Here is a 57,117-nt window from a genome sequence, read left to right as displayed (position 1 = left end):
AGAGGAGAACAAAAGGGGAAATTTTAGGATTAGTAGTAGCAATACCGTGGGGAATCCTGGCAAAAACGTAACAATTACAATGTCGGAAAATTAGGTAGCAATGAAATGTATAAGGGATTAAAAGGATGTAAAAGTTCCTTTTAATCCTTTATTAGGACAAGCGGCTATGGTCCGGGTGGAGGTTTTATAGCCATCTTTTTGAAAAAGCTCAGAAAACAAAAAGGGCTGAAACGTAAAGGAATAAACCTGTCTGTAACCGGAAAATAACATTGTCATAAACATGGCAAATCGAAATGTAGTGTTTTTGGAAAACACGAAAGTACTACTTTCTAAAAATATGGATGTATGGTTTTAGGAACTAAATTTTGCCCCATGGGGCAAAATTTAGTTCCTAAAAAGTCAAATTTACTGTTCCTTCGATTGGAATTTTAAACCTCTAATCGATATGACAAAAAACGACTTAAACAACTGGATCATCATGTATCACGAAATTCACAAACACGTAAAGCTTGGCTTTAGCAAGTCCTAAAATTGCCCGTCTGGTAATATGGATGCCAGAACGGTCAAGAAACACCTTCAAATGACTGAAGAAGGTTATGGAGAAACACTTTCTTGAAGTCCAGAAAAGAGATGAAATATTATCACCTTTTGAAATATTTGTCGAAGAAAAAAAACTCACCAAATACCAAGACACTTCTTCGGCACAAATCCACGATTGGCTAAAAGAACATCATCCTGAGATTCCAGAAAGGCCTCCCCATGGGGTTTACAACTTTGTGATGTTTGTCAAATGAAACTGTAAAATCTTTATCTTTTCGGTAAAAAAATTCAATAAAACTATGATAAAAGGAGCACTTCTTCAAGTTAGATTTTTTAAAAAAATAAAGAATTGATAAATCTATTTAATAGCAATGAATACAGGGGATGTGCTGATTGGAAGAAAAGTAGATTCTGGAAATTAAGTCATAGTTATAATATCACAATTTTTTTAGAAGTAAGGGTTTTATTTGTTCTAACTGAAATAAAATAAATTCCCGGGTTTAAGACTGAAATATCCACAGTAATAATATCATTTTTTACTTTTATTTTACTCCCTGAAAAAATTAATTGACCGGGAATATTGTAAACAGATATTTCTGCTTCTGATTGAGTATCCAGATTAAAAATCAATTTTATTTCATTATTTTTCTGGATAAAAGTTAATTCTTCTTCATTTGAAGCTATATTGGCTATATCAGTTGGATTATCTAAAACTACAATTTGTGAACCTTTACTTTCTACACATAAATTATTATATGCTGAGAGTTTTACCTGATATTCACCTTCTATAGTATATTGGTGAGAAGGATTTTCATTGGAAGAAGTATTTCCGTCACCAAAATCCCATAAGTAAGTTTGTGCATTAAAAGAGGTGTTGTAAAAATCTATCCAACCTCCGGAACTTAATAAAACAGTATCCTTATTGGAAGTATATGCTGCAGTAACCAGAGTTTCATTATTTATACTAATATTTTCAGTATATGAGCATCCTTTGGAGTCATAAACAGTATATTCATAATTTCCTGATAAAAGACCCCAAATGCTGCTTTGTGTTGAGCCATTATTCCATATATAAGAATAAGGTGGAGTACCACCTGAAATTAGTACAGATGCTGAACCATCTGCTTCAGAAGGACAACTTGCATCAGTATATGAAATAGCAGAGGAGATAGAATCAGGAGTTACCAATATGATTGAATCTGTAATGGAGCCACATTCTGTCCCGGAAACAGTAATAAAATAAATTCCGGGAGAAAGATCATTGATACTGTCATTATTTGCACCTGTCGTTGTTTTGATGGTGTTTCCAGAGGCATCAGTCCAGGTAAAATTTAAAATATCTCCTGGTTTGCCTGATACCTTAATAGCTCCATCAAAATAATTTGCACAGGAAACAGGTTTAATTTGATTTTGCAGGGCGGGCTTTAAGTGTAGTAAAAATCTTGGGGCAGAAGTAGTATCATTTAAATTAAATGAATAGGATGCAGTGCTGTTTAAATTTATAAATGTTCCTGTTACTAAGTCTTCAAGTACTATACAGGTGAATTTCCCTGAGAATTCGGATTTGTCAATATTAATAGCATGATTTCCAGATACACCGGTCAATACTTTAATTGGAATTGAAATATTTTCAAAGAGATCAGGCAGGTAATTTATTGATAAATCCATGGAATCAGCAACCGTGGTAATTGATGGAACAATTGAATTAAAACTGAATAATTTTTTAGCATCTAAATTAGGTTCAAATGCAAGGGATGAAGAAGCATCGAAATTAATAATGGTTTCATCTTTAAAGCTATTTCCTTCAATAGAAAACTTAAGAATATTAAGATTTGTGGAACCGGTTTTTAAAAACTTGTCATTGCTCGCTTTCACGTTTTCAGTTAGGGATAAAGCAGGAGAAGATCCATAAGTTTGTACCCAGAAAGCCTGTGATGAACCAATAAATTTTGAACCTCCATTTATACCCAGCCCTCCCTGATAAACGGCATATTGTTGATTGCTACTGTTCCAAATATATATAGCATTAGCTACATTGGTTTTAATCCAGCCGGGGGCATCCCAGTTTATCGTGGAAGGATAAGGATTTCCAACCATGCACCAACCGTCCTGACTTGCTCCTGCTGAACTTGGGGTGTAAGTAACAGGCAATGAAATTAAGCCTTTGTGTATGGGGCCTTTAACGTCTATAGTAAGTGGAGTAGGCCCTATATATGCCCAAAAACCTTTTCCTGTTGTAATTGGATTTGTAATGTTAGTTGCTCCAACATACCCTATTTCATATAACCCGGGAGCACTTTCATTATAAGTGTACATTGAAACAAAACCGTATGTTGGATATTGGGATCCGGGAAACCCACTCATAATAAAATCGTCTTTCCAGTCATTAAAAGTTCTTCCACTAACAGCGGAAGATAAAAAACGCCAATCGTTAGGGCCGGGAGCAAGATACCTTTCCATAATAATATCACCAATGACATCTCCTGTTATTAAAGCAGCAATACTGGCAGTTCCGTATGCATTGGATACTAAGGTAAAATTAAACCCTGTAGTATTGAACGCACCCTGATCAACATTAAGAGTGCCTGTAATTCTGGAATGAACCGAGAGCGATACGCCTGAAGGATTACTGGCATTTATATTTCCAAAGGTTGTTAAAGCTGAGCCGCCAATTAGCTGAGAGATAATTCCATTAAAAACAACAGTACCTGTTCTTGCTACAAAAGTTCCATTGTTATTCCAGTTTCTTAAAACATTAATTTGATGTGCGGAGGTTGAAACATCTAAAGTGGAGTTTATTACCAAATCATTAATAACAGTAATTGCCGCATCAATTGTTTTTACATCTGTACCGGATAAGGTTAAATTAAAAAAAGTTTCTCCTAATGGATTAACTATATTTTGATTTGCACCGGTAAAAAATACTCTTGCATTTCTGGGGATGAAAATTCCGGTATTGTTCCAGTTGCCCGCAAGATTAATATCGAAATCTAGCAAAGAAACATCAAGTGCGCTGCTGATATTTAAATTTCCATTTATAATTAAAGCGGAAGCAGGAAATTTTGTGCCGGAACCGGCTATATTCAGATGATAATAACCTGCAGTTGGGATTTTAATTTGTTGGTCAACAACTGCATTATATAGTACTGTGTTTTCTGTAGCTTCCGCATTTAAAGTAGTTACAGTAAAATTTGCAGGAACTACTTCTAATGCTAAGACAGAGTTTGTACCTTGAGAAAATGAGCCGGGTCCGGTAAATGAATTTTTTATACCCACACTGCCGTTATTGGTATAACTACCGTTAACATTAAGATTATTGAATTGAACATTGTTGACACCACTTATACTCATTAAAGTGCCATCAAGAGAAAAAATACCTGTGTTGGAAATAAAGCTGCCATTGTTAATTATATTCCCGTTAACAATTACCGGTATGCTTGCAGTACATTCAAAAATGCCGGATGAACCGATTGTAATGTTATTAAAAATTTTGGCTCCTGTTGCACTTGTTAATTTTAACCTGCCGTTAATATTAGTTAAACCGTAAACTGATAAAGCAAAGGGATCTACTTCTGCAATGCCGGAAGTAATGGTGAAATTATTGTATATTATTGCATTGCCAGCAAACCGTGCAACAGCACTGGATATTTTATTGATTCCCAAATTATAATAACTAGTGTTTTTTATAAATTGAAAAGCCCCCCCAGTATAAATAACAGTATTATTGATGGCTGTGGCAGTTAATAATCCCGTTGTCATTACTTCTCCACCAACTATTAATAAAGAATTTTGTTCATTTATCCAGGTAGAACTAGCTCCTCCTCCGATTAAATTTCCGTTTACTATCCTAAAAATACCATTGTTGATTAATGCCTTGTTGTTGCTGATTTCAACATTGCCGAAGTTTTTAGTTAAATCACAGGTAACTTTAATCGAAACATTTTGATTTACCCCCAAAGTGCCTGAATTATTTATTGTGCCTGTTCCATCAATTAATGCATTATTGCCCGTAACCAAAAGATTGCCTGATCCTGTATGAATACCATTAATGATTAAAGAATTTTTTACTCTTAACTCTACAGTCTGATATAATTCTCCGGAAGCATTAATGGTTAAAGTTGCTACAACAGGCTTTCCTGAAGTTACAGTAACAGTATGTCCGGAACTAATTACAACATCATCAACTATTTTGGGGATACAATTAAAGCAACCCCAAGTATCACTGTTGTTCCAATTACCTGATTTGACAGAAATTCTTGTGAGGGCATCAGAGTTATTGATAAAAATAAGCAGAAACAATAAAACTATTGATTTTCGGTGCAATAGCTTTAAAAAAGAATATTTCTTTAACAATTTTGTCATATGAAATGTTTTACTCTTATTATTAAAAATAATCAATTTTTATCCCTAAAAAAAGTCTTTGCAAAAATAAATATCTGCGCAATGTAAAACATAATTTAATACAAATCCATCTTATTTAAACATTTGTTTATTATTTTTACATGTGATAAATACAAGGCTCATTCAGATAGCTTCGCTTAAATGAATGAGTGTACTTTGTATAATAATTTTAAAAGCAAAAATATCGGAATATGAAATAGCCATGCACGAACCGTTCACAAATGCTAATGAATATAACGTGGCGTATTCCATATGACAACTAAAAAAACAAATTATCTACATTTGAAAAACAATTAGTATAAAATACTGCTTTTTTTATTGGCATTAAGCAACTTTGTTCCATTAATATTATTACCGATATAAATTCAAACAAAACTGTTAAAGGAGTGGTAAATTCCATTTAATGGATCAAATTTTAGGAGTCTGGAAAATGTTCTTTTAATAAGAGTCTCAGGAAATGGATATGCTGATGAAACAATAATAAGGTTTTTACCCTAAGCTACTGAAAATTTCGATCCTGGTTTTTCTAGCGGTTTTAGTTTTTTGTATCTTTGTTTTGGGTTTTTCGGGTATTGAAGACAGAGGTTTAGGTTTAAAATCAATCCCCATCAATCGTTTGATTGGTTTTTCCTTAGTATTGTTCAGGCTCTTTGCTTGTAACCGGAAAAAAGCACCTGCTCCGCTTTCCTGGAAACCTTCCAAAATGGAAAGTATTTCTTTTCTTGTTTGCATAAATATTTTTCTTGCAAACTTATTCCTGATTTAGAAATCTGTCAAGATTTACTTAGTGTGATGGATACAAAGCATGCTCGATTCGCTTGTGTTTTTGAAATTCATTTTTAAATTATTCCTGACTTTTGGTGCTATTTGGTGTTTGTGCTTTGGTGGCAGGAAAATCAGCACCAGGTCACTTTTAGATATGCAAGAAAAATAGCCACCAAAGCACCAATTTTCACCAAAATTTTTTTTTATCTGAGTTTGCATGCTTTTGTGCTTTGGTATCAGTAAAATCTGTTTTCCAAGTTTCATTCAACTTATTGTTCAATTCATTCACCTTTTTCTTCCTTTTACTCACCGAATAACAGCCATATTCATTTGGCTTGCGATATAGCTTTGTCAAATAAATATAAAGTATTAATAAAACTAAGCATTATGAAATAGCCATGCACGAACCGTTCACAAACGCTAATGAATACAACATGGCTATACCAAATAACAGTTAAAAAACAAATTATATAGATATGAAAACAAGCAAAACCAAAAATCTAATTATTATTAAATGCCTTACCTTATTTTTTATTTTTCTGGCTCTTCCCCAATTTTCTAATGCAATTGATCACTTGGGATTAAAAATTGTTAAAGGTGCTTATTCCGATGAGTCAATTATTGCTTTTAGAACTGGAGCTACGGAATCTTTTGATCCTCCGTTTGATGCTCACAAATTATTCAGTAACAATGCATCAGTTCCATCAATTTATAGTAAATCACTGGAAAATTATTCACTGTCGATAAATAGTTTACCTCCTCTAGATTTATCAGTACAAATACCTGTTTACTTGAAATTTAATAATTCCGGCACCTTTACAATTAATATCGAGAATAATGTGAGTTTGCCAAACCTGCTAGTTCAGCTTGTAGACCTGAGAGATAATTCTGTTTATGAAATTAATGGAGCACAAATGATGTTCTCATTTAATGCAAGTGGAGCTGAAACTGGTGCATCTGCCTGGTTTGAAATCAGAATAACTCCAACAAACATTCAACCAGTTGTAACTGCAAGTGGTCCATTGACATTCTGTTCCAATGATTCAGTAGTTTTAACATCAAGTCAAGGTGATAGTTATCTTTGGAGCACAGGACAAACTACATGTTCTGTTACTGTAAAAACTTCGGGAGAAGTTTCAGTAACTGTTTTTGATTCAAATGGAAATTCTGCAATATCTGATTCTTTATCAATAACTGTTATACCCGCACCCGTTGCTGTAATTAATACAATAGGGAATTCCTCTTTTTGCCCTGGAGATTCTGTGATACTTTATGCAGGATATGCAGGAATCTATGTGTGGAATACAGGTGAAACTTCAAATTCCATTACTGTTAAATCCGCTGGAAGTTATTCATTCACCCTTTGGAATCAAAATAATTGTTCAGCAGTTTCACAAACAGTCATAGTTGATATTCTTGCAAGTCCTATTCCGGAAATTACCTCTAATACCTCACTGGCTTTTTGTGATGGTGATTCTGTTATTCTTAACTCATCTTGTGCAGAATTGTTTTTTTGGAGCAATGGGCAGAACACAAAATCCATTACTGTTAAAACTCATGGAGATTACTTTGTAAAGGTTATAGATATAAATGGTTGTATGGGATACGATACTGTTGAAGTTAGGGTTAATTTTTTACCCTTAGTTGATTTAGGTCCTGATTCTGATCTGCCTGCGGGTTCTGAAGTAATTTTAGATGCTCAAAACTCCGGTTCTACTTATATTTGGAGTACAGGTGTAACCACACAGGATATAACAGTTAATACCCCAGGGGAATATTTTGTAAAAGTAACAGATGCGCTGGGATGCAGCAATAGCGATACCATTGATTTTAATTTAATAATTGGCATTGAAAAGTTTTCTCAAGAAATTATTGAACTTCAGGTTTTCCCAAATCCAAATAATGGGAGATTTAACTTAAGTTTTAAACCATTTGATTCTGATCAAGTGATGGTAGGGATCTATAACAACACAGGAAAACAAATAATGTGGGAAAAGATAAATGGTACAGAATCTTATAACAACAACTTTGACCTTAGTACAATGGCTCCCGGAGTTTATTTTTTTAAGCTGATGTATTCAGAAAACACTATCACAAAGAAAATAATGATTCAATAGCAAGTACCCGTCCCAGCAAGAACACCTGCCACTGCAAGGGCCATAATTATGAATTGGATTTTACAAACTGATGCACTGAGGAAGAAGGTCCTTTCCCTCAGCGCCTTTGCGTGTTTTTTTTCTTTGCGCTCTTTGCGTGAAATTTATTTCACTTCTTTGGTGGAAATTTATTATCTTAATTTAGGATTCAGAAAGGGATTTCAATAATTCCTTCAATTCTTCTTTTTTGGAAGGATATCCTAATTTATCATAGGAATTAATCAGGTTGTTTAAAAGCCTGTTAATAATATCCAAATTTGAACAAGGCTCATAAAAACTTTTGTTTTGCTCAACGTTAAGCTGCTTCAGAAAGTCATCTATTTCTTTTTTATTGAATACTGCTCCCTTACTAAAAGGATTAACATAAAACAAAACATCACCTTGCTCACTAAAAGCCCCATCATCTGCATTTTTATCAACGTATGCAAGGATAAAATGCTGTGGCAAGTTTACTCCATATAAAGGAATTCCTAGCTTCTGACCAATAATAGCATATAAAATGGATAAGGAAAGAGGATTGCCTTTTTTGCTTTCTAATACGTTGTTTATATATGAATTCTGGGGAGCATGATAATTTGTTGTGTTCCCACTAAAGCCATGAACATCAAATATAATGTGGTTTAAAATTCTAACTTTTTCAAGTGCGGTAAGGTTTGCGTTTAGCTCCAGCCATACATCACGCGTAATCTGATCTAGTTTGGATTTTATTTTTTCTTCATTAAGATCAGGATATTGGTATTTGGAAACTAGTATTGCCCCGGTAAGTAAATCAGTTGCGCCTTCTTTTGCCCATTTGCTTAATGCATGAGCAATGTTGTCAAACTGTATTTTATGGATAATGGTTTCTATCCTGGTTTGAATGAGATTGTTAAAGGGGTCGCCCATTTCCCACACATGCTCCAGAACAGGAATTATTTGTTCACCAAAGGAAAGAAGCTTTACCCTAACATGGGAATAAACCTCTTCATCAGGATCATCAAGAAGATCAATAAGTGCTTTAATTTCTTTATTCTCCATGGACTACTTTGTTTAAAGACAAAATTAACAGGAGCATTTCAGTTAATTACATACCTTGCATTTAATTATTAACAACTAACTGGTTAATTTCTCTAATACATGGTCAATTAGCTTATCAACAGCTAATTTGTAATCCCTGCTATACTCTTTTATTATCCTGTTTGCTATTATTGCACATACGGTACAAGTATTATGCCCTAATAATGTCCCAAGGCCATAGAGTGCAGATGTTTCCATTTCAAAATTAGTGATTTGGAGTTGCTTGTGATTAAAGGTGGTTAAAAGCTCGTTCATTTGTGGCATCGAAAGTCCAGCCCTTAATTTTCTTCCCTGGGGGGCATAAAATCCGCATGCTGTTGCAGTAATTCCTTTTCTTATTCCTTTTCCAAGTTTATTTATTAGAACTTCAGAGCCCTTAATAACATAGGGGCTTGCACATTCCGCTTTCCACTTACTATGATCAATAAAAGCTTGTGTAATCTCTTTTTCATTTATATTTTCCCATCCAGCATAAAAATGAAGTAAACCATCAAAACCTAAACCGTAGGATGAAACAACAAATGAATCAACGGGAATGTCCGCTTGAAGTGCCCCTGATGTGCCTATTCGGATAATATTCAGTGATCTTTTTTGCTCTTTTATCTGCCTTGTTTGTAAATCAATATTTACTGCCGCATCCAATTCGTTCAATACAATATCAATGTTATCTGTTCCTATCCCTGTTGCGATTACAGTTATTCTTTTATTGTTAAAGCTACCAGTATGAGTGATAAATTCACGGTTGTAAATTTTAAAATCAACCCGATCAAATTTGCTGCTAATTAATTCAACCCTGGCCGGATCTCCCACCACTATTACATCATCAGCCACGTGTTCAGGCAAAAGACGAATATGGTATACACTACCATCAGAATTTAATATTAGTTCTGACTCACTTATTTTGTCACGTAAGTTAATTCCTATATATTTGCCCATGCTCAAATTTATAAAAAGATTGAATGCTGGCAGCATTTAAACAGAAAATATGAAAAAACAATCTGAAGTAATTCTTGTTCCTACTGATTTTTCTGAACAATCCCTCATCGCCCTTGAGCAGGCAATAAATCTTTCTGTTTATTTTAATTCTCAGGTAAAATTACTTCATGTTAAAGATACCGGTCTTGGTAAATTCTTTTCAAGTAGTGAGGAAACCTTGAATGTTGAAGAAAAATTAAAACAAATTGCCCTTAAATACGCAACTCCTGAAGTGCCCATTGATATTATTATTGATCAAGGATTGGTTCATGAAAGGATTACTAAAATTGCCTCCGCCTTAGAGGCGAATTTTATTGTAATGGGAGTTAATTCAGGTTCCAGGTTTAAAAAAAGATTAATTGGAGATACCGCTTTAAAAGTAGTTCGTGAATCCTCTGTCCCTGTTATTACCATTAAAGGAAAGCACCATTATGAGGGTTGCCGGAATATCGTTTTTCCACTTGATTTAACCGAGACAACTACTCAAAAAATTTCCAATGCCATTGATTTCGCTAAAAAGGGTAATTGTTCCATTAGAGTACTTTCTGTTTTATTTACAACCGATGATTTCTTAGTCAGTAAACTGGTAAGACAATTAGAGGAGGTAAGAAAAATAATAACAGCAGGTGATGTACAGTGTACTGCGGAAATAGTAAAGGCAATTAAGGGGGAGGAAACAACAGCACAGGTAATAATCGATTACGCTCATAAAGTTGAGGGAGACATGATAATGATTATGACACAGCATGAGGCAGACTTGAAAGAAAAACTACTTGGATCAACTGCAGAAGAAATTATTATGGATTCAGATATTCCTGTTATGAGTGTTATTCCTAAAAAAATACAATAATTTATTTATGAAAATCAAAAACTAACTATTATGAAACCAGTAGAATTCAAAAAAATTCTTATTCCACTTGATTTTTCACCAACCTCCATGGTTGCTTTTGAACATGCAGTGAAAATGGCTAAAACATTCAAGGCTGAGTTGTTTATGCTTCATGTAATGGAAGATACTCTCTTAATTAATGATATATTCCTTCCTGAAACTAAAATGGTAAATCTTGGAAAAATTTCAAAAATTGCCGAAAATAAAATGATGGAACTTGCATCAGATGTTTCTTCACAAATTAAAACTCATGCAATTGTACGTCAAGGAAAGGCTGCAGGCGAAATAATCATAACAGCTAAGGAAATAGGTATTGATCTTATAGTTATGGGAACTCATGGTTCAAGCGGTTTTGAAGAGTTCTTTATTGGAAGTAATGCCGAAAGGGTAGTGGTTGGAGCAAGTTGTCCTGTTTTAACTATTCAATCATACGCCAAAACTCCAGGTTTTAAAAACATTGTTTTTCCTGTAGATAATTCAATTTCATCAAGGCAAAAATTGGCTCATGCAACGGTTTTAGCCAAACATTTTGATTCTAAAATATTTGTTCTGGGATTGCTTTCTGAAGATCAGGACAAGGACCATGTTAAAACCTTTGAATTGAAAATTCAACAGGTTAACGAATTCCTGGAAAAGAACCAGGTAATGCACGAGAGCACAATTGTGCACAGAGAAGACCATGCAAATATTATCATGAAATTTGCATCTGAAAAAGATGCCGATCTTATTTTGATAATGACTGAACAGGAATTTGATTCCTCAAATTATTTCCTCGGTTCATCAGCACAAACTATTGTAAATCATTCCAAAGTTCCAGTTTTGGTGGTGCGTCCGGAAGGATTTGAAGTATCCTGGACTAAGAATAACCCTATGTAATATAAGAATTTAAGTAGCCTAAAAAAAAGGAAGTTAATAGCTTCCTTTTTTTATAAATATATTTTCCCTGTTTATAAAAAAAGCTAGTTCAAAAGCATTAATTTTGCTGAGTTTTATATTATAATGATGCTTCTTTTTCAATTTTCTCTGCCTTTTAAAGAACCAGTTCTGATTTTTACATTAGTGCTGCTTGTAATATTCTTTGTCCCACTTTTATTCAGAAAATTAAACATTCCTGGAATTATTGGATTAATACTCGCTGGTGTTATTATAGGTCCAAATGGAATTAACCTGTTACTAAGAGATTCCTCCATTATCCTTTTTGGAACTGTGGGGCTCTTGTATATTATGTTTCTAGCGGGTTTAGAAATAGATTTACATGATTTTAAAAAGAGTAGAAACAGAAGCCTTGTTTTTGGTTTATTGACATTTACAATACCAATGATTCTGGGAACTTTATCCGGTTATTATTTACTTGAATTTTCGCTTGATTCTTCCTTGCTTTTAGCAAGTATGTTTGCTTCCCATACCCTGCTTTCTTATCCAATTATAAGCAAACTTGGAATTGCAAGAATTCAACCTGTTGTAATCACTGTTGGGGGCACAATAATAACCGATACAGCAGCCCTTTTAGTACTTGCAATTATTGCCCGAAGTGCCACGGGTGAATTGAATACCGAGTTTTGGATAAGATTAATAATTTCGGTATTGATTTTTTCTGCAATTGTATTATTCGTTTTTCCAAGGATATCACGCTGGTTTTTTAAAAACGTTGAAGGTGAAGGTACATCCCAATATATCTTTGTTTTGGCAATACTTTTTGCCTCTGCTTTCCTTGCAGAATTAGCAGGAATTGAAGCCATAATTGGTGCATTTTTGGCTGGATTAGCTATGAATAGACTTATCCCGCACACTTCACCCCTAATGAACAGGATTGAGTTTGTTGGCAATGCCTTATTTATTCCTTTTTTTCTAATAAGTGTAGGAATGCTGGTTGATATAAGAGTATTGTTTAGGGGCCCTGAAGCCTTGTTTGTTGCTGCAACCATGATTGTTGTTGCTACAACAGGTAAATGGCTTGCAGCCTTCTTTTCCCAAAAAATTTTCGGCTATACAAGAACTGAACGAAATATCATTTTTGGTTTAAGTAATGCACAAGCCGCTGCTACCCTAGCTGCAGTTATTATTGGTTATAAATTAGGATTGTTGAATGAAAACGTATTAAATGGAACAATTTTAATGATACTAGTCACATGCCTTATCAGCTCTTTGGTTACTGAAAAATCTGGTCGAAAACTTGCCATTATTCAAAGTGGTGCAGCATTAGATACAATTGATTTGCCAAATAGAATCCTTGTTCCTATTTCTAACCCGGCTACTATTGAAATTTTAATGGATTTTTCAATTCTGGTTAAAGATGAAAATTCTCAGGAACCTATTCATGCATTAGCTGTTTTTAAAGATGATTTGGATGCCAGGGAAAAACTCATTTTAAGTGAGAGCATGCTTGAAAAAGCAATGAAACATGCTTCTTCTACTGAAAATGAAGTTAAAATTGTTACCCGAACTGATTTAAACATTGCAAGTGGTATTATCAGTGCAATTAAAGATCTTAATATAAATCAAGTTATTATTGGTTGGAATATAAGTACAAGCGCAAAAGACAGACTTTTTGGAAGTATTTTAGATTCACTATTAATGAACACAAATCAAATGATTTCTGTATGTAATATTATTAACCCCATTATCACAATTAAAAAAATAGTTGCCATTGTTCCTCCTAATGCTGAATATGAACCGGGTTTTTTAAGATGGATGAAAAATATTAAACAACTAGCAAGGCAAACAAGTTCTGGTGTAGAATTTCATTCATTGCTTTCAACACAGGAGAAAATTAAAGATGTTGTAAAATTAACAAGTCCTATAATATCAGCCAAATATAATCTTTTTGATGCCTGGGATGATTTTTCACCTATTACAAACAAGATTTCTTCCGATGATTTTTTATTTGTTATTAGTGCCAGAAAATCAACTATTTCTTATAATAATTTTTTAGATAATGTGGCAAAAAAAATGGCCAAACAATTCCCTGATAATAGCTTTGTTATTGTTTTTCCTGAACAAAACCAGGAAATTGAAATCCTTAAAAGCCTGCAATAGTTTTTTTCTAAATAACTAAAAACCAGTAAAAAAAATCAAGCCAATTCCAGCATTGGTCAGTTAATAATTATTTTTTCCTGCTTGCCCATAAATTTAGGCTTTTGTTTTAGCACATATAAATCCAAAACAGCTTTAAATCTGGCAAAAATTTCTCTTGCAAAAATTGGGTAATAACTAGTGTTTGGAGGATCTTGTGCACAAAATCCTATTGCATCTATTCCATAATAATCTGCAATGAACAAAGCCCTCTGAACATGGAATTTTTGTGAAATAATCGTAATTTTATTTTGCCCGAAAATTTTTCTACTTCGAATAACCGAGTCTAGTGTTCTAAAACCTGCAAAATCAAGGGTAATGGCTGATTCAGGTATTCCTTTTTTTTCAAGAGCCCTTCTCATATCACGTGGTTCATTGTAATTCAACTCCCTGTTATCACCACTTACAATTATATGTTTTATTTTCCCAGCGTGATACAATGCTGCGGCAGCATCAATTCTATTGTAAAAAAAAATATTGTTTTGCCCACTGCTGTTATACTTACTGGTTCCAAGCAATAGGCCCACTTCATTAACTGGTGTTTTAGATAAGGAAAAATAATTTTTGCCAGATGCAGTTTGAATTATCCATAAATTTGTAAAGAAAAGCAGGAGTATTAATGAAAGCACTATGGCAAGCAGCCATTTAAGTGTTTTTTTAGCTAGTAGAAAGGTAGGAAACAGAATGTTTTTCAATTGCTTTTTAGTTGATTCTGTTTAATTAAAATTGAAAACGCTTTAATCCCTTCTAATATTATCCATATTTGACACACGGCTATAATAAATGAAATTGAAATAAGAAGGTAATTGCTATTTGCAATATAATTAAAAAAAGTATAAGCTGTTGCTATAAAAGTTATAATAGTTATTAGGATCATTGGTATTAAAGTAATCCAAAAATTTCTTTTTATTTTAAAAAGCCATAAAGATAATACAAGTAAAGTTAAAGAGCCCAGTAATTGATTTGTAGAACCAAACAGTGGCCATAATTTTAATCCCCCCTTGCCACTCCCATCGGTTAAAACCAATAAAAATGAAAGGCCTACTGCAAGGGAAGTTTGTATAAACCTGTTATTCTCAAGGAACTTTATTTTTATGCTTTCACCGATTTCTCCAATAATGTATCGTTGTATTCTTACTGCCGTATCTAGTGAAGTGGCTGCAAAACTAATTATAAGTACTGAAATAAATACAGCCGCTAATGACTGTTTATTCCCACCATTATCAATCATAGTTTGGTTAAGGCCTATTTCTGCCAAAAAACCAGAAGTGCCATTCACAAATGCTTTTAATTGGCCCTGCATTCCACTTGCTAATTCCAAATCTCCATAATGATTATGCCAATCAAGGGAACTATCAAACCCTGCTGCCACCGCTATTGTTGCTGCAAGGGCCAGTGTGGCCTCTCCAATCATTCCTCCATAACCAACAAAACGAGCATCCTTTATGTTTTTTAATTGTTTTGAAGTTGTACCTGATGAAACAAGAGAGTGAAAACCAGATACTGCACCACAGGCTATGGTTATAAACAAAAAAGGAAACCAGGAAACATTGTTTTCATTTAAATTAATTGCGGGAGCATCCATTATGGGTTGAGCAATAAATATTCCTGCATAAATTAAAATCAGGCCCACAATTAACTGATGAGAATTTATATAATCTCTTGGTTGAAGCAGGGTCCAAACCGGAAGTACTGCTGCAATAAAGCCATAAATCATTAAGAAGATTATCCATGTTAAAACGGCAGAGTCATTTACCCATAACCATTCCGGCAGGCTTACCGGATATAAAAACCCTACCCAAGTCATAAAATAGAGTAGCACCAGAGCAATTATAGAAGGAACAAGTAAATTGCCCTTGTTTTTATAAACTTTAAAACCAATATAAACAGCAACAAATATTTCAAAGTTAATTGGTATAACAGTTCCGGGGTATAAAACGAAAAGATTGGCAATCAAATAGGCGAATACCGCTATTACAATAAATACCAAAAGAAATATTACTGTTAAGAAAAGTAATTTAGAGCGTTCCCCTATAAATAGTTGAGTAATAAGGCCTATTGATTTTCCTTTGTTTCTGGCAGAAATAACCAGTGTTCCAAAATCATGGACTGCACCTATGAATATACTTCCCAACACTACCCAAATTATGGCTGGTAACCAACCCCAAACTACTGCAATTGCAGGACCTAAAATTGGAGCAGCACCGGCAATGGATGAAAAATGATGGCCAAATAATACATGCTTTTTAGTGGGAACAAAATCAATTTCATCCCTGAATTCCTCAGAAGGCATTAGTTCATCCTCAGATTCGGTTCTGAAAATTTTTTGAGCTATAAATTTTGAATAAAAACGATAACCTAAAAATAAGGTTACTAAAGATACAAAGGTTATTATAGCAGCATTCACCGTTAATAGGGGCTTTAATTAGAAATAAAGCTCAAGAAAAACAAAAATAGAAAAAGCCACTGCAGCAATTCCATTTGTTGTAAAAAAAGCAAGGTTTATTTTGCTCAAATCATTCGGCTTAACAAGGGAGTGCTGGTAAATTAGAAGTGATGAAAACAATCCCGAGCCAATCCAATACCAAGTGCCGAAATCACCTAAAATGCCTGCTGTGGTAATAAATCCAAAGGTAATGAAATGAAAAAGGGAGGACAGTAACAAAGCATTTTTTTTTCCCAATAACACCGGAATTGATTTTAAATTATTGATTTTATCAAATTCTTCATCCTGAAGTGCATAAATAATATCAAATCCGGAAACCCAGAATAAAACTGAAAATGAAAACAATAGCGGCAATAAAGCAAAAGTGCCGCTAACTGCAATGTATGAACCAATGGGAGCCAGGGATAAGCCAATACCCAAAATTATATGACATAAAAATGTAAATCGTTTTGTAAGGCTATATCCCAATACAACAACTAATGCTATGGGGGATAGGAAAAAACAAATTTCATTAATAAACCATGTTGTTGAAATAAAAAAAATACAATTCAAAATCACAAATGCCAGGGCAGAAGGCGCTTTTATTGCTCCTGATGGTATTTCCCTATTAAAAGTACGTGGGTTTAATTTATCAATGTCTCTGTCAATGTACCTGTTAAAAGCCATTGCCGCATTACGTGCAAAAACCATGCATAGCAGGACAAAAAACAATAGTTGAATATCAAATTGATTGTCTGTTAAACTTACGGCCAATAGAAATCCTATGATTGCAAAAGGTATTGCAAATACCGTATGGCTGAATTTTATGAGGGATAAATAATTTTTTATTTCCATTAAATCTGGTAATTGGGCCAAAGTTAAATAAAATCAAGCTTTATTTCGTTACTAAATTAACAGGTTTTCGCTTTTTTGCCGATATTTGTTCCTTGAAATCAATCTAAAAGAATAATTTGGTTTAACTTTAAACTTTGTATAATCTATTTAAACAAATAAATAAACATGAAAAATATTTTTCTTTCTATTGTTGTTCTTTTAACTATTCATAACAAAACATTTTCTCAAATCTCTACAGCTTCTTCCAGCGAGGTTTCTGCTTTTAAAAAAGCAGTTTTATATGTCGTACTTCAAGGTAACACTACAACTACAAATGTAAAATACACAAAAGTGGTGAATGAAACTGAAGTAGAAACGGAAAACAAAGAAATGGTTGAAAATGTAGAATCGGAATATAACAAAGCGATGCGTTTTGCAATGAAAAATTTATGGAAGATCAATAAATTCGAATACATTACAGAGGCTGAATTTGAAGAAAAAAAATTTGATGTAGGTTCGTATTTTCTTTTTGCTGCAAAGCATAAAACCGAAGATAAGGAACCCATTACATTAAATTATTTGATTATAGCTCAAGGTGATAAAAAAGCAAAAAAAGTTGGTAAAATGAAATGGCTTGCTGCTCTTCCTCTTTCCTTCGATAATGTTTCTGACCAGTATTATAATTACAAAATACCTGGTCTTGTTCAGTTCCTTCAAAACCACATTGAATTTGTTTTTACAAATGGAATAGCTGAACAAAAGAAAGTGTTAAGTCATTACAATAGCAAAACAAAGGAAATTAAAGATGGTGTGCTTTATGTATTAGCAGAAGATTTAACCGCAAAGGTATACAGTGAGGAGGCAATTGCTAAAATATTTAAAGGTGAAGTGAAAATTGTTGATCAAAAACAAATCAATACCGCCATTAAAAAGCAAGATCCTAATGTTCTCTATTTTCATAAAATAGGGCCTGAAAAAATTTCAAATACTGGAACTTGTCTTAAATATATTTTATCTGCAAAAGGTGGAGAATTGCTTTATATAAGTGAACATAAAATTTCTAAAGGAACTCCTGAGGGATTGTTGGAAAGTGATTTTAAGCAATTCAATAAATAGTTAATAGCTTGAAAGGACTATGAATTCAAATAATTTTTTAATATTCAAATAATGTCAGACGATAAAAAAATAATATTTTCCATGGTAAAGGTCGGTAAGACTTTATCTACAAATAAGCAAATCTTAAAAGATATATACCTGTCATTTTATTATGGAGCAAAAATTGGGATCATTGGTTTAAATGGTTCAGGAAAATCCACTCTAATGCGAATTATTGCAGGTGAAGAAAAATCTTTCAATGGAGAAGTGGTTTTTTCCCCTGGCTATTCGGTAGGTTACCTGGAACAGGAGCCCAAACTGGATGAAACCAAAACAGTAAAAGAAATCGTTCAGGAAGGTGTACAAGAAACAATTGATTTGCTTAAGGAATTTGAAACCATCAATGAAAGGTTTTGTGATCCTGAAATTCTTGAAGATCCCGAAAAAATGGATAAGTTAATGGCCAGGCAAGCTGTTGTACAGGAAAAAATTGAACAGACTGATGCTTGGGAACTAGACAATAAACTTGAACGGGCAATGGATGCATTGCGTTGTGCTGAAGCAGATACGCTAATTAAAGTACTCTCTGGTGGAGAGAGAAGAAGGGTAGCACTTTGCCGGCTTTTGCTCAAACAACCGGATATTTTGCTTTTGGATGAACCAACAAACCATTTAGATGCAGAATCAATTGATTGGCTTGAACAATACCTGCAACAATATAAAGGAACAGTTATTGCCATTACTCACGATCGTTATTTTCTTGATAATGTGGCCGGATGGATTCTTGAATTGGACAGGGGAGAAGGTATTCCATGGAAAGGGAATTACAGTTTATGGTTAGATCAAAAAACAAAACGTCTTGCTCAGGAAGAGAAAACGGAAAGTAAAAGAAGGAAAACTCTTGAACGTGAGCTGGAATGGGTGAAATTAAATCCAAAAGGAAGACAAGCAAAATCAAAAGCCAGGTTAGGTGCTTATGATAAATTAATGAGTGAGGATACTAAATCCAAAGAAGATAAATTGGAGATTTTTATTCCTCCAGGACCAAGGCTGGGTACAAATGTTATAGATGCTGTTTCAGTTTCAAAAGCATATGGCGAAAAATTGCTTTATGAAAACCTTAATTTCTCTCTTCCTCCTGCTGGTATTGTTGGAATAATAGGGCCAAATGGTGCGGGAAAAACCACTATTTTCAGAATGATTATGGGCCAGGAAAACCCTGATAATGGATCATTTAAAGTAGGCGAAACAGTAAAAATAAGTTATGTTGACCAAAGTCATTCTTCCATTGATTCTGAAAAAACGGTTTGGGAGGTTATTTCAGGTGGACATGAAAATATTGAATTAGGTGGAAAATTAATGAATTCCAGAGCATATGTTTCTAAATTCAATTTCAATGGGGCTGATCAGGGTAAAAAATGTGGTGTGCTTTCCGGTGGTGAAAGAAACAGGTTGCACCTTGCCATGAGTTTAAAACAAGAAGCAAATGTTTTGCTTTTGGATGAGCCAACAAATGATATTGACGTTAACACTTTAAGAGCTTTAGAGGAAGCGCTCGAAAATTTTGCAGGTTGTGCTGTTATTATTTCTCACGATCGTTGGTTTTTGGATAGAGTTTGTACCCATATTATAGCCTTTGAAGGAAACTCACAAGTATATACTTTTGAGGGTGCTTATTCTGATTACGAGGAAAATAAAAAGAAAAGACTTGGAGATGTAAATCCACAACGTCTTCGCTATAAAAAATTGATTGCTGGGTAAGAAGATAATTGGCAATAGGTTTTTATTTTTTTTTGTTATGAAAATTATTGCTTATTAGTGTAACTATGTGTTAAATTTTCCTGTATAATTGTTGAAAAATATATTGCTTTACGAATATGAAAAATCAAAAATCAGATCCTAAAAATGTTTCATCAAAAAAGAAACAGGATATTGATGGATTAAAAAAGGGGCCTAAACTAAAGGTTGCCGAAAAAAAATTACACAAAAACTGGAAAAATTCTCTTTTTTCAGAGGATGAAGATGACTTCTTAGATGAACCATTTTCGGATATTGAATCAGAGGATAATGACTCTGACAGAGATGATTTAAATGATGAAGATCAAGAATACAATGATTGATTCATTGAATTTTTTCATACTGAAATCATTCAAACTTTCTTATGATTAACCTTAAAAAGTTCATTAGCATTAACTCTGATCTTGCCTTATTCGCTTTTGATATCCGAAAGAAAGTATTTGTCCAGGAACAGCATGTTAGAGCAGAGGATGAGTTTGATGAATTTGAAAAATTCTCACAGCACTATCTTGCTTTTCATGATGGAACTCCTGTGGGCACTGCACGTTGGAGGCATACTCAAAACGGAATCAAACTGGAAAGGTTTGCCGTACTTGAAGAATTTAGAAGTAAGAAAATAGGCCATTGTATTTTAAAAGAAATTTTAAAAGATGTTGTACCTTTTCGAAAAAGAATTTATCTGCATGCCCAACTTCCCGCAGTAAAATTTTATAAACGTCAGAAATTTATAGAAGAAGGAGAAATTTTTCACGAATGCAACATAGCTCATTATACAATGAACTATATGGGTAAAACCAAAAAATAGTTAAATTTTAAAACTCCTTTTAAGCGTGCTCATTTTAATGGCAGTAACTGCGGCTTCTTCACCTTTGTTTCCGTGAATTCCTCCTGCCCTTTCTTGAGCTTGTTCGTATGTGTTAGGGGTTAAAACTCCGAAAATAACCGGAGTGTTATATTTTAGATTCAAATCTTTAATACCCATTGAGGCGGCCTCACAAATAAAATCAAAATGTTTGGTATCTCCTTGTATTACACAACCAAGACAAATGACTGCATCAGGTTGTTCGAATTCCAGGAAAAATTGTGCACCCAGAGCTAATTCATAAGCTCCGGGCACATATTTAATACTTATCTCTTTTTTAACAGCTCCATATTTTAAAAGCGCATCAATAGCACCTTTGGCAAGAGCATTTGTTATTTCAGCATTCCATTCGGCCACAACAATTCCAAAACGCATACCAAGGGCAGATGGAACTTGGGTATGACTGAAATCTGAAAGGTTTTTTAGTGCTGTTGCCAATCTGAAATTTATTTTGCTGCAATTGCGGATTGTGCTCTTGCAATGTATTTTTCTATTTCTCTTCCCTCATTTGTATCAGGATAATTTTCTTTTATTTTACTGTATACTTCCACAGCTTTGCTGAAATTGCCAAGTTCTTCATAAACAATTCCGGCCCTCATTAAATAAATAGGCGAGGTGAACTTGTTGCTGTTTTTGTCTGCCGCGCTTAAGTAATTATCAACAGCATCCTCTAATTTTCCCATTTCGGCATAAGCATCACCTATTGCTCCTTGTGAGATAGAACTTAACATTTGATCATCAGAACTAAATTTTTCAAGATGATTAATCGCGTTTTGGAATTCACCTTTTCTCAAATAACCAATTCCCATGTAATATTGAGAAAGGTTTGCTGCAGAGGTTACTCCGTAATCGTCTATAATGTCATTAAAACCAAGGTGATTTCCATCCCCAAACATAGCTTTATCCAGCGAATCTTTTGTGAAATAACGCTCGGCATAAAACATGTAAGATTGAGCCTCTGCCTCTTGTGGCGCGACATATAACTTTGCCCAGGCAAAATATAAAACCACAATGGCTACTATAGAGCCAAGTATAATACTATAGCTTTTTTTGTTCTCCTCTAATTTTTTCTCCCAGGAGCTTAATGTTTCTTCAACATCTATTATTTGTTCTTCATTCTTTTTAGACATAACCTTAATCAGTTTTTATTGGAAAGTGCAAAAATAAGTTTTTTTATATATGAATCACTTTATTTTATGAGTTAGTGTATAAATAATATAAAACTCTTGTTAAAACGAGGATTTCAACAAAAAAATATAACTAGTTTTGTAAACTTTAAATTTTTATGCAGCTCCACAAGCTTTTTCTGATCAATTTTAAAAATTATTCCGAAGCGGATATTAATTTCTCTGCTAAGTTTAATTGTTTTGTGGGAGATAATGGCCAAGGAAAAACAAATTTATTGGACGCCATTCATTATTTAAGCTTTTGTAAGAGCTTTTTTAATCCCATTGATTCTCAAAATATTTTAAATGATGCCCCTTTCTTTGTAATACAGGGAGAATTTATTAATGAAGAAAATACTGAAAACATATATTGTGGATTGAAGCGTAATGAAAAGAAAAAATTTAAACGCAACCAAAAGGAATACAGTAAACTAGCAGATCATATTGGACTCATTCCTTTAGTTTTGATTTCACCTGCTGATGCTGAACTTATTACAGATGGAAGTGAGTTCAGACGGAAATTCATGGATAGTGCCATTGCTCAGCACAACAAAACTTACCTTGAAAAGCTAATTACCTATAATAAAATACTAAGTCAAAGGAACGCTTTACTGAAGAATTTTAACGAAAAAAGATACTTTGATAAGGATTCCCTTGAAATCTGGGATGCACAACTCATCACTGCCGGGGAATACATTAATAAAAAAAGAGGTGCTTTTATCAGGGAGTTTCTTCCACTTTTTCAAAAATTTTACATTCATATTTCTGGCAATAATGAAACAGTAGGGATTGAATACGAATCAAAATTAAATGAAAACAGTTTTCAAAGCCTTCTTTTGGAAAGTCTTCCAAAGGATCGCAATGTTTTATATACTACTTGTGGTATTCACAAAGACGATCTTGTATTTAAAATTAATGAGTTTCCAATAAAAAAGATGGGCTCCCAGGGTCAGCAAAAAACATTCTTGCTGGCATTAAAGCTAGCCCAGTTCGAATACCTTAAAAAAATAAAAAAGTCGCTACCTTTGCTTTTGCTTGATGATATATTTGATAAGCTTGATCAAAAAAGGGTTGCCAGGCTCATGGAAATAGTTGGTTCGGATGATTTTGGCCAAATTTTTATTACGGATACAAACAGTCAGCGTATTTCTGAAATTTTATTTAATTTGCAACTGCCATTTAAAACGTTCAAAATAGATAAAGGAACTGTAGTGGAGGAGCTTAAAACAAGTACTATTTAAGCACAATAGGCTTAAAAGCAATTAAAAGGTTTGCTCCACAGGAGCCATATTTATAAAATCAATGAAAAGAAGCAGCAATCAGCAATCTATAGGAGAGGCCATTACGGATTTTTTGAAACGATTTCGTATAGATGTTAAGTTAGCAGAAGTATCTGCTGTGGCATCCTGGGAAAAATTAATGGGGGTTACTGTAGCAAAACGGACCAAAGAAATAGTCATAAAAAATAAAACCCTTTATTTGAAAATTGAATCATCTGCATTAAAGGATGAATTATCTTATTCAAAAGAAAAGATAAAGGATTTGATTAATAAGGAGGCGGGAATGGTTGTAGTTGAAAATGTGGATATCCGTTAAAATCTGAGTGAAATACCAATAAAAATAAGAGGCTGTTCCAAATGGTCAGCCTCTTTTTTTGTTAATAATTTTGGCCGTCTCAATATTTTATTTTTGAGACAGCCTCTTTTTTTGAAATAGACATGCTAAAACCGTGTATAAACACGAATAAATTTAATATGGCTCCTGATAAATCGGGATAACATTTAAAAAACAAATTGTAATGGGTTTTTTAATTAATGTCTTTCCAACATAGAAAAGAAGAAGTTGCCTTCATTTTGTGCGTTTTCATCACTGTCGGAACCATGAACGGCATTAGCAGCAATAGATTTAGCATATTTTTTCCGGATTGTTCCTTCTTCAGCATCGGCAGGGTTAGTTGCTCCAATTAATTTACGAAAGTCAGCAACCGCATTGTCTTTTTCTAGAATAGCTGCCACAATTGCTCCTGCTGACATATAAGAAACAAGCTCTCCATAAAATGGTCTTTCTTTATGAACTTCATAAAAACTACCTGCTGCATCTTTTGTTAATTTGGTATATTTCATTGCCACGATGCGAAAACCAGCCCCGGTAATCATGTCTAAGATTCCACCGATGTATCCGTTTTCAACCGCATCTGGTTTTATCATTGTAAATGTTCTGTTAGTTGCCATTCTTGTTTTTATTGATTAATTATAATTGTTTTTAAAAATTTCAAGTTGCGAAAATAGAAAAATAATTTGTGCCTTCCCGTCTATTATTTCTATTTTTGTTGAATAACCAAAATAAATCCTCCTTGAACAAAAAAGATATAAATAAAGTAAGTGCTACCTTATCCATTCCCCGGAATATTGTTATTGTAACACATAAAAACCCCGATGGGGATGCAATAGGCTCTTCGCTTGCCTTATATAATTATTTGCAAATTAAAGGCCACCATGTTACTGTTATAACACCAAATGATTATCCTGATTTTTTAAAATGGCTCAACGGTAATAATAAAGTTATTAATTTTGAAACTAAAGCTAAAAAGGCAAAAGAAATAATAAGCAAAGCGAATGTTGTTTTTTGCCTTGATTTTAATTCATTAAAAAGAATTGATGAATTAGGAGAAGTTATCGGTATTAGTGATGCCATTAAAATCATTATTGATCATCACCTAGAACCCGAGGACTTTGCAGATGTAACTATTTCGGACACCTTTGCTAGTTCTACAGCTCAAATGGTTTATGAATTTATTGTAGCAATGGGTGATAAAGATATTATAAATAAGGCCATAGCTGACGCCATCTATCTAGGTATTATGACCGATACCGGATCATTCCGTTTTTCTTCAGTTACAGCCCTAACCCATCATGTAATTGCTCATTTAATTGAAGCTGGAGCAGATAATTCAATGGTTCATGAAAAAGTATATGACACCAATACTGAAAGCAGATTAAAATTATTGGGCTATTGCCTGAGTGAAAAGCTCAAGGTTTTTGAAGAATTCCATACCGCTTTAATTACCTTAACTAAAGATGAGTTGCAAAGATTCAATTATAAAAAAGGGGATACTGAAGGCTTTGTAAATTATCCTTTATCTATTGAAGGAATAAAAATGACTGCTTTTTTTACTGAAGGCGAGGAATATATCCGTATTTCATTTCGTTCAAAAGGTGATTTTTCGGTAAATGAACTTTCCAAAAACCACTTCAATGGTGGTGGACATGGCAATGCGGCAGGAGGTATGTCTGAACTAACAATGGATGAAACAGTTTTAAAGTTCATTTCCTTGTTACCACAATACAGAAACGCGCTTCAAAGTTAAATGTATATGATTTATCGTTTTCATACCATAGTCCTCGTTTTTATGCTTGCTGTCACTCTTTCGGATTGTTCTGAAAATCAATCAAATAATAAAAACAGACCCACAGAAGCTGAGTATAAGGAAAAGTTGATAGCTGCTAATAAGAACATGGTCAAAAAAGATGACGAGCAAATAAAAAATTATATTAAGTTGCATAAAATTCCTATGCAGGAATCCGGTACTGGTTTAAGGTATTTTATTTCAGGCAAGGGGATAGGAGAAAAAGCCAAAACAGGACAATACGCTACTTTGAATTTTAAATTAACGCTTCTTGATGGTACTTTATGCTATTCATCTGATGAAAATGGTCCGGAAGAATTTTTAATCGGTCAGGCTAATGTTGAAAGTGGATTGCATGAAGGCATAACTTATATGCGTGTTGGAGAAAAGGGAGTTTTTATATTGCCACCACATTTGGCTCACGGTCTTTTGGGTGATGAAAATAAAATTCCTCAAAGAGCAACACTTGTTTATAATGTTGAACTTTTAAGTTTACGTTGAGTGTCTAAATATACTCGTTATAGCTTTTGCCTTTTAATTGTTGTTTTTTCTTCTTGCTTTTCCAAGCCGCAAGGCTTTTTACAAACATCATCTGGTTTAAAATACAAGTTTTTTCATTTGGGAACTGGTAATTTGCCTAAGCAGTTTGATTACCTTAGAATAAAATATCAAGCAATTCCAATTAATCAAAATAAAAATTCCATTGCAGTTACCCATGAAAAATTTTTCCAGTTAAATTTCAATTATCCAGAAAGCCTGATTGAAGAAGCCCTTACAATGTTAAACAAGGGAGACAGTGCTGCGTTTATTTTTCCCTTTGATGAGGCTGCACGTTTTTTTATTATTGATTCGGTGGGCAAACCTAAGAAGGTTATCCTAAACATTAAAATTGTTGAAATTATTCCAGCAGAAAAATACCTTAAACACCAAATCGAATTAAAAGAATGGGTAAATCATAAAAGTGATCACGAACATAAAATTTTAAAAAAATACATTAAAGAAAATAATATTTCAGAATCATCCTATTCAGATGGGATATATTTGATTTTTGAAAAAAAAGGTGAAGGAAAAAAAATAACACAAGGGATGAAGGTTTCTATAAATTATAGGGGTTCATTCTTAAATGGAGAAGTATTTGACGATACCTTTGCGGATAAAAAATCTTTTGATTTAACTTTAGGTACTTCCGAACAGGTAATTAGCGGGTTGGAGATTGCAATAAAAAAAATGAATAATGGAGGAAAAGCGAAAATAATTATACCTTCGCATTTTGGTTTTGGGGAAAGTGGTTCCTCAACAGGAATTATTCCACCGAACACAACTTTAATATACGAAGTTGAGATTTTAAGAGTTAATAATTAGTATTTATAAAAAACAAAAAATGAAATTTAAAAAATTTATTCCATTGTTGTTAGCCCCTGCAATGCTAGTGTCATGTCAAGGTGAATTTCCAGGCTATAAAGAAACAGAAACAGGCCTTTTGTACAAGCATCTTTTAAAAGTTGAGGATGCAAGACAGGCAAAAATTGGTGATTTTATTAGCATCGATCTTGTTTATTACACAAAAAACGATTCTTTACTTTTTGATTCAAGAGTTACTGGTCAACCAATGTCCATTAAAATTATGGAATCAGAATATAACGGTGACATTCTTGAAGGATTTACAATGCTTGGAATAGGCGATAGCGCTTCATTTCTTGTGAATGCAGATTCTTTTTTTGTTAAAAATGTAAAAATTGATGTTCCTGAATTCATAGAAAAAGGGAGCAAACTTAGATTTGAGGTGAAAGTAATTAATTTACAATCAGCAGAGGATATTAAAGCAGAACAAGAAGCAAGAATTGAAAAGATGCGCGAGCAGGAGATGAGTCAATTAACCGCATATCTGGAAAAGAATAATATTGTTCAAACACCAACACCCAAAGGACTTTATTATATTGAAACAGTAAAAGGAACTGGAAAAAAGGCGGAAAAAGGTAAAATGGTAAAGGTTAATTATACCGGAAGACTTCTGGACGGAACTGTTTTTGATACAAGTGTTGAAAGCGAGGCTAAAAAAGCCAATGTTTTTGATCCTCAGAGACCTTATGCACCCTTAGATTTTCAATTAGGTGCCGGAATGGTTATTCAAGGATGGGATGAAGGTATTTCCTACATGAATGTTGGAGGTAAGGCTACATTAATAATACCATCAAATCTTGCCTATGGTGAAAGTGGTGCAGGTGGAATTATTCCTCCTAATACCACTCTTGTTTTTGAAGTTGAATTAAAGGAAGTTAATTAAAACTTAAGTTTTATGTATAAAATATTTTCAGTGCTTATCCTTGCTCTTTTTATAAATGCAGCAACTGCTCAGGCTCAAGAAAAACAAAAAAAACAAAAAAAGGAGAAAAAAACCATGTCTTTATTAAATAAAGAATTCACAACAGAATCGGGGCTAACCTATAAAATCATTCATGAGGGCAAAGGCATTCGTGCAAAAGCAGGTGATATGGTTTTCGTTCATTATACCGGTAAATTAACCAACGATACTGTTTTTGACAGTTCACTCTTTAGGAACCAACCCTTTAAATTTAAACTTGGTACAGGTCAGGTAATTAAAGGATGGGATGAGGGAATTGCTCTTTTGAACGTAGGTGATAAAGCGATTTTCACTATTCCTTCTAAATTAGGTTATGGTGAACGAAACATGGGGAAAATTCCTTCAAACTCAACCTTGATTTTTGAAGTTGAGCTCCTTAGCATTGTTGAAAAACCAAAACCTTTTGATGTAAAAGGAAAAGATACAATTACCACTTCATCTGGACTTAAATATATTAAAATCAATGAAACTAAGGGAGCAGCTGCTACTGCGGGAAGCAATGTTTATGTACATTACACAGGTTATTTATCCGATGGGTCTGTTTTTGATTCTTCCGTTGAAAGAGGCGAACCATTTACCTTTCAATTGGGGCAGGGTAGAGTAATTGCAGGATGGGATGAAGGAATAGCTAAGCTTAAAGTAGGTGAAAAGGCACAATTAATTGTGCCACATACTCTTGGATATGGTGAAAGAGGATTTCCACCAGTAATTCCTGAAAATGCTCTACTTATTTTTGATGTTGAATTAATTGATGTAAAAGTAGCTGATTCCCACCAACACCGACCTGGTGATGGACATAACCATTAATTTAAATAATAGCAACAGAATTAAAAACCCTTGAATTATTTTCAGGGGTTTTTTGTTTTTGGTAATGTTAATTGGGATTTTATAATTTCCAAAAAAAGCACTAATTTATAAGGCTCATGTTTTTTATAATTGACTTTTTGCTTTATTTGAATGAATAAATTCCTTAATTAAATTCCCTTTTAGTAAATTTAAAGGAGTTAAGAGTAAAATTTTCTTATTTTTGCCCCCAATTTTAAAACATTATTGATGTCTTTACATATTGAAAAATTTTTAGGGGAAGGATTAACTTATGACGATGTTCTATTAGTTCCTGCCTATTCCGAAGTACTTCCAAGAGATGTAAATATCTCTTCTTTTTTTACAAAGAAAATAAAACTGAATACTCCGATTGTTTCTGCAGCCATGGATACTGTTACTGAGCATGCAATGGCAATTGCAATTGCCCAGGATGGAGGCATAGGTGTTTTACATAAAAACATGAGTATTGCTGCTCAAGCCGATCAGGTAAGAAAAGTAAAACGATCGGAAAGTGGAATGATTCAGGACCCCATTACTTTGCCGGTAAATGCAGTTGTTGCAGATGCCTTGAATATAATGAAAGAACATAAAATAGGAGGCATTCCTGTTATTTCCGAAAAAAGGGAACTTGTTGGAATTGTTACAAACCGAGATTTGCGGTTTGAAAAAAACATGGCAAGGCCTGTTAAGGAGGTTATGACCAGCGAAAATATTATTACTACTAGTGATGGTAAGGATTTGATGAATGCTGAAAATATATTGCAGGAGTACAAGATCGAGAAACTTCCTGTGGTAGACAAAAACAATGTTCTTATTGGGTTAATTACTTATAAGGATATTATAAAAACCAAGATAAGGCCAAATGCTTGCAAGGATGAACTTGGAAGGCTCCGTGTTGCAGCAGCAGTTGGGGTTACTCATGATGTAATGGATAGGGTTCAGGCTTTGGTTAAGGCTGGTGTTGATGCGGTAATTATTGATACTGCCCATGGGCATTCAAAAGGAGTTGTAGATACTCTTAAGAAGGTAAAAGCTGCATATCCTGATTTACAGGTGGTTGTTGGAAATATTGCTACCCCCGAAGCCGCTGTAATGCTTGCCGAGGCAGGGGCAGATGGGGTTAAAGTAGGAATAGGTCCTGGTTCTATTTGTACTACAAGAGTAATTGCAGGTGTGGGTGTTCCTCAGCTTACTGCAGTTTACGAAGTTGCAAAAGCATTAAAGAAATTTAATGTTCCTGTTATTGCTGATGGAGGTATTCGCTTTACAGGAGACATTGTAAAAGCCCTGGCTGGAGGAGCAAGCACAATAATGGCTGGCTCATTGTTTGCCGGTGTGGAAGAATCACCCGGTGAAACTATTATTTATGAAGGCAGGAAATTTAAATCCTATAGAGGCATGGGCTCCATTGAAGCAATGCAGCAAGGTTCTAAAGATAGGTATTTTCAGGACGCTGAAGAGGACATTAAAAAGCTGGTTCCTGAAGGAATTTCGGGAAGAGTTCCATATAAAGGTAACCTTTCCGAGGTGATTTATCAATTTATTGGTGGTTTAAGAGCAGGAATGGGATATTGCGGTGCAGGAGATATAGAGAGCCTGCAAAATGCAAAATTCATTCGAATTACTGCTGCCGGAGTAAGGGAGAGTCATCCTCATGATGTAATTATTACAAGGGAAGCTCCCAATTACAGCAGGTAATAAAAAACCATATTTGGAGTTTATGGTAATTGTAATTATTTTTATAAGAAACTTAAGATTTGTTTAAACTTAAATAACATTAGAATATGAAAAAATTAATTGTTTTAACCGGGGTTGTATTTTTAACTTGTTTTTCTTTATTTGTCATTGCACAGGAAAAGGACCCGGTTTTAATGACTATCGGAGATAAGAAGGTGAACTTCTCTGAATTCATGAATGTTTATAATAAAAACTCTAACAGGCAGATTCCAGGTGATGAAAAATCATTGGAGGAATATCTTGAACTTTTTGTTAATTTCAAACTAAAGGTTAAAGAAGCAGAATCTCTTGGACTTGATACTACTTCTGCTTTTATTAATGAATTGGCTGGTTATAGAAAACAACTGTCCCAACCCTACCTTACAGATAATGCAGTTAATGATAATTTGCTTTCTGAGGCTTACGAAAGGCATAAAATTGAAATAAGCGCTAGTCATATTTTGGTAAATGTAAGTGAAACAGCTCTTCCAAAAGATACCCTTGCTGCGTATATGAAAATTATTAAAACCCGGGAGCGAATATTAAAAGGTGAGGATTTCGGGGAATTGGCTAAGAGAGTTTCTGAAGATCCATCTGCTAAGGAAAATAGCGGTAATCTTGGATATTTTACTGCAATGCAAATGGTATATCCTTTTGAAACAGCAGCATTCATTACAGCCGTTGGAGAAGTTTCCATGCCCGTTAGGACTCGTTTTGGCTATCATTTAGTTAAAGTACTTGATAAAAGGACTGCAAGGGGACAAATTCTTGTTGCACACATAATGGTTGAAAACCCAAAGGAAGGATCAGGTCAGGATCCAGAGGCTGCAAAATCAAAAATAGTTGAAATTCATAAAAAGGCAAAAAGCGGAGAAGATTTTGCTCAGTTGGCATCCCAATACTCTGATGACAAAAGTAGTGCAAAGAAAGGTGGAGAATTACCTTGGTTTGGAACCGGAAGAATGGTTCCGGAATTTGAAAATGCCTCCTTTCAACTTTTAAGCAAAAGTGATATTTCAGAGCCTTTTCAAACAAGGTTCGGATGGCATATTGTTAAAATGGTCGATAAAAAAGAAATCCCCACATTCGAGGAAATGAAATCTGAATTGAAAAACAAAATTTCAAAAGATTCCAGATCACAGTTAGGCAGAGTAGTGTTGATATCGAAAATTAAAAAAGAATATGGCTTCAAAGAAAATATTAAGAACAGAGATGAACTAGTAAAATACATTGATTCAACCTTTTTTATTGGTGAGTGGAAGGCTAGCAGTGCAAAATCATTATCTAAACCTTTATTTACAATTGGCCAAAGTTCATTTACACAAAAGGATTTTGTTGCTTATCTTGATGCCAATCAAAGTAAAAGACCTGATGTTACGGTTCAAGTTGTTGTTATCCTCCTTTACAATTCTTTTGTTGAAAATGAAATTATTTCATATGAAGAAAGCAGGCTGGAGCAAAAATATCCTGAATTTAAAGCCCTGATGCAGGAATACAGAGATGGTATTTTATTGTTTGAACTAACCGACAGAATGGTATGGTCAAAAGCTGTTAATGATACAGTAGGATTGGAGGCTTTTTACCAGGAAAATAAAAACAATTTTATGTGGAATGAGCGTGTTAAAGCCACCATTTATTCAAATTCTGATAATACTATTGCAAAGCAAACAAGAAAAATAGTATCTCAATCAAAAAAGAAAGGTTATTCCTCTGATGATATTGTAAAAATGGTAAATATCAATTCTCAATTAAGTCTAAAGGCCGAATCAGGAAAATTTCAAAAAGGAGAGAATGATATAATTGATATTGTAACATGGGCTCCAGGTATTTCACAGGACATTAATAAAGATAGCAGAGTAGTTTTTGTACAGGTTCATGAAAAACTTGCACCGGTACCTAAAACACTAAAAGAATCAAGAGGTATGGTAACTGCAGAATATCAGTCATATCTTGAAAAGCAATGGATAAAGGAACTTAAGGCCAAATACCCTGTAACAATTAACAAGGAAGTACTTTCATTAATTAAATAAGATTAAGAAGTTTTAACAAGATAAGTTTATAGTTTCTTCCATACAGAAGCTATAAACTTATCTTTTTTTGAATCAAAATGTTAAGTATTAGAACCACAATATACCTTTTATCATTCAGCTTAATTATTCAGGGATGCAATTTCGTTTCACCTAAAGATGAACAAGTACCTGTTGCAAGGGTGCATGATAGGTTTTTGTATAAAACCGAATTGGAAAGCGTAATTTCACCTGGATTAAGTCAGGAAGATAGTGTTGCAAAGGCCAACAGTTATATTAACAATTGGATAAGACAAACTCTTATTTATAGCCACGCTGAAAAAAATCTTAGTGAGGATCAAAAAATGTTCGAACAGAAACTGGAAGATTATAAGCGATCGCTGATTATTTATACTTTTGAAAGAGAATTAATCGACCAGATCCTTGACACAATTGTTACCCGCGAACAAATTGAGTTTTATTATGATCAGAATAAACAAAATTTTGAATTAAAAGATAATATTATAAAAGTTCGTTATATAAAGGTGGATAAAAGTGCTCCTGATCTTGAAAAAGTAAAGGTGTGGTATAAATCAAATAAGGAAATTGATTTAATTGCACTTGAAAATTATGCCTATCAGTTTGCACAGAATTTTTTTCTGGATGAGAACAATTGGTTGCTTTTTGAAGATTTACTTAAAGAAATACCTATTTTAACATACAACAAGGAAGAATTTCTAAAAAACAACAGATTTGTTGAGGTAGAAGACTCTGTTTCATATTATTTCGTTAACATTAGAGGATTTAAAATTAAAAACAGCATTTCACCAATGAATTTTGAAATGGATAATATCCGTAATATTCTTATCAATAAAAGAAAGATAGAGTTAATTAATAAAATGAAAAATGACATTTATGAAAAAGCCCTGCAGGCCAATGATATTGAAATATTTGAAGGATTATAAAGCTTTTTCGCTTTTCTTGGTTTTGGTGCTACTATGCCAGGCACTCACTTTTGCTCAGCCCAAAGTAATTGATCAGGTAATAGCCGTTGTTGGAGGAAATATTGTATTGAAATCAGAATTGGAAAACCAATTGCATCAGGTAAAATCTCAGGAGATTCCAAATGGCAGCCCGGAAGTTGATCGTTGTGAATTGCTTGAAGAAATACTTTTTCAAAAATTATTATTAAATCAGGCAGTGCTTGATAGCATTGTAATAAGTGATTCACAGGTTGAGTCGGAAATGGACAGGCGTTTGCGTTATTTTATTCAACAAATTGGATCCGAGAAAAAGCTGGAAGAATATTATGGAAAATCCTTATCGGCAATAAAAGAGGAGTTTAGAAAATTAATAAAGGATCAGTTGCTTGTTCAGCAAGTGCAGAGTTCTATTACATCAAAAACTACGATTACTCCTTCGGAAGTAAAAGCGTTTTTCAACCGTATTCCAAAAGATAGTATTCCACTAGTTAGTTCAGAGATTGAGGTAGCTCAAATTGTTGCTCAGCCTAAAATTAGTGAAGAGGCCAAGGCTGAGGCAAAGGAAAAAATTCAAGCAATACGTGAAAGAGTCATAAAGGGTGAAAAATTTTCTACCCTGGCTGTTCTGTATTCCGAAGATCCCGGGTCATCTAAAAAAGGAGGCGAACTGGGGTTTGTAGATAGGGGTTCTTTTGTTCCTGAATTTGAAGCAGTTGCTTTTAAACTTAAAGAAGGCGCGGTTTCTCCTGTAATAGAAACTCAATATGGGTTTCATTTTATGGAATTAATTGAGAGAAGAGGGGAACAGATTAATATCAGGCATATTTTAATTGCTCCTAAGATTTCCAACGAAGATTTAAGAATTGCTAGAAATTTCCTGGACAGCATAAGAACACTTATATTAAATATAGATACTCTTGATTTTGCAGAAGCCGCTGCTTTATATTCAGACGATAAAGAAACCAAATTCAATGGTGGCTTATTACTCAATCCTCAAACAGGTACCACTTCTTTTGAGGCTGATCAACTCGAGCCTTCCTTGTTCTTCACTATTGATAAATTAAAAATAGGGGAAATTTCAAATCCTGTTCTAATGCAAATCCCCGGAGGAAAACAAGCATACAGGCTATTGTATTTAAAGAAGCGTACGGAGCCTCACAAAGCAAATTTAAAAGAGGATTACCAAAAAATACAGGAAGCCGCTTTGAATGAAAAAAAGCAGCAGGTTGTCCAGGTTTGGATTGATAAAAAACTTGCAAATACCTATTTCAAGTTAAATGATGAGTATAAATCATGTAACTTTGAAAGTTTTAAGCAAAAAACCCAATAAGAATATTTTAATATTTAAAGGCATTATAATCCTGATTTTTAAACTCGAATAGAATAAATGGAAACACCTGTATTTAAATCTGATGTAGAAGCCGTGGATGCTTTTGTTGGTCGTTTCGATGAATTAAAGCGTGAAATTTCAAAAGTAATAGTTGGGCAGGAAGAAACTGTTAATGATGTATTGATTTCTATTTTCAGCAAAGGGCATTGTTTGTTAGTAGGTGTGCCTGGTTTAGCCAAAACCCTACTTGTAAATACAATTGCAAATGTTCTTGGTTTAAGTTTTAATCGTATCCAATTCACCCCTGATTTAATGCCCTCTGATATTATTGGATCTGAAATTCTGGATGAGCATAGAATGTTTAAATTCATTCCGGGACCTTTATTTTCCAATATTATTCTTGCCGATGAGATAAACCGGACTCCTCCTAAAACTCAATCAGCACTACTTGAGGCTATGCAGGAAAAATCCATTACCACTGGGGGAAAGCGCTACGAACTTGGAAATCCTTTTTTTGTGCTTGCTACTCAAAATCCAATTGAGCAGGAAGGTACATATCCGCTTCCTGAGGCCCAGCTAGACCGTTTTATGTTTAATGTATGGCTGGATTATCCAAAGTATGAAGAGGAACTCTCCATAGTAAGGCAAACAACCAGTCAGGATGAAGTTAAATTAAACAGGGTAATGCAGCAGGAGGAGATTATTTATTTTCAGAATTTAATCAGAAGAATCCCAATAGCTGATAATGTATTAGAATATGCAGTGAAACTTGCTTCTAAAACACGCCCAGGCTCAGAGTACTCCACTGAAATGGTAAATAAATACCTCACTTGGGGGGCAGGACCAAGGGCTTCACAATTTTTAGTGATAGGGGCTAAATGCCATGCTGCGATTAACGGAAAATACTCACCGGATATTGAAGATGTAAAAGCTGTAGCCTTACCCATACTAAGACATCGGATTGTAAGAAATTACAAGGCAGAGGCAGAAGGGTATTCAATTGAAAAAATTATTGCTGAATTACTTTAGTTTCTTTAATTAAGTCAAATTTTTTGACTTTGCTTAAGTTCATAACCTGAAAAAGCAGTTTTTGAAATTTGGGTTTAGTTCCACTCCTATTACAGGAACCACATGTTATTCGGAATACATATAAACCTGAGTTCGGTTTAATTATATTTCGTGCAATTTGTCCAAGATTCCTCACTCCATTACCTGTTATATAATTAACTCTTATGAATTAATTGAAAAGGGACTGTTTTAAATAGACAGTTCCTTTTTTGGTTTTAAGGAGTTTGATTTCTGCTTTAAAATTAGTAAATTCAAAAGAGAATTGAATTAAGATTCACAATATTAAATTACTTAAAACTGAAAAATTATGGAAATGATTAATAGGGAAGAAATCAAAAAACTAGCTGCAATAAAATCAACTATTTGTATTTCTATTTACTTGCCAACTCATTTTTTTGGTAAGGAAACTTTTGAGGGAGAAGATATGATTAACTTTAAAAGCACAATACAAAAAATTGAAAACCGGTTAATTGAAAAAGGGATAAAAAAAGATAAGGTTGAAAACATGCTTAAACCAGCAAAAGAGCTTATAAATGATACAGGTTTTTGGAGGCGTCAATCCAAAGGGCTAGCCGTTTTTATTTCAGATAATTATTTCAATCATTATGAAATTCCTGTTGAGCTTACTTCTTTTGAACTTATAGCTGGTAATTTTCACCTAACACCTTTGTTTCCAGTAGTTTTTGAAAATGGTGTTTTTTATCTTCTTGCATTTAGTAAGGATAAGGTTAGGCTATATACCGCAACCAAATATGAAATTAATGAAATAGAACTTGAAGATTTTGTTCCTCAGGGAATGCAGGAGGCCTTGATGTATGACGATCCTCAAAACATGGGTACTTTACAACATCACTCTGGTCAGGGAGGCCAGGCAAATGCAATGTTTCATGGGCAAGGCGCAGGTAAGGATGTTCAAAAAACTGATGTAGCAAGATATTTAAATGTAGTGGATTCCGGAATTATGAAATTAATAAAAGGTGAGCAGACACCACTGGTACTTGCAGCTGTTGATTACCTGGTTCCCATTTATAAAACTGTTTCGAATTACAATTTCATTGCTGAAAATGCAGTTTTTGGAAATCCTGAATATGTTAATATTAATGAATTGCATGAAAAGGCCTGGGAAGAGGTAGAACCTGAATTTAAGAAAAAACGAGAAAAAGCTATTTTGAATTACAAAGAAAATTTTGATGCATCGCTTGTTTCTTCTACACCTGAAAGAATTATTCCCGCAGCATTTTATAAACAGGTAAATCAATTGTTTATTGAGAAGGATGCAAATATTTGGGGTAATTTTAATCCGGAAAACAATACCTTGGAAATTCATAAAACATACAAGGAGGGTGACCATTGCCTGATAAATGAAACAGCGATTCAGAGTTTTATAAATGGGGGAGAGGTGCATACTTTATTAAAAGAAGAAATGCCTGATGCAAATAATCCAATGTCAGTAGTCCTAAGGTTTGCATGAAAATAGCTTTACAAGGAATAAAAATCTTTATAGACCATTAATTATTAGACTTTTAAAGTAACTTTAAAGATTTACGAATGAATCAAAAAAAAGTTATCTCTTAAAAGGTCGCGCTTTGGTATTTGATGTAAAAAAAATTACCTCAAATAAGTTAGGATCCTGCTTTAATTGGTAATACCAGGTGAAATCCTGTTTCATTTTTAGTTTTATAAGGGGAAATTGAAAATTCTGCATTGTTTCTGCTGTAAATAACTCTTGCTAAGGCATATCCTAATACTGCACCACCAAAAACATCACTCCCCCAATGTTTATTATCATGTATTCTTGACAACCCGGTTAAGGTTGCTAAAGAGTATGCTATAATGGGGATAATTGGCTTATCCTTGTATTCCATTGCCACAATGGTTGCAATTGCAAATGCAGAGGTGGTATGTCCTGAAGGGAAAGCAGTACTGTAATTAAAATCCTTGAAATTAGTGCTGCCTTTTAAGCCTGTTGCAAAACCGTGCCAATTACCAGGATCAGGATTTTCTGAATAATAGGGCCTGTCGCGGTAAAAAGCAGCCTTGGAAAGAAGGATAATAGGTCCAGAAATTACCAGAGTTTTTGCACTTATCAGGGCCACCCGCTTTGTTCGGTCGTTTTTTGCCAAGGTCCCATGCAAATAGAGTAAACCTATTAATGTTGAGGAGTAAAGCCCACTTCCTAATGGCTCTAATACATGTTGTGAAATTCCATTTGAAGTTGGTGTTCTTTGTAATTGGGAAAACTGCTGAACTCTTAGGTCCTGAGTATAAACAAAATAACCTGTTCCAGCAATTGCCCAAAATGTTATCCATTGGGTTTTGTCCATATAAAGTGGGGCCAATGCAATGTCCTTAATATCACTAAAGCCTGATTTAAAGTATTGTTTACTAAGCCTTGGTGAATTATCAACGGATATTTGCGAATGCGCGTTTACAGAAAAAATTAAGAGTATAATTGAGAAAAAAAATCGTTGCTTCATGAGATTAATTCTTTTTACTGTTTGGTTTTTTCTTTTTTATGCTGCTGGCAATCTGAGATGGATTAATTTGCAAACCAATTGAGGGAACAAAGGTAAGTCCTTTAAAGCGGATCATGCTTTGATCTAAAAGCATAAAACTTCCATAATCCTGGTAATACAAAGCAAATGCAGGAAGAAAATAAGCATATTTATAACCAATTTTAAAGTTGAAAAAAGCACCAAAAGATGCATAATTTTTTTTATCGTGAATAGACTGAATATTTGTTGGTGCCTGGGTGTATGTGGTATCGTAAATGTTTTCATTTTCAAAACCATATTTTAAAAAGGTATGTGAATAAACCAAACCAAATGAAAAGTTTCCAAGGCTTTCTTCTTCTCCAAAAGGAATGCTAAAAACAATAGGAATCAAAAAATCCTTGCGTTGCATTTTAAAACCAATTAAATTTTGCACTTTATTTAATCCACTCCATTTGGGAAGTTCATATTTTTTAGAAGAATACTGAATACCAATACTACCATGGTTTCCCTTTTCTCCCGGATTATCGATTGTTCCTGTTGATCCTAAAAACTGGTACATTCCATCAATTGTGTGGGTACCCGATGCATATTTATATCCCAAATCAAACCTTTTATATACCCCATATCTAATGTAATAATTGTAACCAAAACCTAAGGGCTCAACTGCATAAGCTAAAGCTGTTTCATTCAATTTCAGGAGTTTCTCATTTAAAATTACAGTATCTTTTTTCATTAAAGGATTTACAATTCCTTCAGTGTTCCGGTAAAGGGATTGTACAAAATGTGTTGGAATATTGGCAGAAAGATCTATTCCAACTTTAAAATTTTTATGAGGAGTAACTTTACCTGATTGAGTTATTGATCGGGGAGGGGTACAGCCTAATTGAATAAGGATAAATGAAATTAGTATTGAAATAATACCAGTCTTTGTACTATTCATCATTAAAATGAGCTTTAAATACAAAGTTATTATTTTCTTCTTTGAATTATAAGTTCAAAATATTTTTCTAAGGATTTCTTTAATATGTGGTTATTATGTAACTATTTTCTTTGAACAAATAATAGAAATGAGCTTATGTCTAAATATCATTAATTCTCAATTACTCAAATTCTCAAAAAAAAAAAAGGAGGGGTAACATTTTGTTAATCTCTCCTTTTTCTTCTTAGGTATGATAATATGGGTTTATTCTTTTTATTTTCACCCAAATACCTTTTTTAATAAATCAGATATTCGTGCTGAAGGATCTTTTCTTATTTTTAATTCCTCTTCAGCCAGAAGAACGAACAAACCTTCAATAGCTTTAAGTGTTACATACTCCTCCAGATTAGGATTTACTTTTTTGGCCCCAGGCACTTTATTGTAATTGGTTGCTAATGGTGTCCAGAATTTGGTAACCTGAACTTTATTGATTGCTTGCTGAACAATTGGTTTGAATTTAGCCCTTAATTCTGCTGAAGTTTTATCATTTAAAAATTCTGTGGCCGCATTATCAGCTCCCTTTAAGATCGTAAATCCATCTGTTACCGACATTGATTTTATTGCGTTAATAAAAATCGGTGCTGCTTCTTTTGAAGCTTCCTCTGCTGCGCGATTTAAAGACAAAACAAATTTATCAACCTGTGGCTTCATTCCTAATTTTTCAGCCGTTGTCTTTACTTGAATTACTTCCTTTGGAAAAGGGATTTTTATTTTTGGGTTTTTATTAAACCCATCTGTAACGGATGCAGAGGCCGTTGATTTATTTATACCAACTGTCAATGCTTCTCTTAAACCACTTACAACTTCATCATTCGTTAATTTAGGTACTTGTCCACTTTTTATTAGATCATTCGACTTGTCAAGAGCATTGTTGAGATTTATCTGAGCTATAAGCCCATTGCTGATACAGGTTATACCAAACAAAATTAGCATGATTTTTTTCATAATTTAATTTTTAAGTGATTATGGACACCACATTAACAACAATGCTGCCAATTTATTATTTTTGTACTTCTTGGATTAAATATAGTATGAATTATATAGATAAAAATGTTTGCCGAAATTATAACAATTGGTGATGAAATCCTAATAGGACAGGTAATAGATACCAATTCGGCCTGGATTGCAGCTGAATTAAATTTAATCGGGTTTAGGGTTAAACAAATAACTTCTGTTTCTGATGAGAAGGATCATATTCTTGAATCACTTGAAAATGCTCAAAAAAGAGCTGATTTAATTCTTATTACAGGAGGGTTAGGACCAACACGTGATGATAAAACAAAACTTGCACTTTGTGAATATTTCAAAACCAGGTTAATTTTTAATGAACAGGCCTATAAAAATATTGAACGGATTTTCACTTCCAGAAATATTGAAATTACTTCAGAAAACAGAAAACAAGCAGAACTTCCCGAAGCCTGCACACCTTTAAGGAACCTCGAGGGAACTGCTTTCGGTATGTTATTCGAAAAGAATGGTAAAATGATTTTTTCGCTTCCGGGAGTGCCTTATGAAATGAAATATTTACTCACAAATGAAGTGCTTCCAAGGGTAATAAAAAAATTCAAAGCTCCATTTGTAATTCATAAAACCATATTAACACAGGGAGTAAGTGAATCAGTTCTTGCACAAGCAATTGAAAAATGGGAGCTTAATTTGCCAGAACATGTAAAACTGGCTTATTTGCCATCCCCGGGTAGTGTGCGTTTAAGACTTTCATCTGTGGGTGATAATGAAATTGTTCTTAAAGAAACGATAAAAAATTATTCGAATCAGCTTACCCAATTAATACCCGAATGGATTTGTGGCTATAATGGAGAAACCCTGCAGGAAATTGTTGGAAATTTATTAACTGAAAGTAAAAAAACAGTATCAACTGCGGAAAGCTGTAGTGGAGGATATATTTCACATCTTATAACCTCTATTTCAGGAAGCTCAAATTATTTCATTGGATCTATTGTTGCATATTCAAATCAGGTTAAAATTAATGAACTTGGCATTGAAAATGAAACAATCAATCAAAATGGAGCAGTGAGCAGGGAAGTGGCCGAAGAAATGGCTATTGCATGCAAAATTAAATTCAATTCTGATTATGCCATTGCTGTTACCGGAATAGCCGGCCCCTTAGGAGGCACTGCTGAAAAGCCTGTTGGTACGGTGTGGATTGCAATTTCTTCTCCCAAAAATACAATAAGCATGAAATTTCTTTTTGGGGAAAACAGGGAGAGAAACATTTTGAAAACTTCACTTACAGCATTGAATATGCTGAGAAAGGAAATTGTAAAGGAAAATAACCTTATTGACTTGTAAAACAGTTTGTTTGTTTTTTCTTTGCCTGAATTCTCTTTGGCCATAAGGCGATTTCTTTTTTTAAATTAACCCACTGTTTATAAAATCGAAAAGAATAATAGTATTTTCCTTCTACTTTTTAAGTGTGTCTGCCGTATTTTGTAACTTAAGTAGAATCTTATCAAGAAGAAGTTTTGTGTCTTGTTGATTCCCAAGTTTAAAAGCTTCTTCAGCAATAGGTTTAGCCTCCTCATATCTTTCAACCTTGTATAGCAATGAGGCATAAGTATCCAAAGATTCCCAACTGCGGTATCCTTCAATTGATTTGGCCGACCAATTCACTGCAGCATTCAATACAATAGGATTGTTTATATTTTCATAAACATCCCAGGAAACTTTATTCAATAAATGTGTATCAATTTGATCCCTCTCTACTTGTACATACAATTGATTAAATTCATTTAAGAAATTAGCAACAGAATCACTTTCCATTTCCAAATAGTCTTGGATCCCACCGTTTCCATCATAAAATTGATTCATGAAATCGGTTTTTTTCTTTTGTGTTAAATATATATCGTAGTTTAAATTAAGATGCATAATGGATTCACGGGTATAATTAAAATAAAAAGCTACCGCCATAAAGCATAAAATATATACTGTTCTTTTAAAAATTGGGCGAATTTTATCACGGTTAAGAAAAGTTACAGCTCCTGTTATCAATATAAGTGGAATAGCAACATAAGGAATATACATGTTTCCTGGCCAGTGTTGCATTTTGAATATTATATTGATAAAAGACATGCTAATGGCAATGCTAAGCAGATAACCTATCCATAAAGGTCCATGATTAACCTTTTTTACCATAATGAAATATGCGCATAACATTAAAATACTAACAATTAGCAAGGGTCCTGCCCCTGGCCAGTGTAAGGCCTTAAACATGAAACCCAGAAAGAAAATTGCAAGGGCAATCTTGAAAAGATAGGCCAGAATTTTTTGAAAATTTGAATGAGAACCGAAAGCATCCTCAGCTTTTTTATGGTCAAAATCAAATATAATAGGGATAAATAAATTCATTAAATAATGAATAAAAAGGAACATAAAACCTGCTGCCATTATAAAACCTCCTAATGGTAATCTGAAAGTTCTCAATACTAATGCCAGTATAATTACACTCCAACAAATCCAGTGTACGGGTTTATCTACCCTGTAATAGAATTCCTGCATGGTAATATAAAATGATTTAATTGCTGCTTTTAGACTCCCCAGCATAAAATAAATCATAGATAACATTGCAACAAAAAACAGAATTGCCGAAAGCCATGGAGATATAAATAAACCACTGGTAACAATGATTATAAAAAACATAGAAATGCCAAGTGTTCTAAAGAATTTCATAAATTCCATAATGGGCAATATTTCATTCTGCTTTTTATATCCTTCGCGTAAAAGGAGCTGTATTTTAGTGCTATAGAGAATTACCTTCGAGTTATTCTTATTTTCTTTTTGCATAAGGAATTCTTCCTTTTCATTAAGTGATTTTGCAAGTTGAAGATATCTGTCAACATAATCTGTCAATTTACTATAACGGAGCCTTGAACCAATTACAGATAGAAAAAATACGGAACAAAAGAGCGCCTGGTAACACAATAGAACCATCAGCCCATTGTTGCTAAAAATAAAAATACAGGAATCATACACATTTTGTCCCGCCGGATTAACTATAGCTTTTAGAATTAAAAAAACATGACGGTTAAAACTATCAATGAATTCAACAGAAAAATCACCAGCTGAAACTATTTGAAGAAACCCGCTAAATGCAAGTGCTCCAAATAATGCAGCTTCAATTACATAAGCATCCATTCTTTCGTTTTCGGCCTTCAGGTTCACCTCAAGATTGATGATTTCTTCATCATTTTGATCTGAATTTAATTCTCCTGACAGCTCCTGATGCTCCTTTTCTTCTAACTGCAGTTTAATATGTTTATACTGTGGTTTTGATTTTGAAAAATTAGTCTGTAGGATCATCAAATAAATGCCGTAGATAAAAAATAGTGCAATTACCAATGCTAATGGTAATTCCTCAAAACTAAAAAGTACGGGAACAAATGAACCTATAGCTGTAAGAATAAAAATGAACAGGTAATGCCACGCGGAGTTCTTAATTTTAAACTGAATGTTTTTTATATTGATTTTTGAAACTAAATACTGACCATATTGGGAAATTTCCCTGTCCCTTCTTATGGCAAATGCAGCAATCAACAATGGAATTATTACAACTTGCGTGAAAATAAAAAGAGGGCCAATATTTTTATTCTCCAGCATACCGTAACTCTGAAATGCAAACAGTACAATACACCTTAATAAAAAATCAAGGCTAATTGGAAGAATGCTTGCCGGAACATATACTTTTGTTTTAAACCGGTTTTCCTTTTTTAATTCATACCATTCATTTGACCTGTGTTTAGCTTTTTCGTTTTGTTCATCTGATAATCCCAGGTTATTTATTAATTTACCCCAGGCTTCTACATTAAATGTGTCCGGAATATAATCGTTTCGTTTTTCATCAATTATTCTAAACAAATAAATTATCTCTGTTATCTTAATTCTATCTTCAATGGAAATATCTGATAGAAGATTGTGTAGTGTTTCCGGGCTTTTTATTTTACCGGCTGCAATTTTACCTGAATTTATAGCTGCATTTATTGTTCCTGCATCAATTTGGTTTTCCAAAACAGGGAGAATTGTTTCACGCCATTCGATCCATGTGCCCCCAGTAGGATAAGAAATTTGTTTGCGTAAATAAAGAATAAGAGCAGCAGCAATTCTTAGGTATTCCATGGATTAATTAGGATTAAACTTAATGGTAAAAATAGCATAACGATATATCAAAACAAAGGATAGATATATAAATAGTTATTAAAATCATCTTTTCTTTGAATAATCTTATTCAAGGAGCCTTCATCTATTTTTGCACTATTATTTTTATATCTTTGTTAAATGAAAAACAAGTGATTGTAAGCCTTTGAATCACTCTAGGATTAAAAAAAACGCATTTATAAGAATAGATAATTTTTAAAAAACAATAATTTTTAATGAATTTAGTTTTGTTGTTTGATAAAAAATGCGAAATTTGCACTTTAAATTTGAAAAATAGAAGAAATTATGTCTAAGATTTGTGAACTAACAGGAAAAAAAGCCATAGTAGGAAATAATGTTTCTCATTCTCATAGAAAGACCAGGAGAAAATTTAAAGCTAATTTGGTAGTGAAAAAGTTTTTTATTCCTGAAGAAGATAGATGGATTACATTAAAAGTATCAACATCTGCTTTAAGGACCATTAATAAAAATGGTATTCTTTCTGTATTGAAAAAAGCTAAGGAAAAAGGCTTTTTAACCAAGTAATTATAAAAAAATCCTATAATTTAAACGTTGTTACTATCTTGTAACAACGTTTTTTTTTATTTTTATCATTCAATGCGTAGCAACTCCTATTTATTCCTGTTGATTTGTTTGGTGTGCCTGGCCTTCCAGGCAAGTGCCACTGAGCCTGATAGCTCTGAAGTTAAATACCATCAGTATGAAAATGATTTGTTAAGCAAGGAGTTTCATAAAGGAAGAAGAGCTGCCTTACGGGAATTGTTACCTGAGAATTCCGTTGCTGTATTTTTTTCAAATCCCATTAGAAACAGGTCTAACGATGTAGATTTTAAATACCACCAGGATCCTGATTTTTATTATTTAACCGGACTGAAGGAACCTCATTCCATGCTTGTGATCTTTAAAGAAAAGCAGTTAATTGATTCTGTTAAAACGGATGAAATAATTTTTATTCAGGAACGCAATTCCAAATTAGAAATGTGGAATGGAAGAAGAATGGGAAGAGTGGGGGTAGAGAAATTATTGGGATTTGAAGTAATAAAGATCAACAATGAATTTGCGGATTTTGAATTCGATTTTTCCATGTTTAATAGAATTTTGCACAAACCTTTTCCTGTTGATATCAGAGATGACAATAGGGACAAAGGTGATTTGTTCAGTTTAATAATGCATTTTAAGAGTAAGATTGAAAAGGCGGCTTTTATTGATGATAAAATGCTTAAGGAATTTACAGCCAAACTTCGTGAGGTTAAGCTTGCCCAAGAGATCGTGTTTCTTCGAAAGGCAATAAATGCAACGGTAAGTGCGCATATTGAATTAATGAAAGCCCTGGAGCCAGGAATGACTGAATATCAGTCGGAGGCTATTATTGAATATTTTTTTAAAACAGCCGGAGCCGAGCATCCTGGCTTCCCCTCCATTTTAGGCGGTGGGGAAAATGCCTGCGTTTTACATTATACATCGAACCGAAGAACCTTAGACAGCAATGATTTATTGGTAATTGATGTAGGGGCTGAATACCATGGTTATACTGCAGACGTTACCCGGACTTTGCCTGTTAACGGGAAATATTCCGTAGAGCAAAAGATTATTTATAACATTGTTCTTGAGGCCCAATCTGCTGGAATTACTGCTTGCAGGGCAGGTAACAAGTTTTGGGATCCGCACAATGAGGCAACAAAAGTAATTCAAAAAAGATTGAAGGAAATAGGGATTATTAAAAATTCAATGGAATCTGGCCTTTATTTTATGCATGGCACTTCTCATTATTTAGGCCTTGATGTGCATGACCCAGGTTTATACGGAAATTTAACCCCTGGAAATGTTATTACTGTTGAACCTGGAATTTACATTCCCTACGGATCACCATGTGATCCTAAATGGTGGAACATCGGTGTTCGAATTGAGGATGATATTTTAATTACATCAGGACAGCCTGAAAATTTATCGGGAAAAGCCCCAAGAACTATAGAAGAAATTGAAAGACTTATGAAAGAGCAAAGTCTTTTTAAAATTTTAAGATAAGATGGAGGAAGCAAAAATCAACATGCTTATTAATTCAAGAATAAATTCAACAATAGAAGTTAAAGATGAATTAGTCCAAAAGGATGCTTTAATTGCTGTGATTTCTCAGGTAAACCTTTTAATTGCCAATACCTTTAAAAACTTGTTTTCATAATGCATTCCACCTACGATAAATCTTGGACATTATTCCTGGACAGAGATGGGGTAATAAATGTAAAACGAGAAAATGATTATGTGAAAAACTGGGAAGAATTTCATTTTATTCCGGGAGTATTACAAGCGCTTCCAAAACTTTCAGCTATCTTCGGAAAAATAATCCTTGTTACCAATCAGCAAGGCATTGGTAAGGGTGTTTATTCTGAAAAAAACCTTGAGCTTATTCATGAGAAAATGATAACAAATGTTACAGAAGCTGGAGGGAGAATTGATAAGATATATTACTGCCCGGCTCTTGCCAAGGAAAATCCTGTTTGCAGGAAACCAAACACGGGAATGGCATATCAGGCAAAAGTAGATTTTCCACAAATTGATTTTCATAAATCAGTTATGGTTGGGGATTCAGTTTCTGATATGCAATTTGGTGAAAAACTAGGAATGGATTTGGTTTTTGTTGCTCAAAATCCATTCTCTTTACCTTCCGATTTAAAAGTGTGTATTACCGTTGAAAGCCTTGTAGACTGGGTAGATTCATTATAAAGTTTTTATTTCCCTTGTTTTACTAGTTTAATTCCAAACAATTGAAATAATACTATTTGAGGTAAGCGTTCGTTTATTCTTTGTATTTTTGTCTCCTAAAATAATAGCGAAACAGGGGGTTAAAAGTTTTTAATTTCCAAGTAGTTTTTAAGTCCTAAATTTTATCTTTAATGAAATTAGTTTATTTTTTTATAATCTTCTCAATATATGCCCTTCAGCCTTCAATGGCTCAAAATCCTTCCAAAAGCATAAATGTAACCGATAGTAAAGGCCTTAAGCAAGGGCCATGGAAAAAAGATTACAAGGATGGAAAAACGCGTTATGAAGGTAATTTTGTTGATGATAAACCGAGTGGAACCTTTCGTTATTATTATCCGCTTTCGGGCAAATTAAGTACACTTGCCGAATATTCAAACAATGGAAAGCAAATGAAGGCCATTATGTATCATGAAAATGGCTTAATGAAAGCCACTGGATTGTATATTGATGAGAAAAAAGATGGCGCCTGGAAGTACTTCAATGAGGAAGAATTAATTGTTTCAGAGGAATTTTATCTGAAAGACAAAAACAGCGGTATATGGAAAACCTTTTATCCCTCAGGACAAACAGCTTCTGAGCAAGCATGGATGGATGACAAGGAAAACGGGTTATGGAAAGAATATTTTTCCAATGGAAAAACAAAAGTTGAGGGCAAGTATATTAATGGTTTAATTGAAGGTACTGTTAGTTATTACAACTCGGAGGGTAAATTAAGCATTAGAGGAAATTACATAAATGGAAAAAGAGAAGGAACATGGACTTTTTATAATGACAATGGCAAAATTGAATCAACTAAAAAGTTTGTTAATGACCGGTTAATTGAGCCTGAAGAAGACAAAAAACAATAATGAGCAAAAACGGTAAAATATTGGTTGCAATGAGTGGTGGAATTGATAGTTCTATTGCTGCTATGATGCTTCATGATGAAGGATATGAGGTGATTGGCATCACTATGAAAACATGGGATTATGCTTCCTCTGGTGGTTCGAAAAAAGAAACAGGTTGCTGCAGTTTGGATTCAATAAATGATGCAAGAATACTTGCGGTTAAAAAAGGTTTCCATCACATGATATTGGATATAAGGGAAGAATTTGGTGATTACATCATTGATAATTTTGTAGATGAATACCTGGCCGGAAGAACCCCAAATCCATGTGTGCTTTGTAACACCCACATAAAATGGGAGGCCTTGCTTAAAAGAGCCGATAAATTGGATTGTGAATTCATAGCCACTGGTCATTATGCACAAATTAGGGAAGAAAATGGCAGGCATGTAATTTCTAAAGGAATTGATGAACACAAGGATCAATCCTATGTTTTATGGGGACTTAAACAGGATTGCCTAAAAAGAACAAAGCTTCCCATTGGTGGTTATCACAAAAGTGATATCAGGAAAATAGCCATTGAAAACGGTTACATGGAATTGGCAAATAAAAATGAAAGTTACGAGATATGTTTTGTTCCAGATAATGATTATAGGGGTTTTCTCAAAAGAAGAGTAGAGGGTCTTGAAGAAAAAGTAAACGGAGGAAACTTTATGTTTGCTGACGGTACTATTGTTGGTAAGCACAAGGGTTATCCCTTTTATACAATTGGCCAGCGAAAAGGACTCGAGCTTGCTTTTGGTGAACCAATGTTTGTGACCGAAATTATTCCTGAAACAAATACCGTTATCTTAGGGAAAAAAGAAGCGCTTGAAAAGCAAACAATGCTGGTGAAAAACATTAATTTACAGAAGTATGACAGACTACCGGAAGATACACTTTCATTGACCAAAATCAGGTATAAAGATCCTGGGACAATGAGTACTTTAAATATGAATGCAGATGAAATGGTTGAAGTGATTTTCCATAATAAGGTAATGGGTATTGCACCTGGTCAATCTGCTGTTTTTTATGAAGGAAATGATGTTATTGGAGGCGGTTTTATAAATAAATAAGGGTATAATGAATTTGAATTTTGATTCATTTTCTGGATCAAAAAAAATTAAACGACATGGGGAAATTTTTTGCTTTTCTATTTTTTTTAGCATTTATTCTTGTATTATTTTTTATTCCGGCCTGTAAAAAGAATCAACAAGAAAAACCCTATTTAGGTTATGACTATTTTCCTACTGAACCAGGTAAATGGGTTATTTACTCCATTGATTCAATTGCCTATAGCGACATTACCGGAACCGATACAATTCGATATGAATTAAAGGAATTAATTGATTCCCATTTTACTGATAATGCCGGCCGGCCTTCTCAACGGATTCTGCGATTTACAAGAAAATCCGCCAATGTAAACTGGAAACTTTCCGATGTATGGTTTTCTACCAGTACGGAATCAAAGGCTGAAAAAGTAGAGGAAAACATCAAATTTGTAAAATTAATTTTTCCTGTAAGAAAAGGTAAAATATGGGATGGGAATGCTTTTAATAATTTGGGTGCTGAAGATTATCAATATAACCAAACACATACTTCTCTTACCATTAACAATTTAACTTTTGATTCTACATTAACTGTTCAGCAGGTGGAATCATTCAATCTTATTGAGACTAAAAATTACAAGGAAAGGTATGCAACAGGAGTAGGTTTAATTAACAAAGAAGTAATTGATATTGAAACAGAGGTAAACGGAACAATTAAAAGAGGTTTTAAGTTTAATCAGAATATCTTATCTTACGGAGAATGAAAAAAGAACAGCTTCTGTTTATTTTCCTCTTTTTACTTTGCCTGAATTTACCGGCACAGATATCTCCTGAAAAATTTTGGATTCAGTTTACGGATAAAAACAACAGTTCTTTTTCCCTGTCAAATCCAGCCGATTTTCTTTCCACAAGGGCAATTGAACGAAGAAGCAGGCAACAAATTCCATTGGAGCAAAACGATTTGCCGCTAAACTCATCCTACATAGATAGTATTTTAGCCACTGGCGTAAGTATTATAAACCGTTCAAAATGGTTTAATGCCATTACTATTGCTTCGGATGACTCCCTGGTACTTAATACAATTGCTTCTTTTTCTTTTGTAAAAAAGATTCAAGTAGTTGGTAAACTAAAAAATGAAAGCCAAAAAGAGAATAAATTTTTGCTTAATCAACTAAATGCAGATCAATTAAGAACTGGTTTTATGGCTGAGACAGCAAATGATTCCTTAAACTATGGTATTTCATTTAATCAAATTCAAATGCTTGGTGGCCATAAGCTGCATATAAATGGATTTACAGGAGAGGGAAAAATAATAGCAGTTCTGGATGCTGGTTTTTCCGGAGTTGATACCATTGCTGCTTTTAATAATTTATGGCAAAACAATGCAATTCTTGGTACAAGAGATTTCGTTACTGGGGATACCATGGTTTTTGAAGATAATTCACATGGAATGTATGTTCTTTCTGTTATGGGGGCTTGGTTACCGGGCTTTCTTATCGGAACAGCCCCAGCAGCACAATATTGGCTTTTAAGAACCGAAGATGCTGCATCAGAATATATCCTTGAAGAAGACAACTGGGTGGCGGCTGCTGAATTTGCTGATAGTGCCGGTGTTGATATAATTAATTCCTCCCTGGGTTATACAACTTTTGATGATTCTAATTTTGACCATACTTATTCAGATATGAATGGGAGTTCTACCAGGATTACCATTGGTGCTGATATTGCCGCTTCAAAAGGAATAGTTGTTGTTAACAGTGCTGGAAATTCAGGTTCTTCTGATTGGAAATACATTGGTGCTCCAGCCGATGGCTTTAAAGTATTGGCTGTAGGCGGGGTTGATGAAAACCAAGTGTATGCTTTCTTTAGTTCTATAGGCCCTACTTTTGATGGAAGAGTTAAACCAAATATCACCGCCCAGGGACAGGGAACCATAATTGCAGTGCATTCAAGTGAAGTGTTTCCGGCTAATGGAACCTCTTTTTCAGCTCCACTTATATCTGGTCTTGTTGCTTGCCTTTGGCAGGTTAATCCTTTAAAAACAGCAGCTGAAATTTTTGAGGCTATTGAAAAAAGTGCCCATTTGTACAATAACCCTGATTCACTTTACGGACATGGAATTCCCGATTTTAACAATGCTGCATTGTTGATTTCTGATACTTTTACATTCAATAAACCTAAGGATGATGAATTCCGTTCCTTTCCTAATCCCTTTAGTAATTCATTGACTCTGGAATATTTTTCAAAAGAGGAACAGCAAATAAAAATTGAAGTTTTTGATTTCTCCGGTAAAAATGTTTTTAGTAAAGAGTTTAAAAGCGGGAAGAATAGTTTCAGTCGATTTACTTTAGATGAAAGTGAAAAATGGAGTTCAGGACTTTATTTATTGATTTATAATTCTCCTTCTGGACGTAAATCCCATAAAATAATTAAACATTAATTTTTTTTTTCTTCTAAAATCAATCGTTATCCTGTTACCTGATTTTGCGGTTTTTTCTTTGCAAAAAGAGAAAAAAAATAAATTCATTTAACTTTAAATGACAATAATTTATTTCCCTCAAGAAAACATTCTAAAAGATCATTCTGTTTAACTGGGCCTACACCAGCTGGTGTGCCGGTATAAATAAGATCTCCTCTTTTTAAAGTGAAAAATTTAGAAACATAAGAAATAATTGAATCAATTGTAAAAATCATATCCTTTGAATTTCCCTTTTGCACGGTATTGCCATTTATATTAAGATGGAAATTAAGATCCTTTAAATCATTAAAAGAATCCTTAGAGACAAAAGCCCCTATGGGAGCAGAACTGTCAAAAGCTTTCGCTTTTTCCCATGGTAATCCTTTTTCTTTGCATTCTTGTTGCAGGTCACGGGCAGTGAAATCTATTCCCAGGCTTATTTCTGAGTAGTATTTGTGTGCAAATTTCTCTTCTATATTTTTACCTGGGGAGCTTATTTTTATAACTAATTCCAATTCATGGTGAATTTCCCTGGAGAATTCAGGATAATAAAAGCTCTGCCTGTTTTTTAGTAATGCAGTATCTGGTTTTAAAAAAACAACAGGCTCTTTTGGTACAGCATTGCTAAGTTCCTTTGCATGTTCAGCATAATTTCGGCCAATACAGATAATTTTCATATGTATATAATTTATTCGTTTTTAATTTTTCCTTTAAGGAACTCAAGAATGCTAAAGCATTTGTTTTTTAAATGGCATCCCGATTTATCGGGATAGCCAGGTTATATTCATTGCTGTTTGTGAACGGTTCGTGCATGGCTATTTCATATGTATATAATTTATTCGTTTTTAATTTTTCCTTTAAGGAACTCAAGAATGCTAAAGCATTTGTTTTTTAACTGTCATTTGGTATAGCCATGTTATATTCAATGCTGTTTGTGAACGGTTCGTGCATGGCTATTTCATATGTATATAATTGTTTTTTTAAATGTCATATGGAATACGCCATGTTATATTCATTGCTGTTTGTGAACGGTTCGTGCATGGCTATTTCATATGTGTATAATTTGTTTTTTCGTTGTCGCTGGAATTGTTCATCCATAATTATTTTTTAATTGTATTCACGAATCTTTAATTTCGCACTTTATTCACCCGCGGTTTTGTATACTGTTGGCAATTTCATAGCTTTCATTTTAAAGGATACTGCATTTTGTATTGAGCAAGGTGAAAGGAAATACAGATTACGCTACTTCCCATTGCACCCATTGTAATTTTAATGTAAACTTCCTTTTTTCGTATTGTTTTGCCAAATACCCACATAGCGGCACCTCCATACAGTATTTCTTTTAGAGGCCCTTCGCTGTAGTCTTTTGTTTCAAGGCCCTCCAGCATTGCTTTTCGCTCCAAAGGGCGAAGTTCCAAATCGATCAGCGCCTGTGCATTTTTGCCCCTGTCGTCTCTAAAGAGCACATCCCAAAACTTCTTTTCCTTAAAGTCTTTTAAAAATGACTTTACTTTTGCTTCAATGCTCATTTTTTTGTTTTACGCTGCAAAGCTAATGCCATTTTTTTAATAAACGCAACTATAAAGTTGATATTATAGATTTTAATATACAAAATTCAATGATAAAGTGAATTTAAGCAAAATTTACAGATTTGCCAACCATTCCTCAAAAGCATTATTCCAAAAGCAGTTGACAAAATTCAATTAGTCAAATAGTTCGGTAAATTAAAGGCAAAATGGAATTGAGTAGGGGTATTATTGCCAAAATCGACCGTAATCTGCTCCTCGAGGTATTCATACAGCTCCTGCCAGATAACATGCTAATGAGCCCATCCTTTATTAAAAACCTGAAAATTTTGTCCTTTGGGAACTTATCTTTCCTTTTGCCTGAGGTACAGAAAAAGCGAAGCAACTTCCTTCTCCTGGTTTCACTTTCTACCCAAAGAGAGCCTCCCTGCTTTCTTACAAATTCTTTTACAAGTTTAACCCCAACCCCAGAGCCTTCTTCCTTTCTGGTGCCTTGAGTTGTTATTGTTTTGCGCTCATCAAAAATGCTTTTTCTGATTTCCTCAGTCATTCCAATCCCTGAGTCCTTAACCCTTATTTCTATTAAACCTTCTTCATCTTCTTTAACCTTTACTTTTATTGAAACGTAACCACCATCAGGGGTAAACTTAATGGCATTGGATATAAGATTTTGCAAGATGGACTCCATCATCAAAGTGTCAGCAAAAATTTCTATATCCAAGGGGAGGTTCATTATTTATGGTAATGTTTTTATGAGCAGCAATTTTGGGTTTTGGGTTTTGGATTTTGAATTTGGGATTTGGGATTTGGGATTTGGGATTTGGGATTTGGGATTTGGGATTTGGGATTTTGAAAATATTTCAAATGAATTTTTAAGGCAACTTCTTCAATAAAATTTCTTTTTTATCATTTCTGTGATTATCTTTAAATTAATTAACATACAATTAAGGATAGCAATAATAATGATGGATAGCAATAAGGGAGATAATAACGGAAATAATAACGAAATGTGGTCGCAGGTTGTATTTGAAAAAAGCCCCTTACCCATGCTTATTATTGAATTAGAGGATTTAAGGTTTCTGGCAGCCAACCCTGCGGCAGAAAAACTATTTGGCTATACTAATGAAGAACTGTTAAAACTACATTTTAATGACATTGTTCCCACTGAAGACTATGATAAAGTTGAACAAGCAATAAGGAAAGTAAAACCAGACAATGACATAGGATACACCTTAAGGAATATAAACAGGAACCACGAAATAATTGACGTTTATATAGTAGCCACGCTTATAAAGTTTAACAATATTACCGCCATACTTAAAATTGCTACGGATGTTACAGAAATGAATAAAGCCCAGGCGGTAATAGAAAGTCAGAAATATCACTTTGATGTGCTTTTTAACGCCTCCCCATTTGCCATTGCCCTATGTGATCCGGATGACAGGGTTATTAAAGTCAACGCGGGTTTTGAAAAACTGTTCCTTTTTAAAGAAGAAGAAATAAGGGGAAAGAAACTGGATATAATTGTTCCGGGAGAAAGGCTGGAAGAATATAGGAGAATTTATCAAAAGCTGCAACAAAGGAAAAAAATTCAGATGGAAACGGTACGGCAAACAAAGGATAAAAAGCCCATTGATGTGCTTTTAGTAAAGTATCCGCTGCTTATTTCCAATGAGATTTTGCTTGGTTACTATGGCATGTATATTAATATTTCAGGCCAAAAGACAGCGGAAAGGAAACTATATGAAAATGAACAAATAACAAGTAAAATCATTGATACAGCCCTTGACGCTGTTATACAAATGAATGATAAAGGAAAGGTAACTGGCTGGAACAAGCAGGCTGAGCACATTTTCGGGTATAGCCAAAAAGAAGCCTTAGGCGCCTTCATGAGCAATTTAATAGTTCCGCCTGTTTACAGGGAATCTCACAGGAAAGGATTAAAACATTTCCTTAAAACCGGTGAACAAAAGCTTTTAAATAAACGGATTGAAATTACGGCAATGCACAAAAACGGAACCGAATTTCCTGTAGAATTGGCCATTTCGCCTATCCTCATATCGGGCAAATACAGTTTCAGCGCCTTTTTAAGGGATATTTCAGAACAAAAGCTATGGCAGCAGCAATTAATGGATAACAACTACGAACTGAAAAAAATAAACGCAGAACTTGACCGCTTTGTTTACAGCATATCCCATGATTTAAGGGCGCCCCTTACTAATATTATGGGTCTTTTTAATATAATGGAAGATGTAAAGGAGCAGGCACAACAAAAGATATTGATAAACAAGGGCAGTAACGCAGTTAAAAGACTGGACGATTTCATTAAAACCATTCTTGAATACTCAAGAAACTCAAGGCTTGAAATAAAACCCTCGCTCATTAATTTCGAGGAGCTTATAGCGGAATCATGGGAAAATTATTCCTATATGAAGGGCGCAGAAAAAATCAGCCTGGATGTAAAATCAAATCAAATAATCCCTTTTATTTCTGATAGGGGGCGCATATCCATCATACTGAACAACCTTATTTCAAATGCCATAATATACTCCGATCCTGCCGAAAAAAAACCATGCATTACTGTTGAAATTGAAGTTGATAAGGATTTCGCTCACATTGTTTTTAGAGATAACGGCATTGGTATTGAAAAAAAGTACCAGAAAAAAGTATTTGAAATGTTTTTCAGAGCCTCACAGGAAAGCACAGGTTCAGGCCTGGGCTTGTATATAGTTAAAGAGGTTGTAAAGAAATTGGGCGGAAACATAAAAATGAAATCCGAACTGCAAAAAGGAACTGCCATTATAATTGATTTGCCCAATCAAAAGCTCTGTTAGAGAATAATTTTGATTACCAATATTTCACTCCTAACATGGAGTGTGCTGATTTTAAGATGTCGGGATTAAATAGTGGTGAAAAATAAGCGTCCTGAATCCGGTTTCCCTTTTTCTCTTTTCCCCTTTCTGGGGCAGGTGCGGTTGCTTCCCCATGGGTCGGGAAAGGTTGTGGGGGTGCTTTTTAAGTGTTGCTGTGTAGGTCGTATTTTCCAATTGGTATGGTAAAATGAAAAGTAGTTCCTTTTCCTACCTCACTTTCAACCCAAATCTCTCCTTCCTGTTTATTAATAAAGTCCGCTGCCTCAGCTAAGAAAGGAAGAACATTTTCTTCCATACATTAGACTGGATTTACCTTCAAAAATTAATAGATATTCCTCGAATGGATTTCAGCTATTATTCTTGATTTGGAATACTTTTTAGAACGCATATATTATGCTACTGAAATTCCCCAATTTGTGTAAAAAAATATCCTTTATAAAACATTGTACCAAATTTCATAAGCCGTAATCTGTACAAAAATTTTCTTACTAGAACTCCTGAAACTCTCTCTCTCTCTCTCTACCTCTCTCTCTACCTTTAAATAAACAGGAAATACTTTAGAGGAACGGAACTTGTTAAACCTCGAATTGCATTTGAACTGAAATAAAAACGTCATTTAGCAAATAAATTTTTCCAAATTTTTTTTAAAATTGGAAATCAAAAACTGAATATTGATCATAATTATAAGTTCAACAGTCGTAAAAACTGGGCAACAGCATACTGAATAAATATAAATCTTAATCTATAAATAATGAAAAGAACTACTAAAACAATCCTAACGGTAACAGGTGTTCTCGCAACTTTAAGCTGTTCCAAATTTCTGAAAAAAATTTCGGAGAAGACTTCATTTTAATAAAAAATAAACGAAATCAAATGACAAAAACAACCAAGAAAAAAATCACCACGAATCGTAATAAATTACCCAAATGCCCCACCGGCATCAAAGGTTTTGACGAAGTTACCGAAGGCGGGCTCCCGAAAAACAGAACCACTTTAATTACCGGAAATGCCGGCGCTGGCAAAACTCTTTTTGGGATTGATTTTCTAATCAAGGGTGCCACCGATTTCAACGAGCCGGGCGTTCTCATGTCATTTGAAGAAACAGAAGATGAACTTTATAAAGACGTGGCTTCGCTCAATTTGGATTTGCAAGAACTTGTTTCGCGGAAAAAGATTCTTCTCGAACATGTTATTTTAGAGCGCAAAGACATACAGG

The 57,117-nt window shown here is 33.9% G+C and carries 50 protein-coding genes; 32 read left to right on the top strand and 18 right to left on the bottom strand.

All coding sequences use genetic code 11. From position 1 onward, the window contains the following. Nucleotides 1–969: 969 nt before the first annotated feature. Both H0V01_00290 and H0V01_00285 read right to left on the bottom strand, forming a co-directional pair. Nucleotides 970–4,902 (bottom strand): T9SS type A sorting domain-containing protein, encoded by a 3,933-nt coding sequence (locus H0V01_00290; protein ID MBA2581801.1) that lies wholly within the window; start codon nucleotides 4,900–4,902, stop codon nucleotides 970–972. Nucleotides 4,903–5,430: 528 nt separating this feature from the next. Continuing rightward, nucleotides 5,431–5,673 (bottom strand): hypothetical protein, encoded by a 243-nt coding sequence (locus tag H0V01_00285; GenBank protein MBA2581800.1) that lies wholly within the window; start codon nucleotides 5,671–5,673, stop codon nucleotides 5,431–5,433. Nucleotides 5,674–6,182: 509 nt separating this feature from the next. Between H0V01_00285 and H0V01_00280 the strand changes: the two genes are divergently transcribed. Next, nucleotides 6,183–7,823, top strand: coding sequence for a T9SS type A sorting domain-containing protein (locus tag H0V01_00280; GenBank protein MBA2581799.1), 1,641 nt, complete (start codon nucleotides 6,183–6,185; stop codon nucleotides 7,821–7,823). A 180-nt stretch (nucleotides 7,824–8,003) separates the two neighbouring features. On the opposite strand, the gene H0V01_00275 is transcribed toward H0V01_00280, so the two are convergent. Beyond that, the gene (locus H0V01_00275; GenBank protein MBA2581798.1) at nucleotides 8,004–8,879 is read right to left on the bottom strand and encodes a hypothetical protein; all 876 of its coding nucleotides are present in this window, start codon (nucleotides 8,877–8,879) and stop codon (nucleotides 8,004–8,006) included. Between the two features lie 75 nt (nucleotides 8,880–8,954). Further along, on the bottom strand, nucleotides 8,955–9,854 hold the full coding sequence (locus H0V01_00270; protein MBA2581797.1) for a nucleoside phosphorylase: 900 nt from the start codon (nucleotides 9,852–9,854) through the stop codon (nucleotides 8,955–8,957). Between the two features lie 49 nt (nucleotides 9,855–9,903). On the opposite strand from H0V01_00270, the gene H0V01_00265 reads away from it, so the two are divergent. The 3 genes from H0V01_00265 to H0V01_00255 all read left to right on the top strand — a co-directional run bounded on the left by H0V01_00265 (nucleotide 9,904) and on the right by H0V01_00255 (nucleotide 13,818). Next, a complete protein-coding gene (locus tag H0V01_00265) occupies nucleotides 9,904–10,743 on the top strand; it encodes a universal stress protein (GenBank protein MBA2581796.1) in 840 nt (279 codons plus the stop codon). A gap of 30 nt (nucleotides 10,744–10,773) precedes the next feature. Then, the gene (locus tag H0V01_00260; GenBank protein MBA2581795.1) at nucleotides 10,774–11,658 is read left to right on the top strand and encodes a universal stress protein; all 885 of its coding nucleotides are present in this window, start codon (nucleotides 10,774–10,776) and stop codon (nucleotides 11,656–11,658) included. A 117-nt stretch (nucleotides 11,659–11,775) separates the two neighbouring features. Next, nucleotides 11,776–13,818, top strand: a complete 2,043-nt coding sequence (locus H0V01_00255; GenBank protein ID MBA2581794.1) for a cation:proton antiporter — start codon at nucleotides 11,776–11,778, stop codon at nucleotides 13,816–13,818. A gap of 56 nt (nucleotides 13,819–13,874) precedes the next feature. Here H0V01_00255 and H0V01_00250 read toward each other — a convergent pair whose 3' ends face one another. From H0V01_00250 to H0V01_00240, 3 genes are read right to left on the bottom strand one after another with little or no spacing between them, the layout of a single operon-like run. Then, complete coding sequence (locus H0V01_00250) at nucleotides 13,875–14,495, bottom strand: YdcF family protein (GenBank protein MBA2581793.1); 621 nt, start codon at nucleotides 14,493–14,495, stop codon at nucleotides 13,875–13,877. 50 nt (nucleotides 14,496–14,545) lie between these two features. Beyond that, complete coding sequence (locus H0V01_00245) at nucleotides 14,546–16,261, bottom strand: carbon starvation protein A (GenBank protein MBA2581792.1); 1,716 nt, start codon at nucleotides 16,259–16,261, stop codon at nucleotides 14,546–14,548. A gap of 18 nt (nucleotides 16,262–16,279) precedes the next feature. Next, nucleotides 16,280–17,134 carry a UbiA family prenyltransferase gene (locus tag H0V01_00240; GenBank protein MBA2581791.1) on the bottom strand — a complete coding sequence of 285 codons (855 nt, stop codon included), beginning with the start codon at nucleotides 17,132–17,134 and terminating at the stop codon, nucleotides 16,280–16,282. 165 nt (nucleotides 17,135–17,299) lie between these two features. Between H0V01_00240 and H0V01_00235 the strand changes: the two genes are divergently transcribed. From H0V01_00235 to H0V01_00220, 4 genes are all read left to right on the top strand, one after another. After that, on the top strand, nucleotides 17,300–18,229 hold the full coding sequence (locus tag H0V01_00235) for a hypothetical protein (GenBank protein MBA2581790.1): 930 nt from the start codon (nucleotides 17,300–17,302) through the stop codon (nucleotides 18,227–18,229). Between the two features lie 51 nt (nucleotides 18,230–18,280). Further along, a complete protein-coding gene (gene ettA / locus H0V01_00230) occupies nucleotides 18,281–19,969 on the top strand; it encodes an energy-dependent translational throttle protein EttA (protein ID MBA2581789.1) in 1,689 nt (562 codons plus the stop codon). 116 nt (nucleotides 19,970–20,085) lie between these two features. Then, nucleotides 20,086–20,328, top strand: coding sequence for a hypothetical protein (locus H0V01_00225; GenBank protein ID MBA2581788.1), 243 nt, complete (start codon nucleotides 20,086–20,088; stop codon nucleotides 20,326–20,328). Nucleotides 20,329–20,369: 41 nt separating this feature from the next. Continuing rightward, the gene (locus tag H0V01_00220) at nucleotides 20,370–20,810 is read left to right on the top strand and encodes a GNAT family N-acetyltransferase (GenBank protein ID MBA2581787.1); all 441 of its coding nucleotides are present in this window, start codon (nucleotides 20,370–20,372) and stop codon (nucleotides 20,808–20,810) included. Here H0V01_00220 and H0V01_00215 read toward each other — a convergent pair whose 3' ends face one another. Then, complete coding sequence (locus H0V01_00215) at nucleotides 20,811–21,305, bottom strand: 6,7-dimethyl-8-ribityllumazine synthase (GenBank protein ID MBA2581786.1); 495 nt, start codon at nucleotides 21,303–21,305, stop codon at nucleotides 20,811–20,813. It lies immediately after the preceding gene. 8 nt (nucleotides 21,306–21,313) lie between these two features. Then, nucleotides 21,314–21,997 carry a tetratricopeptide repeat protein gene (locus H0V01_00210; protein ID MBA2581785.1) on the bottom strand — a complete coding sequence of 228 codons (684 nt, stop codon included), beginning with the start codon at nucleotides 21,995–21,997 and terminating at the stop codon, nucleotides 21,314–21,316. Between the two features lie 155 nt (nucleotides 21,998–22,152). Here H0V01_00210 and H0V01_00205 point away from each other — a divergent pair, with 155 nt between their 5' ends. Both H0V01_00205 and H0V01_00200 read left to right on the top strand, forming a co-directional pair. Next, the gene (locus H0V01_00205; GenBank protein ID MBA2581784.1) at nucleotides 22,153–23,274 is read left to right on the top strand and encodes a DNA replication/repair protein RecF; all 1,122 of its coding nucleotides are present in this window, start codon (nucleotides 22,153–22,155) and stop codon (nucleotides 23,272–23,274) included. Nucleotides 23,275–23,335: 61 nt separating this feature from the next. Then, nucleotides 23,336–23,629, top strand: a complete 294-nt coding sequence (locus H0V01_00200) for a DUF721 domain-containing protein (protein ID MBA2581783.1) — start codon at nucleotides 23,336–23,338, stop codon at nucleotides 23,627–23,629. Nucleotides 23,630–23,844: 215 nt separating this feature from the next. Here the strand turns inward: H0V01_00200 and H0V01_00195 are convergent, their stop codons facing one another. Continuing rightward, nucleotides 23,845–24,264 carry a nucleoside-diphosphate kinase gene (locus H0V01_00195; protein MBA2581782.1) on the bottom strand — a complete coding sequence of 140 codons (420 nt, stop codon included), beginning with the start codon at nucleotides 24,262–24,264 and terminating at the stop codon, nucleotides 23,845–23,847. A gap of 122 nt (nucleotides 24,265–24,386) precedes the next feature. On the opposite strand from H0V01_00195, the gene H0V01_00190 reads away from it, so the two are divergent. From H0V01_00190 to H0V01_00140, 11 genes are all read left to right on the top strand, one after another. Continuing rightward, nucleotides 24,387–25,400, top strand: coding sequence for a bifunctional oligoribonuclease/PAP phosphatase NrnA (locus H0V01_00190; protein ID MBA2581781.1), 1,014 nt, complete (start codon nucleotides 24,387–24,389; stop codon nucleotides 25,398–25,400). Between the two features lie 6 nt (nucleotides 25,401–25,406). Next, on the top strand, nucleotides 25,407–25,940 hold the full coding sequence (locus H0V01_00185) for an FKBP-type peptidyl-prolyl cis-trans isomerase (protein ID MBA2581780.1): 534 nt from the start codon (nucleotides 25,407–25,409) through the stop codon (nucleotides 25,938–25,940). Next, the gene (locus H0V01_00180; protein ID MBA2581779.1) at nucleotides 25,941–26,801 is read left to right on the top strand and encodes an FKBP-type peptidyl-prolyl cis-trans isomerase; all 861 of its coding nucleotides are present in this window, start codon (nucleotides 25,941–25,943) and stop codon (nucleotides 26,799–26,801) included. 502 nt (nucleotides 26,802–27,303) lie between these two features. Further along, a complete protein-coding gene (locus H0V01_00175) occupies nucleotides 27,304–27,723 on the top strand; it encodes an FKBP-type peptidyl-prolyl cis-trans isomerase (GenBank protein ID MBA2581778.1) in 420 nt (139 codons plus the stop codon). A 114-nt stretch (nucleotides 27,724–27,837) separates the two neighbouring features. Further along, nucleotides 27,838–28,608, top strand: a complete 771-nt coding sequence (locus H0V01_00170) for an FKBP-type peptidyl-prolyl cis-trans isomerase (GenBank protein ID MBA2581777.1) — start codon at nucleotides 27,838–27,840, stop codon at nucleotides 28,606–28,608. 246 nt (nucleotides 28,609–28,854) lie between these two features. Continuing rightward, entirely contained in the window at nucleotides 28,855–30,324 is a 1,470-nt protein-coding gene (guaB, locus tag H0V01_00165) for an IMP dehydrogenase (protein MBA2581776.1), read from the top strand. Nucleotides 30,325–30,410: 86 nt separating this feature from the next. After that, nucleotides 30,411–32,372, top strand: a complete 1,962-nt coding sequence (locus H0V01_00160) for a peptidylprolyl isomerase (GenBank protein MBA2581775.1) — start codon at nucleotides 30,411–30,413, stop codon at nucleotides 32,370–32,372. Nucleotides 32,373–32,449: 77 nt separating this feature from the next. Further along, entirely contained in the window at nucleotides 32,450–33,313 is an 864-nt protein-coding gene (locus tag H0V01_00155) for a hypothetical protein (protein MBA2581774.1), read from the top strand. Further along, complete coding sequence (locus tag H0V01_00150) at nucleotides 33,264–34,661, top strand: peptidylprolyl isomerase (protein ID MBA2581773.1); 1,398 nt, start codon at nucleotides 33,264–33,266, stop codon at nucleotides 34,659–34,661. Before H0V01_00155 ends, H0V01_00150 begins: the two co-directional genes overlap by 50 nt. A 57-nt stretch (nucleotides 34,662–34,718) precedes the next feature. Continuing rightward, a complete protein-coding gene (locus H0V01_00145; GenBank protein ID MBA2581772.1) occupies nucleotides 34,719–35,690 on the top strand; it encodes a MoxR family ATPase in 972 nt (323 codons plus the stop codon). A 346-nt stretch (nucleotides 35,691–36,036) separates the two neighbouring features. Then, nucleotides 36,037–37,200, top strand: a complete 1,164-nt coding sequence (locus H0V01_00140; GenBank protein MBA2581771.1) for a hypothetical protein — start codon at nucleotides 36,037–36,039, stop codon at nucleotides 37,198–37,200. A gap of 151 nt (nucleotides 37,201–37,351) precedes the next feature. On the opposite strand, the gene H0V01_00135 is transcribed toward H0V01_00140, so the two are convergent. The 3 genes from H0V01_00135 to H0V01_00125 form a co-directional block, all read right to left on the bottom strand. Continuing rightward, nucleotides 37,352–38,206 carry a phosphatase PAP2 family protein gene (locus tag H0V01_00135; GenBank protein ID MBA2581770.1) on the bottom strand — a complete coding sequence of 285 codons (855 nt, stop codon included), beginning with the start codon at nucleotides 38,204–38,206 and terminating at the stop codon, nucleotides 37,352–37,354. Nucleotides 38,207–38,210: 4 nt separating this feature from the next. Next, complete coding sequence (locus H0V01_00130) at nucleotides 38,211–39,167, bottom strand: hypothetical protein (GenBank protein MBA2581769.1); 957 nt, start codon at nucleotides 39,165–39,167, stop codon at nucleotides 38,211–38,213. A gap of 255 nt (nucleotides 39,168–39,422) precedes the next feature. Further along, the gene (locus tag H0V01_00125; GenBank protein MBA2581768.1) at nucleotides 39,423–40,148 is read right to left on the bottom strand and encodes a DUF4197 domain-containing protein; all 726 of its coding nucleotides are present in this window, start codon (nucleotides 40,146–40,148) and stop codon (nucleotides 39,423–39,425) included. A 105-nt stretch (nucleotides 40,149–40,253) separates the two neighbouring features. On the opposite strand from H0V01_00125, the gene H0V01_00120 reads away from it, so the two are divergent. Beyond that, nucleotides 40,254–41,513 carry a competence/damage-inducible protein A gene (locus H0V01_00120; GenBank protein ID MBA2581767.1) on the top strand — a complete coding sequence of 420 codons (1,260 nt, stop codon included), beginning with the start codon at nucleotides 40,254–40,256 and terminating at the stop codon, nucleotides 41,511–41,513. Between the two features lie 111 nt (nucleotides 41,514–41,624). Here the strand turns inward: H0V01_00120 and H0V01_00115 are convergent, their stop codons facing one another. Then, nucleotides 41,625–44,333: a hypothetical protein gene (locus tag H0V01_00115; GenBank protein MBA2581766.1), complete on the bottom strand. Its 2,709-nt coding sequence runs from the start codon at nucleotides 44,331–44,333 to the stop codon at nucleotides 41,625–41,627. A gap of 324 nt (nucleotides 44,334–44,657) precedes the next feature. Between H0V01_00115 and H0V01_00110 the strand changes: the two genes are divergently transcribed. The 8 genes from H0V01_00110 to H0V01_00075 all read left to right on the top strand — a co-directional run bounded on the left by H0V01_00110 (nucleotide 44,658) and on the right by H0V01_00075 (nucleotide 51,484). Further along, nucleotides 44,658–44,897 (top strand): 50S ribosomal protein L28, encoded by a 240-nt coding sequence (locus H0V01_00110; GenBank protein ID MBA2581765.1) that lies wholly within the window; start codon nucleotides 44,658–44,660, stop codon nucleotides 44,895–44,897. A gap of 72 nt (nucleotides 44,898–44,969) precedes the next feature. Beyond that, entirely contained in the window at nucleotides 44,970–46,397 is a 1,428-nt protein-coding gene (locus H0V01_00105; protein MBA2581764.1) for an aminopeptidase P family protein, read from the top strand. Nucleotide 46,398: 1 nt separating this feature from the next. Continuing rightward, nucleotides 46,399–46,551 carry a hypothetical protein gene (locus H0V01_00100; protein ID MBA2581763.1) on the top strand — a complete coding sequence of 51 codons (153 nt, stop codon included), beginning with the start codon at nucleotides 46,399–46,401 and terminating at the stop codon, nucleotides 46,549–46,551. Further along, nucleotides 46,551–47,093 carry an HAD family hydrolase gene (locus tag H0V01_00095; protein MBA2581762.1) on the top strand — a complete coding sequence of 181 codons (543 nt, stop codon included), beginning with the start codon at nucleotides 46,551–46,553 and terminating at the stop codon, nucleotides 47,091–47,093. Before H0V01_00100 ends, H0V01_00095 begins: the two co-directional genes overlap by 1 nt. Before the next feature lie 170 nt (nucleotides 47,094–47,263). After that, a complete protein-coding gene (locus H0V01_00090) occupies nucleotides 47,264–47,980 on the top strand; it encodes a toxin-antitoxin system YwqK family antitoxin (GenBank protein ID MBA2581761.1) in 717 nt (238 codons plus the stop codon). After that, complete coding sequence (gene mnmA, locus H0V01_00085; GenBank protein ID MBA2581760.1) at nucleotides 47,980–49,071, top strand: tRNA 2-thiouridine(34) synthase MnmA; 1,092 nt, start codon at nucleotides 47,980–47,982, stop codon at nucleotides 49,069–49,071. Before H0V01_00090 ends, mnmA begins: the two co-directional genes overlap by 1 nt. A gap of 56 nt (nucleotides 49,072–49,127) precedes the next feature. Then, nucleotides 49,128–49,808: a hypothetical protein gene (locus H0V01_00080; GenBank protein MBA2581759.1), complete on the top strand. Its 681-nt coding sequence runs from the start codon at nucleotides 49,128–49,130 to the stop codon at nucleotides 49,806–49,808. Next, a complete protein-coding gene (locus H0V01_00075) occupies nucleotides 49,805–51,484 on the top strand; it encodes a S8 family serine peptidase (protein ID MBA2581758.1) in 1,680 nt (559 codons plus the stop codon). Before H0V01_00080 ends, H0V01_00075 begins: the two co-directional genes overlap by 4 nt. Before the next feature lie 83 nt (nucleotides 51,485–51,567). Here the strand turns inward: H0V01_00075 and H0V01_00070 are convergent, their stop codons facing one another. From H0V01_00070 to H0V01_00060, 3 genes are all read right to left on the bottom strand, one after another. Beyond that, complete coding sequence (locus tag H0V01_00070; GenBank protein ID MBA2581757.1) at nucleotides 51,568–52,179, bottom strand: fumarylacetoacetate hydrolase family protein; 612 nt, start codon at nucleotides 52,177–52,179, stop codon at nucleotides 51,568–51,570. Between the two features lie 507 nt (nucleotides 52,180–52,686). Continuing rightward, complete coding sequence (locus tag H0V01_00065; GenBank protein MBA2581756.1) at nucleotides 52,687–53,031, bottom strand: toxin; 345 nt, start codon at nucleotides 53,029–53,031, stop codon at nucleotides 52,687–52,689. A gap of 178 nt (nucleotides 53,032–53,209) precedes the next feature. Beyond that, on the bottom strand, nucleotides 53,210–53,761 hold the full coding sequence (locus tag H0V01_00060; GenBank protein MBA2581755.1) for an ATP-binding protein: 552 nt from the start codon (nucleotides 53,759–53,761) through the stop codon (nucleotides 53,210–53,212). A gap of 229 nt (nucleotides 53,762–53,990) precedes the next feature. Here H0V01_00060 and H0V01_00055 point away from each other — a divergent pair, with 229 nt between their 5' ends. After that, complete coding sequence (locus tag H0V01_00055) at nucleotides 53,991–55,862, top strand: PAS domain-containing sensor histidine kinase (protein MBA2581754.1); 1,872 nt, start codon at nucleotides 53,991–53,993, stop codon at nucleotides 55,860–55,862. A 181-nt stretch (nucleotides 55,863–56,043) separates the two neighbouring features. Here the strand turns inward: H0V01_00055 and H0V01_00050 are convergent, their stop codons facing one another. Then, on the bottom strand, nucleotides 56,044–56,196 hold the full coding sequence (locus H0V01_00050; protein ID MBA2581753.1) for a hypothetical protein: 153 nt from the start codon (nucleotides 56,194–56,196) through the stop codon (nucleotides 56,044–56,046). 578 nt (nucleotides 56,197–56,774) lie between these two features. Here H0V01_00050 and H0V01_00045 point away from each other — a divergent pair. Then, a partial coding sequence (locus H0V01_00045) for a KaiC 1 (protein MBA2581752.1) occupies nucleotides 56,775–57,117 on the top strand: 343 nt, incomplete at its 3' end.

It is taken from the genome of Bacteroidota bacterium (assembly GCA_013696965.1).
Lineage (GTDB): Bacteria > Bacteroidota > Bacteroidia > JACCXN01 > JACCXN01 > JACCXN01.
Note: the sequence above shows the minus strand (reverse complement) of the source record. Positions and strands in the feature narration are given on the sequence as shown.

Coding starts and splice junctions, on each gene's coding strand:
- H0V01_00290 (MBA2581801.1), bottom strand. CDS start 4,902: ATGACAAAATTGTTAAAGAAATATTCTTTTTTAAAGCTATTGCACCGA.
- H0V01_00285 (MBA2581800.1), bottom strand. CDS start 5,673: ATGCAAACAAGAAAAGAAATACTTTCCATTTTGGAAGGTTTCCAGGAA.
- H0V01_00280 (MBA2581799.1), top strand. CDS start 6,183: ATGAAAACAAGCAAAACCAAAAATCTAATTATTATTAAATGCCTTACC.
- H0V01_00275 (MBA2581798.1), bottom strand. CDS start 8,879: ATGGAGAATAAAGAAATTAAAGCACTTATTGATCTTCTTGATGATCCT.
- H0V01_00270 (MBA2581797.1), bottom strand. CDS start 9,854: ATGGGCAAATATATAGGAATTAACTTACGTGACAAAATAAGTGAGTCA.
- H0V01_00265 (MBA2581796.1), top strand. CDS start 9,904: ATGAAAAAACAATCTGAAGTAATTCTTGTTCCTACTGATTTTTCTGAA.
- H0V01_00260 (MBA2581795.1), top strand. CDS start 10,774: ATGAAACCAGTAGAATTCAAAAAAATTCTTATTCCACTTGATTTTTCA.
- H0V01_00240 (MBA2581791.1), bottom strand. CDS start 17,134: ATGGAAATAAAAAATTATTTATCCCTCATAAAATTCAGCCATACGGTA.
- H0V01_00235 (MBA2581790.1), top strand. CDS start 17,300: ATGAAAAATATTTTTCTTTCTATTGTTGTTCTTTTAACTATTCATAAC.
- ettA (MBA2581789.1), top strand. CDS start 18,281: ATGTCAGACGATAAAAAAATAATATTTTCCATGGTAAAGGTCGGTAAG.
- H0V01_00225 (MBA2581788.1), top strand. CDS start 20,086: ATGAAAAATCAAAAATCAGATCCTAAAAATGTTTCATCAAAAAAGAAA.
- H0V01_00220 (MBA2581787.1), top strand. CDS start 20,370: ATGATTAACCTTAAAAAGTTCATTAGCATTAACTCTGATCTTGCCTTA.
- H0V01_00210 (MBA2581785.1), bottom strand. CDS start 21,997: ATGTCTAAAAAGAATGAAGAACAAATAATAGATGTTGAAGAAACATTA.
- H0V01_00205 (MBA2581784.1), top strand. CDS start 22,153: ATGCAGCTCCACAAGCTTTTTCTGATCAATTTTAAAAATTATTCCGAA.
- H0V01_00200 (MBA2581783.1), top strand. CDS start 23,336: ATGAAAAGAAGCAGCAATCAGCAATCTATAGGAGAGGCCATTACGGAT.
- H0V01_00195 (MBA2581782.1), bottom strand. CDS start 24,264: ATGGCAACTAACAGAACATTTACAATGATAAAACCAGATGCGGTTGAA.
- H0V01_00185 (MBA2581780.1), top strand. CDS start 25,407: ATGATTTATCGTTTTCATACCATAGTCCTCGTTTTTATGCTTGCTGTC.
- H0V01_00175 (MBA2581778.1), top strand. CDS start 27,304: ATGAGTCAATTAACCGCATATCTGGAAAAGAATAATATTGTTCAAACA.
- H0V01_00170 (MBA2581777.1), top strand. CDS start 27,838: ATGTCTTTATTAAATAAAGAATTCACAACAGAATCGGGGCTAACCTAT.
- guaB (MBA2581776.1), top strand. CDS start 28,855: ATGTCTTTACATATTGAAAAATTTTTAGGGGAAGGATTAACTTATGAC.
- H0V01_00160 (MBA2581775.1), top strand. CDS start 30,411: ATGAAAAAATTAATTGTTTTAACCGGGGTTGTATTTTTAACTTGTTTT.
- H0V01_00155 (MBA2581774.1), top strand. CDS start 32,450: ATGTTAAGTATTAGAACCACAATATACCTTTTATCATTCAGCTTAATT.
- H0V01_00150 (MBA2581773.1), top strand. CDS start 33,264: ATGAAAAAGCCCTGCAGGCCAATGATATTGAAATATTTGAAGGATTAT.
- H0V01_00145 (MBA2581772.1), top strand. CDS start 34,719: ATGGAAACACCTGTATTTAAATCTGATGTAGAAGCCGTGGATGCTTTT.
- H0V01_00140 (MBA2581771.1), top strand. CDS start 36,037: ATGGAAATGATTAATAGGGAAGAAATCAAAAAACTAGCTGCAATAAAA.
- H0V01_00135 (MBA2581770.1), bottom strand. CDS start 38,206: ATGAAGCAACGATTTTTTTTCTCAATTATACTCTTAATTTTTTCTGTA.
- H0V01_00130 (MBA2581769.1), bottom strand. CDS start 39,167: ATGATGAATAGTACAAAGACTGGTATTATTTCAATACTAATTTCATTT.
- H0V01_00125 (MBA2581768.1), bottom strand. CDS start 40,148: ATGAAAAAAATCATGCTAATTTTGTTTGGTATAACCTGTATCAGCAAT.
- H0V01_00120 (MBA2581767.1), top strand. CDS start 40,254: ATGTTTGCCGAAATTATAACAATTGGTGATGAAATCCTAATAGGACAG.
- H0V01_00115 (MBA2581766.1), bottom strand. CDS start 44,333: ATGGAATACCTAAGAATTGCTGCTGCTCTTATTCTTTATTTACGCAAA.
- H0V01_00110 (MBA2581765.1), top strand. CDS start 44,658: ATGTCTAAGATTTGTGAACTAACAGGAAAAAAAGCCATAGTAGGAAAT.
- H0V01_00105 (MBA2581764.1), top strand. CDS start 44,970: ATGCGTAGCAACTCCTATTTATTCCTGTTGATTTGTTTGGTGTGCCTG.
- H0V01_00100 (MBA2581763.1), top strand. CDS start 46,399: ATGGAGGAAGCAAAAATCAACATGCTTATTAATTCAAGAATAAATTCA.
- H0V01_00095 (MBA2581762.1), top strand. CDS start 46,551: ATGCATTCCACCTACGATAAATCTTGGACATTATTCCTGGACAGAGAT.
- H0V01_00090 (MBA2581761.1), top strand. CDS start 47,264: ATGAAATTAGTTTATTTTTTTATAATCTTCTCAATATATGCCCTTCAG.
- mnmA (MBA2581760.1), top strand. CDS start 47,980: ATGAGCAAAAACGGTAAAATATTGGTTGCAATGAGTGGTGGAATTGAT.
- H0V01_00080 (MBA2581759.1), top strand. CDS start 49,128: ATGGGGAAATTTTTTGCTTTTCTATTTTTTTTAGCATTTATTCTTGTA.
- H0V01_00075 (MBA2581758.1), top strand. CDS start 49,805: ATGAAAAAAGAACAGCTTCTGTTTATTTTCCTCTTTTTACTTTGCCTG.
- H0V01_00070 (MBA2581757.1), bottom strand. CDS start 52,179: ATGAAAATTATCTGTATTGGCCGAAATTATGCTGAACATGCAAAGGAA.
- H0V01_00065 (MBA2581756.1), bottom strand. CDS start 53,031: ATGAGCATTGAAGCAAAAGTAAAGTCATTTTTAAAAGACTTTAAGGAA.
- H0V01_00060 (MBA2581755.1), bottom strand. CDS start 53,761: ATGAACCTCCCCTTGGATATAGAAATTTTTGCTGACACTTTGATGATG.
- H0V01_00055 (MBA2581754.1), top strand. CDS start 53,991: ATGATGGATAGCAATAAGGGAGATAATAACGGAAATAATAACGAAATG.
- H0V01_00050 (MBA2581753.1), bottom strand. CDS start 56,196: ATGGAAGAAAATGTTCTTCCTTTCTTAGCTGAGGCAGCGGACTTTATT.